This window comes from Paenibacillus sp. FSL R7-0340 (assembly GCF_038002205.1).
GTDB classification, from domain to species: Bacteria; Bacillota; Bacilli; order Paenibacillales; family Paenibacillaceae; genus Paenibacillus; species Paenibacillus polymyxa_B.
In genome coordinates this window covers 4735588-4793258 of the sequence record NZ_JBBOBY010000001.1, presented here as the reverse complement: position 1 = coordinate 4793258, position 57671 = coordinate 4735588, and the positions used below count along the sequence as shown (strand labels likewise).

At 45.3% G+C, this 57671-nt stretch carries 52 protein-coding genes, 6 tRNA genes, 2 pseudogenes and 2 riboswitches (2 of these 62 only partly in view); of the genes and pseudogenes, 39 read left to right on the top strand and 21 right to left on the bottom strand.

What is annotated here, in order from left to right; genetic code table 11:
• Window positions 1-349 carry the 3' portion of a helix-turn-helix transcriptional regulator gene (locus tag MKX59_RS21455; RefSeq protein ID WP_068939830.1) on the top strand. It extends 1067 nt beyond the left edge of the window, so 349 of the gene's 1416 nt are visible here — the last part of the coding sequence; the start codon falls outside the window, past its left edge; its stop codon occupies window positions 347-349.
• Between the two features lie 171 nt (window positions 350-520).
• Here MKX59_RS21455 and MKX59_RS21450 read toward each other — a convergent pair whose 3' ends face one another.
• On the bottom strand, window positions 521-1042 hold the full coding sequence (locus tag MKX59_RS21450) for a DUF3231 family protein (RefSeq protein WP_028543072.1): 522 nt from the start codon (window positions 1040-1042) through the stop codon (window positions 521-523).
• Window positions 1043-1193: 151 nt separating this feature from the next.
• Between MKX59_RS21450 and MKX59_RS21445 the strand changes: the two genes are divergently transcribed.
• Entirely contained in the window at window positions 1194-1439 is a 246-nt protein-coding gene (locus tag MKX59_RS21445; protein ID WP_028543071.1) for a WGxxGxxG family protein, read from the top strand.
• Window positions 1440-1901: 462 nt separating this feature from the next.
• On the opposite strand, the gene MKX59_RS21440 is transcribed toward MKX59_RS21445, so the two are convergent.
• Entirely contained in the window at window positions 1902-3023 is a 1122-nt protein-coding gene (locus MKX59_RS21440) for an NADH-dependent flavin oxidoreductase (protein ID WP_028543070.1), read from the bottom strand.
• A 173-nt stretch (window positions 3024-3196) separates the two neighbouring features.
• On the opposite strand from MKX59_RS21440, the gene MKX59_RS21435 reads away from it, so the two are divergent.
• From MKX59_RS21435 to MKX59_RS21425, 3 genes are all read left to right on the top strand, one after another.
• Window positions 3197-3619, top strand: a complete 423-nt coding sequence (locus tag MKX59_RS21435; protein ID WP_068939836.1) for a MerR family transcriptional regulator — start codon at window positions 3197-3199, stop codon at window positions 3617-3619.
• Window positions 3620-4657: 1038 nt separating this feature from the next.
• Entirely contained in the window at window positions 4658-5539 is an 882-nt protein-coding gene (locus tag MKX59_RS21430) for an AraC family transcriptional regulator (RefSeq protein ID WP_053324884.1), read from the top strand.
• A 100-nt stretch (window positions 5540-5639) separates the two neighbouring features.
• Entirely contained in the window at window positions 5640-6968 is a 1329-nt protein-coding gene (locus MKX59_RS21425) for a prolyl oligopeptidase family serine peptidase (RefSeq protein ID WP_340858902.1), read from the top strand.
• 238 nt (window positions 6969-7206) lie between these two features.
• Here MKX59_RS21425 and MKX59_RS21420 read toward each other — a convergent pair whose 3' ends face one another.
• On the bottom strand, window positions 7207-7995 hold the full coding sequence (locus MKX59_RS21420) for a polysaccharide deacetylase family protein (RefSeq protein ID WP_023987570.1): 789 nt from the start codon (window positions 7993-7995) through the stop codon (window positions 7207-7209).
• Between the two features lie 371 nt (window positions 7996-8366).
• Here MKX59_RS21420 and MKX59_RS21415 point away from each other — a divergent pair, with 371 nt between their 5' ends.
• Window positions 8367-8741 carry a PH domain-containing protein gene (locus MKX59_RS21415; RefSeq protein WP_023987571.1) on the top strand — a complete coding sequence of 125 codons (375 nt, stop codon included), beginning with the start codon at window positions 8367-8369 and terminating at the stop codon, window positions 8739-8741.
• Between the two features lie 116 nt (window positions 8742-8857).
• Here the strand turns inward: MKX59_RS21415 and MKX59_RS21410 are convergent, their stop codons facing one another.
• Window positions 8858-9178: a hypothetical protein gene (locus MKX59_RS21410; protein ID WP_023987572.1), complete on the bottom strand. Its 321-nt coding sequence runs from the start codon at window positions 9176-9178 to the stop codon at window positions 8858-8860.
• 192 nt (window positions 9179-9370) lie between these two features.
• On the opposite strand from MKX59_RS21410, the gene MKX59_RS21405 reads away from it, so the two are divergent.
• The 6 genes from MKX59_RS21405 (at window position 9371) to MKX59_RS21380 (ending at window position 16096) form a co-directional block, all read left to right on the top strand.
• Window positions 9371-10336, top strand: a complete 966-nt coding sequence (locus MKX59_RS21405) for a carbohydrate ABC transporter permease (protein WP_023987573.1) — start codon at window positions 9371-9373, stop codon at window positions 10334-10336.
• Window positions 10333-11154, top strand: a complete 822-nt coding sequence (locus tag MKX59_RS21400; RefSeq protein WP_023987574.1) for a carbohydrate ABC transporter permease — start codon at window positions 10333-10335, stop codon at window positions 11152-11154. Before MKX59_RS21405 ends, MKX59_RS21400 begins: the two co-directional genes overlap by 4 nt.
• 124 nt (window positions 11155-11278) lie before the next feature.
• A complete protein-coding gene (locus tag MKX59_RS21395) occupies window positions 11279-12643 on the top strand; it encodes an ABC transporter substrate-binding protein (RefSeq protein WP_264454052.1) in 1365 nt (454 codons plus the stop codon).
• A 255-nt stretch (window positions 12644-12898) separates the two neighbouring features.
• The gene (locus MKX59_RS21390; protein ID WP_023987576.1) at window positions 12899-13483 is read left to right on the top strand and encodes a TetR/AcrR family transcriptional regulator; all 585 of its coding nucleotides are present in this window, start codon (window positions 12899-12901) and stop codon (window positions 13481-13483) included.
• 23 nt (window positions 13484-13506) lie between these two features.
• A complete protein-coding gene (locus MKX59_RS21385) occupies window positions 13507-14871 on the top strand; it encodes an HlyD family secretion protein (protein WP_023987577.1) in 1365 nt (454 codons plus the stop codon).
• A gap of 1 nt (window position 14872) precedes the next feature.
• Window positions 14873-16096: an ABC transporter permease gene (locus MKX59_RS21380; protein ID WP_071559022.1), complete on the top strand. Its 1224-nt coding sequence runs from the start codon at window positions 14873-14875 to the stop codon at window positions 16094-16096.
• A gap of 94 nt (window positions 16097-16190) precedes the next feature.
• Here MKX59_RS21380 and MKX59_RS21375 read toward each other — a convergent pair whose 3' ends face one another.
• Window positions 16191-18788: a glycine betaine ABC transporter substrate-binding protein gene (locus tag MKX59_RS21375; protein WP_023987579.1), complete on the bottom strand. Its 2598-nt coding sequence runs from the start codon at window positions 18786-18788 to the stop codon at window positions 16191-16193.
• The gene (locus MKX59_RS21370) at window positions 18763-19986 is read right to left on the bottom strand and encodes a quaternary amine ABC transporter ATP-binding protein (RefSeq protein ID WP_028543061.1); all 1224 of its coding nucleotides are present in this window, start codon (window positions 19984-19986) and stop codon (window positions 18763-18765) included. Before MKX59_RS21370 ends, MKX59_RS21375 begins: the two co-directional genes overlap by 26 nt.
• Window positions 19987-20500: 514 nt before the next feature.
• Between MKX59_RS21370 and MKX59_RS21365 the strand changes: the two genes are divergently transcribed.
• Both MKX59_RS21365 and MKX59_RS21360 read left to right on the top strand, forming a co-directional pair.
• On the top strand, window positions 20501-21064 hold the full coding sequence (locus tag MKX59_RS21365) for a GbsR/MarR family transcriptional regulator (protein ID WP_028543060.1): 564 nt from the start codon (window positions 20501-20503) through the stop codon (window positions 21062-21064).
• Between the two features lie 153 nt (window positions 21065-21217).
• The gene (locus tag MKX59_RS21360; protein ID WP_068939842.1) at window positions 21218-22699 is read left to right on the top strand and encodes a carboxylesterase/lipase family protein; all 1482 of its coding nucleotides are present in this window, start codon (window positions 21218-21220) and stop codon (window positions 22697-22699) included.
• Window positions 22700-22842: 143 nt separating this feature from the next.
• Here MKX59_RS21360 and MKX59_RS21355 read toward each other — a convergent pair whose 3' ends face one another.
• The 6 genes from MKX59_RS21355 to MKX59_RS21330 form a co-directional block, all read right to left on the bottom strand.
• Entirely contained in the window at window positions 22843-24873 is a 2031-nt protein-coding gene (locus MKX59_RS21355) for a methyl-accepting chemotaxis protein (RefSeq protein WP_053324890.1), read from the bottom strand.
• Window positions 24874-25113: 240 nt separating this feature from the next.
• Window positions 25114-26061 (bottom strand): DMT family transporter, encoded by a 948-nt coding sequence (locus MKX59_RS21350; RefSeq protein WP_023987584.1) that lies wholly within the window; start codon window positions 26059-26061, stop codon window positions 25114-25116.
• A gap of 172 nt (window positions 26062-26233) precedes the next feature.
• Window positions 26234-26378, bottom strand: a riboswitch (FMN riboswitch).
• 121 nt (window positions 26379-26499) lie between these two features.
• Window positions 26500-27195, bottom strand: coding sequence for an ABC transporter permease (locus MKX59_RS21345; RefSeq protein ID WP_069080825.1), 696 nt, complete (start codon window positions 27193-27195; stop codon window positions 26500-26502).
• Window positions 27188-28111, bottom strand: coding sequence for an ABC transporter ATP-binding protein (locus MKX59_RS21340; RefSeq protein ID WP_075153913.1), 924 nt, complete (start codon window positions 28109-28111; stop codon window positions 27188-27190). Before MKX59_RS21340 ends, MKX59_RS21345 begins: the two co-directional genes overlap by 8 nt.
• Window positions 28112-28219: 108 nt before the next feature.
• Window positions 28220-29164: a sensor histidine kinase gene (locus MKX59_RS21335; protein WP_049828512.1), complete on the bottom strand. Its 945-nt coding sequence runs from the start codon at window positions 29162-29164 to the stop codon at window positions 28220-28222.
• Between the two features lies 1 nt (window position 29165).
• Window positions 29166-29873 (bottom strand): response regulator transcription factor, encoded by a 708-nt coding sequence (locus tag MKX59_RS21330; protein WP_023987588.1) that lies wholly within the window; start codon window positions 29871-29873, stop codon window positions 29166-29168.
• A gap of 268 nt (window positions 29874-30141) precedes the next feature.
• Between MKX59_RS21330 and MKX59_RS21325 the strand changes: the two genes are divergently transcribed.
• The 3 genes from MKX59_RS21325 (at window position 30142) to MKX59_RS21315 (ending at window position 32898) form a co-directional block, all read left to right on the top strand.
• Window positions 30142-30645, top strand: a complete 504-nt coding sequence (locus MKX59_RS21325) for a DUF6933 domain-containing protein (protein ID WP_340858892.1) — start codon at window positions 30142-30144, stop codon at window positions 30643-30645.
• Window positions 30646-30745: 100 nt separating this feature from the next.
• A complete protein-coding gene (locus MKX59_RS21320) occupies window positions 30746-31054 on the top strand; it encodes a hypothetical protein (RefSeq protein WP_013309242.1) in 309 nt (102 codons plus the stop codon).
• Window positions 31055-31266: 212 nt separating this feature from the next.
• A complete protein-coding gene (locus MKX59_RS21315) occupies window positions 31267-32898 on the top strand; it encodes a formate--tetrahydrofolate ligase (RefSeq protein ID WP_340858890.1) in 1632 nt (543 codons plus the stop codon).
• A 24-nt stretch (window positions 32899-32922) separates the two neighbouring features.
• Here MKX59_RS21315 and MKX59_RS21310 read toward each other — a convergent pair whose 3' ends face one another.
• A complete protein-coding gene (locus MKX59_RS21310; protein ID WP_340858889.1) occupies window positions 32923-34653 on the bottom strand; it encodes an ABC transporter substrate-binding protein in 1731 nt (576 codons plus the stop codon).
• 109 nt (window positions 34654-34762) lie between these two features.
• Window positions 34763-35755: an ABC transporter substrate-binding protein gene (locus MKX59_RS21305; protein ID WP_160789477.1), complete on the bottom strand. Its 993-nt coding sequence runs from the start codon at window positions 35753-35755 to the stop codon at window positions 34763-34765.
• A 235-nt stretch (window positions 35756-35990) separates the two neighbouring features.
• Here MKX59_RS21305 and MKX59_RS21300 point away from each other — a divergent pair.
• The 6 genes and pseudogenes from MKX59_RS21300 to MKX59_RS21275 all read left to right on the top strand — a co-directional run bounded on the left by MKX59_RS21300 (window position 35991) and on the right by MKX59_RS21275 (window position 42800).
• A pseudogene (locus MKX59_RS21300) lies at window positions 35991-36623 on the top strand (LysE family translocator).
• A gap of 110 nt (window positions 36624-36733) precedes the next feature.
• A complete protein-coding gene (locus MKX59_RS21295; RefSeq protein WP_340858887.1) occupies window positions 36734-38011 on the top strand; it encodes an outer membrane lipoprotein-sorting protein in 1278 nt (425 codons plus the stop codon).
• 258 nt (window positions 38012-38269) lie between these two features.
• Entirely contained in the window at window positions 38270-39466 is a 1197-nt protein-coding gene (alr, locus tag MKX59_RS21290; RefSeq protein WP_340858885.1) for an alanine racemase, read from the top strand.
• A 293-nt stretch (window positions 39467-39759) separates the two neighbouring features.
• The gene (locus MKX59_RS21285) at window positions 39760-40041 is read left to right on the top strand and encodes a CopG family ribbon-helix-helix protein (RefSeq protein ID WP_007429334.1); all 282 of its coding nucleotides are present in this window, start codon (window positions 39760-39762) and stop codon (window positions 40039-40041) included.
• Between the two features lie 6 nt (window positions 40042-40047).
• Entirely contained in the window at window positions 40048-40398 is a 351-nt protein-coding gene (locus MKX59_RS21280; RefSeq protein WP_007429335.1) for a type II toxin-antitoxin system PemK/MazF family toxin, read from the top strand.
• Between the two features lie 179 nt (window positions 40399-40577).
• Window positions 40578-42800: a Tex family protein gene (locus tag MKX59_RS21275; RefSeq protein ID WP_340858883.1), complete on the top strand. Its 2223-nt coding sequence runs from the start codon at window positions 40578-40580 to the stop codon at window positions 42798-42800.
• 104 nt (window positions 42801-42904) lie between these two features.
• On the opposite strand, the gene cmpA is transcribed toward MKX59_RS21275, so the two are convergent.
• Entirely contained in the window at window positions 42905-43039 is a 135-nt protein-coding gene (gene cmpA, locus MKX59_RS21270) for a cortex morphogenetic protein CmpA (protein WP_007429337.1), read from the bottom strand.
• A 144-nt stretch (window positions 43040-43183) separates the two neighbouring features.
• Between cmpA and MKX59_RS21265 the strand changes: the two genes are divergently transcribed.
• The 3 genes from MKX59_RS21265 (at window position 43184) to MKX59_RS21255 (ending at window position 43918) form a co-directional block, all read left to right on the top strand.
• Window positions 43184-43708, top strand: a complete 525-nt coding sequence (locus MKX59_RS21265) for a SprT family protein (RefSeq protein WP_076264365.1) — start codon at window positions 43184-43186, stop codon at window positions 43706-43708.
• Window positions 43709-43752: 44 nt separating this feature from the next.
• Window positions 43753-43828 (top strand) — tRNA-Asn (locus MKX59_RS21260).
• A 1-nt stretch (window position 43829) separates the two neighbouring features.
• Window positions 43830-43918: transfer RNA gene (locus MKX59_RS21255), tRNA-Ser, on the top strand.
• A gap of 178 nt (window positions 43919-44096) precedes the next feature.
• On the opposite strand, the gene MKX59_RS21250 is transcribed toward MKX59_RS21255, so the two are convergent.
• Both MKX59_RS21250 and MKX59_RS21245 read right to left on the bottom strand, forming a co-directional pair.
• A complete protein-coding gene (locus MKX59_RS21250; RefSeq protein WP_028543047.1) occupies window positions 44097-44972 on the bottom strand; it encodes a Cof-type HAD-IIB family hydrolase in 876 nt (291 codons plus the stop codon).
• A gap of 69 nt (window positions 44973-45041) precedes the next feature.
• The gene (locus MKX59_RS21245) at window positions 45042-45803 is read right to left on the bottom strand and encodes a DeoR/GlpR family DNA-binding transcription regulator (protein ID WP_013309250.1); all 762 of its coding nucleotides are present in this window, start codon (window positions 45801-45803) and stop codon (window positions 45042-45044) included.
• A gap of 244 nt (window positions 45804-46047) precedes the next feature.
• Here MKX59_RS21245 and MKX59_RS21240 point away from each other — a divergent pair.
• From MKX59_RS21240 to MKX59_RS21215, 6 genes are all read left to right on the top strand, one after another.
• Window positions 46048-46119, top strand: a tRNA-Glu gene (locus MKX59_RS21240).
• A gap of 86 nt (window positions 46120-46205) precedes the next feature.
• Window positions 46206-46281: transfer RNA gene (locus MKX59_RS21235), tRNA-Lys, on the top strand.
• Between the two features lie 15 nt (window positions 46282-46296).
• Window positions 46297-46379, top strand: a tRNA-Leu gene (locus MKX59_RS21230).
• A 163-nt stretch (window positions 46380-46542) separates the two neighbouring features.
• Window positions 46543-46998: a MarR family winged helix-turn-helix transcriptional regulator gene (locus tag MKX59_RS21225; protein ID WP_023987598.1), complete on the top strand. Its 456-nt coding sequence runs from the start codon at window positions 46543-46545 to the stop codon at window positions 46996-46998.
• A 185-nt stretch (window positions 46999-47183) separates the two neighbouring features.
• Window positions 47184-47558, top strand: a complete 375-nt coding sequence (locus MKX59_RS21220; protein WP_028543045.1) for a helix-turn-helix domain-containing protein — start codon at window positions 47184-47186, stop codon at window positions 47556-47558.
• 92 nt (window positions 47559-47650) lie between these two features.
• Window positions 47651-48034 (top strand): helix-turn-helix domain-containing protein, encoded by a 384-nt coding sequence (locus MKX59_RS21215; protein WP_013309253.1) that lies wholly within the window; start codon window positions 47651-47653, stop codon window positions 48032-48034.
• 96 nt (window positions 48035-48130) lie between these two features.
• On the opposite strand, the gene MKX59_RS21210 is transcribed toward MKX59_RS21215, so the two are convergent.
• On the bottom strand, window positions 48131-48379 hold the full coding sequence (locus MKX59_RS21210) for a hypothetical protein (protein WP_028543044.1): 249 nt from the start codon (window positions 48377-48379) through the stop codon (window positions 48131-48133).
• A 296-nt stretch (window positions 48380-48675) separates the two neighbouring features.
• A complete protein-coding gene (locus tag MKX59_RS21205) occupies window positions 48676-49413 on the bottom strand; it encodes an urease accessory protein UreF (RefSeq protein WP_028543043.1) in 738 nt (245 codons plus the stop codon).
• A 273-nt stretch (window positions 49414-49686) separates the two neighbouring features.
• Between MKX59_RS21205 and MKX59_RS21200 the strand changes: the two genes are divergently transcribed.
• A tRNA-Leu gene (locus MKX59_RS21200) sits at window positions 49687-49769 on the top strand.
• A gap of 145 nt (window positions 49770-49914) precedes the next feature.
• On the opposite strand, the pseudogene MKX59_RS21195 reads toward MKX59_RS21200, so the two are convergent.
• Window positions 49915-50401, bottom strand: a pseudogene (locus MKX59_RS21195) (glutathione peroxidase).
• 466 nt (window positions 50402-50867) lie between these two features.
• Window positions 50868-51040, top strand: a riboswitch (cyclic di-AMP (ydaO/yuaA leader).
• A 115-nt stretch (window positions 51041-51155) separates the two neighbouring features.
• On the opposite strand from MKX59_RS21195, the gene MKX59_RS21190 reads away from it, so the two are divergent.
• From MKX59_RS21190 to MKX59_RS21170, 6 genes are all read left to right on the top strand, one after another.
• Entirely contained in the window at window positions 51156-51551 is a 396-nt protein-coding gene (locus tag MKX59_RS21190) for a hypothetical protein (protein WP_023987603.1), read from the top strand.
• A 183-nt stretch (window positions 51552-51734) separates the two neighbouring features.
• The gene (locus tag MKX59_RS27630) at window positions 51735-51812 is read left to right on the top strand and encodes a potassium-transporting ATPase subunit F (protein WP_071559652.1); all 78 of its coding nucleotides are present in this window, start codon (window positions 51735-51737) and stop codon (window positions 51810-51812) included.
• A gap of 151 nt (window positions 51813-51963) precedes the next feature.
• Complete coding sequence (kdpA, locus tag MKX59_RS21185; protein ID WP_068939857.1) at window positions 51964-53640, top strand: potassium-transporting ATPase subunit KdpA; 1677 nt, start codon at window positions 51964-51966, stop codon at window positions 53638-53640.
• A 37-nt stretch (window positions 53641-53677) separates the two neighbouring features.
• Window positions 53678-55708: a potassium-transporting ATPase subunit KdpB gene (gene kdpB / locus MKX59_RS21180; RefSeq protein WP_023987606.1), complete on the top strand. Its 2031-nt coding sequence runs from the start codon at window positions 53678-53680 to the stop codon at window positions 55706-55708.
• A 19-nt stretch (window positions 55709-55727) separates the two neighbouring features.
• On the top strand, window positions 55728-56456 hold the full coding sequence (kdpC, locus tag MKX59_RS21175) for a potassium-transporting ATPase subunit KdpC (RefSeq protein ID WP_076264364.1): 729 nt from the start codon (window positions 55728-55730) through the stop codon (window positions 56454-56456).
• A 166-nt stretch (window positions 56457-56622) separates the two neighbouring features.
• On the top strand, window positions 56623-57513 hold the full coding sequence (locus MKX59_RS21170) for a GNAT family N-acetyltransferase (protein WP_076264363.1): 891 nt from the start codon (window positions 56623-56625) through the stop codon (window positions 57511-57513).
• Between the two features lie 77 nt (window positions 57514-57590).
• Here MKX59_RS21170 and MKX59_RS21165 read toward each other — a convergent pair whose 3' ends face one another.
• A protein-coding gene (locus tag MKX59_RS21165; protein WP_069080980.1) for an Nramp family divalent metal transporter crosses the window boundary here: on the bottom strand, window positions 57591-57671 show its final stretch. It continues 1239 nt past the right edge of the window; 81 of the gene's 1320 nt are visible here — the last part of the coding sequence; its start codon lies beyond the right edge, outside the window; it ends in the stop codon at window positions 57591-57593.

The window sequence follows — 57671 nt, the reverse complement described above, 5'->3', positions numbered from 1 at the left end:
TGATATAATTAAACGGTTTGAAACAGACATTGCATCATTATCGCAACACTCATCAAGTGATATGTATACTCAACAAGTGGTACCTGATTATTTTGCGTGGTGTGGTTACGAATTAGCCTACTATTACTTAAATCAGGGCATTTACAGTGATGGTTTTAAACATTTGATGTATTCATTGGTAAGTTATCATACACTAAATAATGAGACTTATTTTATAAATTGTATGGGTTTGTTTTTGCATTTCAAGGATTATGCGGCTCCTGAAACCAAAGCAGATTTTTTAAATCTTATTGAAAAGGTGTGGATGAACAATGTTAAAAAAAATGGTTCTCCTGATCGTCGCGGCTAGCTTTTTGTTTATTGTTACTGTACCTGTTCACTCGCATGATATACAGCCACAAGTACAGCATGGAGGTGCTTAAACGTAAGCAAAGCAAATCCCCGCTAACCTTTAATTGGTCGGCGGGGATTTTTGTTGAACAATCTAAGGAACAGTGTGTTGAAGAATCGTACAGTAAATTTAGGCTTTAACTGGTTCAGGTCTTTTTAATTGAAGAGGGGGAGGTATTAACCAACCCTTTTTTTTGTTCATTTTTAGAATACGAACTCCTAAAGCAGTCTTAGTTAGATGATATTTCGCAAATAAAGCCCCGATGTCTTCTTTAATGGATTGACCCATAGCTTGGCTGCAAGATGTCAATCCTACAGAGGTATCTAATGCTATTTTAGCTGCAATTTCGGGATCAGTAAACCTTGCACCAGCCGGGATATCCTCAAGTTTCACAGGGGGTCTTTCAGGCAAAATAGGAGCTGGGGCAATACCATTATCAGTAAGCATTGCATCGCATTCTTGGATTTCCAGTTTAGCTTGATCAATAAGATCATCCAGTATTTTTTTGAGTTCTTTGTCTCCAGCGTGGTTTAAACATGCTTGGTAAAATGAAACGCTTCCTTTCGCTAACGCTGAAAACTGCCACACACTATAAATTTCTCCGTAATGCATGGGCTCGTCTTTTGGATTCCCGCTTAGGATACCCGTTATAAAAAACCACTCCTTGCTTATTTTAATGGTGTACAAATTTATGATTCCCAGTAGTGAAGATTTAATGTGTGTATACCAAATATGTTCTACTGGGCATATTAAATACATTAAAAACTGATTGGAAACACAAATTTAAAGGAGTGGTTTAGGTATGTTGAAAAAAATGAAGATAATGGTTGTTGTTGCATTAATGATTTCAAGTTTTGGATCGGTAGTAGCATTTGCTGAAAACAGTGAAACCAATATGGGCACAAACGACAATGGTAGAACACAAATGCTGACCACTAATAATAATGATGATGACGATAATGTTAATTGGGGATGGCTTGGTCTGTTAGGATTAATTGGATTGGCAGGCTTAAGACGTCGCGACCATGAAAACCACAAAAAAAGATAATCGTAAATACAACTCAAAAACACCTTAACAATCCCCGCTAACCTTAACTGGTCGGCGGGGATTGTTTTTAATTAAACTATTTGCTGCTAAGTCTGAATATGTCGAAAGTCGTTTATTGTACACCTTTTTGTAAGGCGCTTTACGTGTATTCTGAAACCATCCCCAGTACGTGGCATCTGTTCTGAGGAAATGAAGTCTTAGAATAACGAATACGTCATTAAGCTAACGGGCATTTTAACGCAACAATATTCTGGAGCGGTAGCCTTAGATCAGGTTATTTAACGCCCTCTATTTGCAAAGGCCTTCAAGATCGAAATATACGCGGTATGTGTGTCCGCAACAGCAAGAATTGCCCTACCGAACTACGGATGGACGGAGCACCTTAGAATCAGCAAAAGAAACCCGAAGTCTCATAAAAGACTTGGGTTTCTCGTCAATCTGAGTAGCCTTTAGGACTACTCTTTATTTACTAATATTAAACCAACCTGGCATTACTTGAAATACATTCCAAAGTTTTTCTGGAATATTAAGCTGGTCGAGTTTCGAAACGTTCAATTCAGAATCTACCTCGGCATCACGTCCATTTGCGACCTTTTCAACCCAATTAGGATCCATAATTAACGCATGCCCAATGGCGACTAGCGGCAAACCTAATTCCATAGCTTTAAGAGCATCATCCGGTGTTATTATGGAACCAGCAGCCATCACAGGTACCTTACCGTTTGCTCTTTCAAGAATTAATTCAAGTCGTGTTTTTTCATCTTGACTATCTACTGGCTTTGAAGACACATTATCCAATGAAGCATGTATATAATCTAAATCCTGTCCAACAAGGAAATCAATTAATTCATACGTGTCTTTCATACGTAATCCGTCCACTTTGGAGGATTCTTCAGGAGAAAGTCGGAATCCTATAATGAATGGTTTTGTAGCATGTTTTTCAATGACATTTTTGATTTCTTCAATAATCGCCAACGGAAAACGCAAGCGATTTTCAAGTGATCCTCCCCATTGGTCCGTCCGTTGATTTGTCGCTGGCGACCAAAAATTCTGAATTAAAAATCCATGAGCCCCATGAATTTCGACGCCATCAAATCCGGCTTCAATTGCTCGTCTTGTTGTGTCCCCAAAAGCACGTACAATCGACAAGATCTCCTCATGTGATAGTTCTCTTGTTTCTGAAGTTGAACCTAAATTAGTAACTTCGGGTTGCAATGCACTCGCACTAACTACATCCAATCCAGGCACGGCTTTATTGCCAGCATGGAAAATCTGTAGGATCGCAGGAGCGCCTCCACTTTTCGCTGCCTCAGCTAATTTTCGTAAACTTGGAGTAAATTCATCATTGTACCCAGCGAATTCATTCGTAAAACCCTGCCCATTAGGTGTAACATGAGTACACCCTGTAATGACGAGTCCTACTCCATTCACTCTTTGTTTGTAATACTTTACTTCGTCATCCGAAATGGTAAGATCGTCATTACTTGACCAGGTTGTCATAGGTGCCATAACGATACTGTTCTTAATTGTTATTCCATTTCTGAATGTGAAGGATTCAAATAACCTACTGTATTTCTGATTCATTTCATTAACCTCGCTCTCATATTTTCTTTTCTATTTCAGTTTAATTGGTTGCTGTAACGGCAAGTCAAGTATTTATTTTTATATGATTAAATATAGATTTGTTGCGTTGTCATTCTCTTTATGATATTTTTTTAGTTACAGTAACTATAACTAAAAAAAAGGGGGGCAAGTAGATGTTGTATTCAATGACATATGTAGTGGAGAATTTAAATGTATCTGCAAAGACGCTTCGATTTTATGAAGAGCAAGGGATATTACCAAATATATCTCGTGACGAAAAAGGCCGTAGAGTTTATAGCAAACAACAAATAGATTGGATTTCTTTTATTCGTTGCCTCAAAGAGACAGGCATGCCTCTTTCAAAAATAAAGAATTACAAGGAACTTTATGAATCGGGAAATACTACCTATTTACAAAGAGAAGAAATGTTGATGCAGCATAAATTGGAAGTGCAGAAGAAAATTGACGAAAGTTTTAAACACTTAGAAGAAATAAACTATAAAATAGCCATGTATGAACTTCAGAAAGAAGAGGTTATGAAAAATCCCGACTATAACTTTAAATGTCACGGTATGGAGAGTAAAATAGTGAATTAATGTATTTAAGCTAACGGGACACGTTAGCTTAAATAAAAACAGTGGTGGTCTAGGGCTTTATTTTCTCGTCCATGGCTGCCGCTGTTTCAATTTTAGGGAGAGTCTAATACTCATTTTATTTTGGCTCACGATTTTCCTTCTCGACGGATGCCCACCATGAAGGAACTGGAGATAAAGACGCGGAGGCGTACAGAGAACATAAAAGTTATTTGTTTGCTTTAGAGCAAAATAACTATATTATGGGCCGGATAAGTCTACACTACGAGATATCGTCATTCTGGAGAGTTGGGAGCGGGATAGAGCATACCTATGCGGCCAAGAGAAGGTGAGATATTTTAGAAAATTAAATTCTCAGAAATATCATTGCTACTTTGTATACCCCATTATACAATTGTAAGGAAGTTGTTGATTAGAATGAATTATGTGGGGGGCAACATGGTTATTTGAATCACAAAAAATCACATGAAAAATCACAATTCCGGCGAATGAGGGCGGATGTAGATGAATAAAACTTTCTGAAGATAAGCCCAAACAAGCTATACAATAGATGATAAGTTTTACGACGTTCCTCTGCGAGAATCAATCAAAGATGGGCGGCATGATGTAATAGGTTTGAAAAAAACTTATGCATCAAGGGCTTCTATGATTAGACGCCCTGTTTGACCACATAGCGTAAAACAAAAGGCTGATTATGGACTCTCTCATAATCAGCCTTTTTAATGATCCAAAATGCAGTGTTATATAGATTTACACATGATCTATAAGGGTTTTTCGGTTCATTACATTTAAAATGAAAGCGTTGACATGTATTTCAACCCGCTATATACTTAGCTTAATTAAATGAATAGCTCTAGGATTGTTACTGTTACGCAGGCAAAACCTAAGGAACAAAATGTTAAGATCTAAGGATCTTATGTATTTTGTTATCTTAGGTTTTTTTGTTTATAGAGAGAGGAAGGTTAAATACAAGTGGTTTCGGCACTCTGCTGAAGCCATTTTCTTCTATTTATATGTTCACATCTGAGAGGAGCGACAAACTTGGAATACAAATATGAGCTGGTCCAGGCAGACAATCATTTTCCGTTAAAAATTATAGTTCATTCCTCAAATGAACCAGCGTACATACCTGGGCATTGGCACGACAGCATCGAAATATCCTATGTGCTTTCAGGAAGAATCGACCATATCTACATCGATGGCGCGAGTTATAGCTCCAAAGAAGGAGATATTTTGCTCATTAATTCGAATGCCATTCATTCCTTTTCTGTAGCTAAGGGAAAAGGGAGAGAGGCTATAACGGTTCTGATTCCTTCTGAATTTATTAGAGCAAATGTTAACGGCAGTGACCCGATTTCATTTGACTGCGTATCCATTTTTGAAACTAACGAGCAGAGATTACTGCATTTTGCGGAGCTGCGTGATTTGTTAAACACCTTATTTGTGGCTTATCTCAACCGGCATAATGACCCTTTAGCGCATATCCATTTAACGTCATTATCTTATAAACTGGTGTATCTGTTATTAATGCATTTTAAAATGGATCATGAATCTATCCGTGGCTTTAACTCCGATAAATATTTGGAGCGGCTGACGTTGATAACCGATTATATCAAAAAGAATTACGATCAAAGCTTATCCTTGGATTCGATAGCTCAGGTTTTTGGGTTGTCTCCCGAATATTTGTCCCGGTTTTTTGTGAAGCATGTAGGGATGACCTTATTTCAATATATCAATGCCATCCGTCTGGAGAGATCTTTTCGAGCTCTCATGAATACGGATCATTCCATCATACAAATTGCGCTGGAGCACGGATTTCCGAACGAGAAGTCTTTTGCCAGGGTATTTAAAAAGGTTTATCAGGCAACACCGCATCAATATCGAAAAGAGAACAAGGGGTATTCTGGAGCAAGGAGTCAGTAATTGACCTGAATTAGGCTAATAAAAGACAGGATACAAATAAAAAAATCATTAAAATAAATAATGTAAGCGTTTTATTAATGGACCCGGGAGGTAAGACATCATGTTTAAACGGTTTCAAAAGGCTGCTAAAACAACTATGTTATTCACTTTAGCTATCGGTACGACCCTTGCTTTCAATTCCGGTGCATGGGCCAAGGATGTAAAGATACAGCCCACCTCGTACCGGACGGTTGCGGAGGTTAAGGATTGGGGAGCAGCCATTACGAAGATCATTGTTAACCTGGGTAAGCCAGTACCTAAAGATGCGATAACAAAGGATACATTTAAGGTGCATGTGGGAAGAAGCGACAATAGGCTGGTAAATCCCTTTATTGAGAATGGCAACCGGAAAGTCACCAAGGCCTATGTATCGGACAAAAGTGGCAACCCTGTAAATAAAACCGGAAGCTACGTTTTATTGGAAATGGAAATCGGCCCGGCCTTAACACTAAGCTCCGCTATTCATTATGATGCGGCAGGCTCCGGGTTTAATGCATGGAATGATAACAAATACACGATCACGCAGCAAAAAGCTATTAAAACCAAATCAGGAACGATTTCCGGCTTGAAGATTGATACTTCCGCAGGAGAGATACGGAAGCTGGTTGATCAATATACAACTGGCAAAGCTACTTTTGACGGTGTTACTTTAACGTATGTGGACTACGCACCGGCACAAGACAAAGTGAAAAACCCTCTAGTGATCTGGCTGCACGGTATGGGTGAGGGAGGTACCGATCCGACGATTCCGATTTCCGGAAATAAAGCAGCGAATTTTGCTTCTAAGGATATCCAATCCTATTTTGGCGGGGCTTATGTGTTGGCACCTCAGACCCCAACCTACTGGATGGATGGCTTTACAGGCTTTGGGGACGGAACCTCCAAGTACGAGCAAGCATTGATGTCCTTAATTAAGGAGTACGTGGCCAAAAACAAAGACATTGATACAGATCGAATCTATATTGGCGGAGACTCCAACGGCGGTTACATGACTATGCTGATGATCCGTGATTATAAAGATTATTTTGCAGCAGCAGTGGTGGCCTGTGAAGCCTTAAAGGACAGCCTTATAACCGATGAACAGATTAACGAAATGAAGGACCTGCCGATCTGGTTTGTGGCTGCCAAAACCGACACCGTAGTACCGCCCAACGATTATGCGATTCCGACCTACAACCGTTTAGTGAATGCCGGAGCAAAGGATGTTCATATGTCGTTATTTGATAACGTAGTGGATACCTCTGGTTTGTACAAGAAGAGCGACCAAACACCGTATGAATACAACGGCCACTGGTCCTGGATTTACGTGTATAACAACGAAGTATCGAAGGTGATTAACGGAAAGAAAACAACGATGATGCAATGGCTGGCCTCCAAAACATTGGACTGAAAGGTATAGCTAGCAAATGAAAATAGCAATATGATGTAATAGGCTTCTTTAAAGTTCAATGAAAAACTATTGAAAAATAGATTATGCTTTTGGGAAGCCAGCTTTACCGTACATTCTCTGAGTCATTCGTTAACAACACGTTATCGCTCGGCATTATCAGTTCCTTATTGGGTTTTCGCAAAATCCTCATGTATAAAACTCCGTCAACAAATAATTGACGGAGTTTAATTGCTCTCTTTCACTTATTCACTTCAATCAGCCCATCCGGTTTTTCCCGATTAGAGAGTAATTCGGATACCGTGACGAAGGTGTATCCTCTCTTCTTGAGCTCGGGTAGAATAATTTTCAAGGCTTCAACGGTTTGTGTACTTTGATGTACATAATCGTGCATGAGGACAATGTCACCGTTACGGGCGTTGCGAAGGACCTTATTAGCGATGCGATGCACACCAGGTTTTCGCCAATCTAAGGTGTCCTGATGCCAGGACCATAAAATAATTTTCAGCCCTTTCTCCTTGGAGAGCTTAACCAGCGAATCGGTATAGGAGCCGCCGGGTGGCCTAAAAAGATGGGTTCCCGTACCAGTTGCCTGAACGATGCTCGCCTGAGCTTGATCCAATTCGGACAGAGCTTTGTTGCGGGAAATGTACTGAAAGGATGAGTGAAGGAAGGTATGGTTGCCAACTTCATGCCCTTCTTCTCGTTCCCGTTTGACAAGGTGAGGCAGCTTTTCGACACGACTGCCGACGACAAAAAAGGTCGCTTTAGCATCATATTCTTTAAGCAAATCCAAAATGGCAGGCGTGTTGCTTTCGTCAGGTCCGTCATCGAATGTGAGAGCGATAAGCTTACGATGGGTAGGAACTTCCCATACAATGTCGCCCCGTTCTTCGTAATAGGCCCTTCCCTTTGTAGGAGCAGGGGAGGCGTATGATGTGGCTTGTGCATTGGTAGATGGAGTGGGGCAAGAGCTGATACACAGTAAAGAAACAGCGATTCCAGCGCACAGCAAACGGTTATATTTCATAAGGCTTCTTCTCCGTTCTAACGTATTCTCACATTAGCTTGCCAAGAAGAAGCATATACCATTCCTCGTTTCTGAAATTCATCCATTCCAATCACTTAAAATTAGATCTAATTGCTTCTTCAGCAAGGCGCAGATTACGGAGTTATGCTCAAAAAGAGTGATAGCTTGCTTGTTGATAACATCCTGTACCCATGATAAGTTGTACATATCCATCCTTGGTTTCAATGTGCAGTTGAGGTAGGTCATTGTCCAGTTCGTGAGAGTCTTAATCTAACGAAAAATGAAGAGGTCGACGGGACAAGCCGCAAAAGCTGATCTGAGGTCAAGGAGCTGCGACTCGTTCCTGAACTTCGAACAGGAGATGAGACGGGATGAAAACAAATGAAAAAGAGTTGCGAGCTATTAGTCTGACGTTAGAAGCGGGCGAACACATCCGATCATATATGGGGTGTACGTATGATTTGAAACAGAGCTCCCAGAAGATATCGCTTCATGGAATGCTGGCAGTGACGTCCGAACGAATCATCTTTTATTCCTGCACTATGGGTACTCCTTGGGTCAAGTTCATCAATTATCACCATATTTCACTGGCTAAGCTAGATAAGGATTTGTCGGATTCTAGGGGGAACATCACGCTGATCAATCAGGGTGTGAACGAGGTGTTCACCCACCTGCCGAGTGGAGATTGTATAGAGGGCTTTGTAGCTGTACTAGAGCAAGAAGCAGGTATCTCTTGTGAGAACTAATGATTATGGAAAACAAATAACTAAAACCTCCAACTTCGTAATGTGCCAAGGGTAGGCTCCTTACAGAATTTGGAGGTTTTTTTGTCTTTTAATTAGAGAGAGATATGGATCGAGCGCTAACTCAATAGGGTTATAACCAATAAATTATATAATACCAGCGGCAGAATGACATTGTTGTAGGCATAGGAGCGATCAGGGGTTGTGGTGCCTGAGAAGGGTGAGTGATATTGCTGAGGGACTCTCAGATACAAATGATCCGCATCGATGTGCACAATCGTTCCTTCATATACTTGATGATCCATCGTTTGGACCCTGACCGTGTGATTCATGTAGGGGCTTAATTGATAATGCAAATGATCGCGGATATTTTTGAGTTCGGCCTGTAACTCCGGTCTAGCTTGATATAAAGTTTGCGGACTGACGGTGTTGTACGGCATTCGCCTCTAACCTCCATACCATGTAATGATGCATCGTATGCAGGAGTCTATGTCTTTGTGCTCATACCTATAGAGAGTTGCTTTTACAAAAAGAAAAAACATTAACATTTTACTCCAGCCCACTTGACGTTCCCTTTACATCGAAACGATACACTTACTGAGGTTGGTTTGAAAAGAAAGGGGCGATCCGTTTTGGGTGAGCTTAACAAATCTATGGGACTGGGGACGAGGAGTCAGCAACAGACTTCGTCTAAAGCCCGTATACGCACGGGTTCGCTAAAAATTCAAAGACTGCGCGAAAACGCGCTGGCGTATACCTTTTTGGCTCCATCGCTTATTTTGTTTGCTGTATTTATGTTTTATCCGATGATCAAGTCCGTTTATCTCAGCTTGCATTCTACAGATCCCGCAGGAAACGTTGCAGCTTATGTGGGGTTAGATAATTTCACTACACTTTTCAGCTCGGGACTGTTTCTGCAAGGGATTAAGGTGACACTCCTGTTTGCACTGCTAACAGTACCAGTAGGTATTTTATTGGCGCTGGTACTGGCTGCACTTACACACAGTAAATTACGGGGAATGCGTATCTTCCAGTTTGCCTTTTCGCTGCCGATGGTGTTGTCGGTCGGTTCATCTGCGGTCATTTGGAAATTTCTTTTTCATCCGACACTGGGGATGTTCAACTATGTGCTTTCCCTGCTACATATCAATCCGGTTCCATGGCTGACCAGCCCGGATTGGGCGCTGTTCTCAGTAGCCATGATGACCATCTGGATGAATCTAGGCTTCAATTACATTATCTTATCAAGCGGACTTCAAGGGATTCCAGATGACATGTATGAAAGTGCCAAAATGGACGGAGCTGGCCCGCTCGTCACGTTCTGGCGTATCTCCATGCCACTGTTATCACCGACGATCTTTTTTGTAACAGTAGTTTCCATCATTGGAGCCTTCCAGTCTTTTGCTCAAATTAACATTTTGACCAAAGGCGGCCCGGTGAACAGTACGAATGTATTCGTGTATTCCATCTATCAGGAAGCTTTCGTTAATTTCCGGTTTGGAACGGGGAGCGCGCAGGCGATTGTCTTGTTTGCTGTCATTCTGCTGCTCACGATGATTCAGTTCAAATGGGTGGAAAGAAAGGTGCATTACCAATGAAAAGACACCTGAATTCAACATTGCTGTATGTGCTGCTTACGATTGCAGCTGCTCTCATTTTGTATCCGGTTATATATACGTTTTTTATGGCAGTCATGTCGCCGGAGGAAGCAAGCGCTTATCCACCAAGCTTTCTTCCACATTCTTTTCATTTGGCGAATTTCACTGAAGTGTTTGAAATTGTTCCGATTGCAGCCTTTATTGGAAATACATTTCTCATTTCGGGTCTGACCATGATTGGGCAGCTGATTACAGCTAGCTTGGCGGCCTACGCTTTTGCCAAAATGGAATTCAAGGGAAAAAACTTCATTTTCAGCATGTTTGTAGCGACGATGATGATCCCTTGGGAAGTGACCATTATTCCGAACTACCTGACGGTACGAAGCTGGAACTGGCTTGATACATATCAAGGATTGACGGTTCCTTTTCTGGCGACGGCATTCGGAACATTCCTGTTAAGGCAATTTTTTCTCCAGCTTCCCAAGGAACTGTTTGAGGCGGCTCGTATGGATGGGTGCGGGCATATCCGTTACTTTCTGTTCCATGTGCTTCCGTTATCGCGCCCTGCGCTCGGAACACTGGCTGTGTATTCGTTCCTGAATATGTACAATTCGTACCTCTGGCCTTTACTGATCACCAATAGCGAGAATATGCGCACGGTACAGATCGGAATATCCATGCTCGAATTTCAGGAATCGACTTCATGGAATTTGGTATTTGCGGGTACGGCCCTTGTCATTTTACCGTCTCTGCTCCTGCTGATCTTTGGACTAAAACAGTTGGTTCGTGGAATGGCAGCGGGCGCGCTTAAAGGCTGATCACATATGTCAAATGAAAAGCAACACCTGCGCAAGCAGCCCATATACAGAGCTTCAACACACAAGAATACGCAAGAGAATGCCAATTCAAGAATCATTTAATCAAAGGGAGAGAAGAGAGATTATGGGATTTTTTCGTCTGAAAAGTGCATTGACCCTGCTTATTCTGACTGCCATGGTGGTTGCAGCAGGTTGTAGCAATAATACTGCTGCAGAGAAGCCTAGTAATGGTAGTGATGGGGGAGCAACGGCTTCTCCAGTGAAGCTGACTTGGTGGCATTCGATGTCCGGTAACGGTGAAAAAGCAATCAAGCAGATCGCTGCTGACTTTAACGCCAGTCATAAGGACATTCAGGTAGAGCCAGTATATCAAGGCAAATATGATGACAGCTTGAACAAGCTGAAAGCGTCGCTTGGTTCCAACAGCGGACCGGACATCATTCAGGTATACGAAATCGGTAGTAAATTTATGATCGACTCCAAAATGATCACACCCGTACAACAATTTATTGATGCAGATAAGTTCGATCTGTCGCAGCTAGAGCCGAATATTACACGATACTACACGATAGATGGTAAATTGAACGCCATGCCGTTCAATACGTCAAACCCGATTTTATATTACAACAAGGACGCATTCAAAGCCGCAGGACTTGATCCAGCTAATCCTCCGAAAACGTATGATGAGTTCGAAAAGGCTGCAAAAGCCTTGAGCAAGGATGGTAAATCCGGTGCTTCCATTGCCATCTACGGCTGGTTTATGGAGCAACTGTTTGCCAATCAGAACGCGGATTATGTGAATAATGGCAATGGTCGTGATCAAGCGGCAACGGAATCCATGCTGAATTCGGATGCCGGTGTAAAAACGCTGACGTGGTGGAAGAAAATGATCGATGAAAAGGTTGTATCCAATCTGGGACGTAACTCGGACGACACGGCAAAAGCTTTTTCCGCAGGACAAATTGCGATGACGCTGGATTCCACCGCTTCGCTGCGTAATATTGTGGAGCAGGTTGGCGATAAATTTGAAGTAGGCACAGGATTCCTGCCAAGAGCCAATGAAGCTAAAGAAGGCGGCGTGGTTGTAGGCGGCGCAAGCTTGTACATCATGAACAACAAGCCCGAAGCTCAGCAGAAGGCAGCATGGGAGTTCATTAAATTCGTCGCTTCCCCAGCTGTACAGGCACAATGGAGTGTAAATACCGGGTACTTCCCGATCACGAAAGCAGCCTATAACGAGAAGGTACTCAAAGATAATATGGTAAAATATCCGCAATTCCAGACGGCGGTTGACCAATTGCACGCATCGGCACAATCCACCGCTACACAGGGCGCGGTGATGGGCGTATTTCCAGAAGCGCGTCAAATCGTAGAAGGTGCAATTGAGGCCGTTCTGAGTGGCCAGCAACAGCCAAAACAGGCATTGGATCAAGCTGCACAAGAAATTACAGGCAAAATTGCTCAATACAATCAAACCGTAAAAAAATAGTCGGCCTTCCCTTAAAATCGGTTGATAATCTGTAGAATGGCCCCCTTATCATCCGATTTTATGACATAACGGATCGAATGAGTGACCCCCTCACTTATTCGATCCGTTTTTGCATTTTCATTTTTAGAATGAGTGTTTAGACGAAATGTCTAAAATGAATTATTTTCATTTTTCCTATTGCTGGATAACTAAAAATGGGCTTATAATAAATACATAATTTTTGTACTGGACGGTCAGTTCAAAAAAGGAGGAAGCATGAAACAGCAGACAAAGGAAATTATTTTTAACGGCGCACTCAAAGCTTTTTCCGAACGAGGCTTTAATGAAACAAATATGGAGGAAATCGCCAAGGTATGCGGCATAGCCAAGGGCACCCTGTATTACAATTTTAAAAACAAGCAAGATTTGTACATTTATATTTTGAAGATGGGGATGGAGCGTTTTGTCCGGGATATCCATGAAGCAATGGCTCATACTCCTAAAGATCAGGTGGAGCTTAGGGTTCGTAAGCTGATCCAAGTACATATTGAGTTTATTGTGAGAGAGCCGGACTTTTGCCGTCTATTGGTCAGTAAGGGCTGGGTTTCACAAGAGCAGCATTTTAATATTAGGCAGGTGCTGGCTGATTATTTTGATTTTATGGAGGCAGAGATCGATTCCGGTAAGTTATATGGGAAAATTTCAAGTAAGCTGGATGCCAAAACAACAGCCAATTGCTTATTTGGGATTTACATTTTCGCTCCGATGCGGTCTATGGTTTGGGGCGAAACGATGAATCTGCAAGAGGTTCGAGAAAGTATTGAAGTATTTGTGTGTAATGCATTGGGCATGCAACATTAATAGACAGATGGAGTGATGAGAACATGAAAGCTAAAAAATATACGATTTACGTCGTACTTATTATTTTAATCGCGGTTGGAATATATGCCTTGACTGCTTTTCCACGGGGTGGAAGCAGCTTGTCTGCGGATCAGTCTTCTTCCATTCCTACGGCTTATGTGGAGTCGGATACCCTCAATGCCAGCTTTAAAATGGCAGGACGGATTGACCAGATGCTCGTCAAAGAAGGCGATCAGGTTAAAAAGGGGCAGGTGTTAGCACATCTGGAAAGTCGCGAGTTAGAAGATAAGGTGAAGCAGGCACAGGCGGCATTGCTGGCAGCCAAGAGTAATGTATCCAAAGCAAAAGCTGGAGTGTTGCAGGCTCAAGCAGGAGTAGGCCAGGCACAGGCCACTGTGAGTGCTGCTCAGGCCAAGAAAAGCCAAGGTACGACATCGGTCAGTGTGACCGCAGAGGCTTCCTCCAGCCAGATTGAACAGGCCAAAGCGGCTGCGAACGCCGCCAAGGCAAAACTGGATGCCCTCAAGAGCGGGGCAAGACCGCAGGAGCTTGAGCAATTGCAAGTATCTGTGAAGATAGCCAAGGAAACGCTGGACCTGACCGTTAAAAATTTGGAGCGTGCCAAAAAGCTTCAAGAAGCCGGAGCAGCAACCCAGGCATCTTTGGATCAAGCGACATTGGAACATCAACAGGCAGTGGCCAAATATAATGCAGAGTCGCAAAAATTGGATATGGCACGGGAGGGAAGCCGCAAGGAGGAAATTACGGCGGCTGAAGCTCAATACCGTCAAGCCTTGGCTGCGGTGAAGGAAGCACAGGCAGGAGCGGGCAAAGTTGCTGTACAACAGGAAGATGTCAAAGCTGCTCAGGCTTCGGTAGAGCAAGCGCAATCCGCTGTGAAGGCGGCGCAATCCACAGTTGAGCAGGCTCAATCTGCGGTTGCAGGTGCCAATGCTCAGGTAGCCCAAGCGGAAGCCGCGCTTCAAGAGGCTCAGACCTATTTGAGCTACACTACGCTATATGCGTCAGAAGATGGAATCATAAAATCCAAGTCGCTTAGCTTAGGTGAAATGGCTAGCGCAGGATTCCCGGTCTATACCATTGAAACTTCGACACAACGTTGGGCTAAATTCTATGTACCTGAAACGTCTCTGAACGGTCTTCAAGCAGGGGATACAGTCCAAATTAAATTGCTGTCTGGCGGTAAGGAGCTGAAGGGTAAAGTCATTCTGTTAGAATCGGCTGCGGACTTTGCCATTCAAAAACCGAGCCAAAGCTCCGGTGACAAGGATGTCCGTTCCTTCGGTGTTAAAGTAGCATTGCCAGACCTTGCTGCTTCGGTTCCAACAGGCTCCACGGTTCTGTTTACAGGCAAAGGGGCGCAGTAATATGCAGGATTCACAGGAAAGACTTCGTATCCGCGATGTGTTTCGCGAGGAATGGCTGAGCATCTTCCGGGACCGCCGCTTTATGGCTATTCTGCTGATTACGCCGATTGTGTATACGATACTATTCGGCTTCCTATATTCACATCAGCGGATTACCGAGATGCCTGTCACAGTGTACGATGGAGATAATTCACAGCTCAGTCGCCAGATCATTCAGGCGTTCGATTCGACCGACTCATTTGCCGTTACACGGCAAGCGACCAATCAGGAAGATGCTGTCCGTCAGGTAGAGACCGGGGAAGCTAAGGTCGGAATCGTCATTCCCGACAACTTTACGACTCGGCTTAAGCATGGGGAGAACCCACCCGTGCTCACGCTGATTGACGGCAGTAATATGATGTATTCCAATAGTGCCAGTCGGATTGCGAATCAGGTCATTAGCAGCGTGAGCGCTGGAGTATCGGTCAATTCCATGAAACAAAAGGGAATGAACGCCGATCAGGCCGCGTCGACGCTGACTACCATCCCGTTCCGATCCAGAGTGCTATTTAACCCGGTATATGATTATAAGCTTTTCATGCCACTAGGGGTTATCTCTGCGGCTCTCCAGCAGTGTTTGCTGCTTGGTATCGCGTTGTCCTGCACGCGTGATAAGGAAGCAGGGACTTGGGGAAGATTTGGTGCATGGAGAAATACCCCTTGGCGTTTGGCTATTGCCAAACTGGCACCGTATTATGCAGCGGGAGCTTTCAATGTGCTGACTGTATTCAGTATCAGTGCTTTATGCTTTGATATTCCGTTCAGGGGACAGGTACTGCCGTTGATTTTAGTGTCGCTGGCCTTTAACTTTGCATTGTGCGGGTTAGGATTCCTATTCAGTCTCTTTTCCAAGACTAGAGTGGATGCGACCCAAACCCTGATGTTGATTGCTGTTCCTTCCTTTATGCTATCAGGCTATACGTGGCCATTAGAGGCAATGCCCGGCTTCTTGCGGGGGCTTGCTGAAATATTGCCACTGACGTATTACCTGGATGCTGTACGGAATATCACGCTCAAAGGACTGGATATCACATACATCTTCAAAGATATGATTGCCTTGGGCGTCATTGGTTGTGTGAGTCTGCTGGTGTCCTTCGCGATCTATCCGTTATTCTTTAGACAGCACCAGACGACAGGGCAGCATGCCGATGTGCCTGCTCAAGAAGGATTCACGCTAAAAGGCTGAGAGCAACTTTAAATATGAATAAGCAAAAGGCAGATCAGGAGTAAACCCTGATCTGCCTTTCGCTTATTCGTATGGTTTAAAAGTGGAAAAAATATTATTGCGGCGGCTTAAGATCCTCGATAGAATCAATCGGCACATAGGATGGAACGACAAGCCCGGACATAACGCCAGTCATGCTGGTTCCGATGTCATCCACCTTATCCTTGTATTGAGCCCAATAATCAGCATGCGTCAATGGAAGCCAAGCGGCAGCAGTAGCATCTACACTTCCGCCGGCCACGCCAGTCCACATTGGGCCGATTTCCACTTGCAGGGCTGTTACTTTATAGCCCAATTTTTGTTCCAATACATATTTCAATACGTTCGTACTGGCAATTTCAGAATCCCAAGCAGCGTAGCTCAGCTTCAAAGGATCACCGTTGACGGGCTGTAGACCCTTGATCCATTCCTGAACCTTGTCAGGATGTTTATCAGCCCAGTTCTTGGCAGCCTGCTGTGGGGCAGTACCGTCCTGAATCGCGATCATCACTTCACCCATATCTTCAGCAGTCCACTTAAATCGGCTTAGAAATTCATAAGCCACAGGAGCATCCTGCTTCAAGCCTTTGCGGGCGATGGTATGAATTTCTTCCTTATCACCGTATGCTTTTTTAGGATCTTTCAAGTATTTTAAATCATATTTATTAAACATCCAGTGAGGAGTCCAACCTGTTACGACGATAGGCTGCTTGGCTTTGATAGCTTTATCCAGTGTAGCGGTCATAGCAGCTCCAGAGCTTTCAAGCAGCTTCCAGTCGGATAAGCCATAGTCATTCATAGCTTTAGCGGTTAGCTTCATTAGTCCGGCTCCAGGGTCGGTACCGACAATGCGGTAGCCGACCTCTTTGCCAAAGTCCCCAGTTGTGGCGGAAGCCGGAGCCGCTTCGGCTCCGTTATCCTGCAAATCAGTAATCGATTTAACATCCATGTAAGCTGGAACGACCAATCCGGTTTTAACACCACTCATATTAGCCCCAAGATCGTCGAGCTTATCCTTGTATTTAGCCCAGTAATCCGCATGGGTTAACGGCAGCCATGCCGCAGGTGAAGCATCTACATCACCACTAGCGACACCCGTCCACATAGGACCTGCTTCCACTTGCAGTGCGGTTACTTTATAACCTAGTTTGTTTTCCAAAATATATTTCAGCAAATTCGTGCTGGCAATTTCAGAATCCCAAGCCACATAACTTAGCTTGAAGGTGTCACCATTGACAGGTTGCAGTCCTTGAGTCCATTCCTGAACCTTGTCGGCATGTTTCTCCGCCCAATCCTTGGCAGCTTGCTCAGGACTGGTTCCGGCTTGAATGGCGACCATCATTTCACCCATATCTTCTGGTGTCCATTTGAAACGTTTCAGAAACTCATAAGCGATAGGAGCATCCTGTTGCAATCCTTTACGGGCAATCGTATGAATACCCTCGGCTTCACCATAAGACTTCTTAGGGTCTTCCAAATATTTGAGATCATACTTGTTGAACATCCAGTGTGGAGTCCAACCTGTAATAATGATCGGTTTTTTCGCTTTAATGGCTTTGTCCAGTGTGGCCGTCATGGCTGCACCGGAACCTTCAACGAGCTTCCAATCAGACAAATTGTAGTCTTGAATTGCTTTGGCAGTCGATTTCATAATGCCTGCCCCGGCATCAATACCGATAATTTTGTAACCGACTTCTTCGCCAACCGGGTTGGCAGCAGCGTTACCTTTGCCAGATGCGGAATGATCCGTACCAACAAAATATTGAGATGCACCAGCGATCAAAATGACAGCTGTAACTGCAGAAGTAATCCATACTTTTTGCTTGCTGGATACGCGGCTTTTGCCTTTTTGCGTAGGTTTAAACAGGTTTTGCGTAAAACGGTCAAGCACAATAGCCAGAACGACAACAGCTAGGCCGGCTTCAAAACCTTTACCGATTTGCAGCTGTGTCACAGCACGGTACACAACAGCACCGATGCCTTCTGCACCGATCATGGAAGCAATAACAACCATGGACAGTGACAGCATGATCGTCTGGTTAATACCAGCCATTAAGGTAGGCAAAGCCAGTGGAAGCTGAACTTTGAACAGCTTTTGCGCAGATGTTGAACCGAAAGCGTCTGATGCTTCGATCAGCTCACCCGATACTTGCATAATCCCCAAGTTGGTCATACGAATGGTTGGGGGGATAGCAAAGATAACAGAAGCGATAACACCTGGTACAACACCTAGGCTGAAAAAGGTAACCGCTGGGAGCAAGTACACGAACGCAGGCATCGTCTGCATAAAATCAAGTAAAGGCGTGATAATGCGTGATGCGGATTTACTGTATGCACACCAGATCCCGATGGGAATCCCGATAACAATGGATACGAGCGCAGACGTGATGACCAGTCCCAGCGTATTCATTGTTTCACTCCAATAGCCGAGATTATCAATTAGCAGGAAGCCGATGACAGTAAACAGCGTAAGCTGAACCCGCCCGATCATAAAGGCGATAATCCCGATAATCACGATGAACACCAGAGGGTGCGGAAGCATGAACAGGCCTGAGAAAAAGCCTACTACAGCTTCTATAATGGAAGAAATAACATTAAACAATCCAGCCAGATGAATACCCATCCAGTCGACAATGGATTGAATCCACTCAGCGATTGGCAGTTTCGGTATCATGGGCATTCACCTCCTTCATAGTGGTAACATCTCCACCAAGTGCGCCGAGCAATGCTCCACGGACGATAACGCCCAGTAGCTTCTGCTTATCATCGACTACAGCCAGCGGTACCTTGGACGAGCTTGTAATTTCAAACAAATCATTAATGACAGTCTCGGCAGGAACCTGCGGTCCGTCAGTGATCAAAATATCTTCAATCTTCAAATTGTTGCGCAGTGCATGAACAGCATCCTCGGCGTTAATAACACCCAGTAGCTTTTTGGTGCGGTCAATGACGAACAAATTGGAAATCCCACGCTCCCGCATCAATTCCAGAGCCACACGCGGACCACGATCCATGGTAATGGTTTCTGGACGAAGCATGACATGAGCAGCCGTCAATACCTTGGACAGATCCACATCCTCGACGAAGCGGGCTACATAAGAGTTAGCCGGTTGGATCATAATTTCTTCCGGTGTACCGATTTGTACGACCGCACCGTCTCGCATCAATGCAATCCGGTCACCAATCCGCAACGCTTCATCCAGATCATGGGTGATAAACACAATTGTTTTCTTCATTTTATCTTGAAGCTCCAACAGCTCATCCTGCATGTCACGGCGAATAAGAGGGTCCAACGCACTGAACGCTTCATCCATCAGAAGTACTTCAGGGTCATTAGCCAGCGCCCGTGCCAGACCGACACGCTGCTGCATACCGCCACTCAATTCATCGGGCATTTTATCGCCCCAGTTTTTAAGACCAACCAGTTCCAGCGCTTGTTGCGCCTTTTCCTGACGCTGTGCTTTTTCTACCTTTTGAATTTCAAGACCATATTCTACATTCTCTAATACAGTCCGATGTGGGAACAGGGCGAATTTTTGAAAAACCATGCTGATGGTTTTACGACGAACTTCGCGAAGTTGTTCTTTGTTCATCTTACGGAGATCTTTGCCGTGGACCAGAATTTCACCGGAGGTAGGCTCAATCAAGCGATTTAGCATTCGCACCAAAGTGGACTTGCCACTGCCCGATAGACCCATAATTACGAAAATTTCACCTTGCTTAATTTCCATGTTGGCCTTATTGACACCAACAGTAATCTGTTTTTCTTTGGCCAACTTTTCCTTGCCCCAGCCTTGCTCCAGGAGCGGAACACCTTGCTCTGCGTGAGGACCAAAGAGTTTGCTGACATTTTTGACTTCCAAAATCGTCATACATACACCTCTTCTTTCTATACTTTGCTTGGTATTAACCCCATGTTGCATTAAGGATTGAGTATAAAAATCATAATTCTGAACATCCTGAACGGTTAATGACAAAATTAATTGTAACAGAAGCATTGCTTACATTTCAAACAAAAAAACTGTTCATAAAGTACGTACAGAAAAAACTGTACAAAGTTTCCTTTGATATGCTCCTTCGTTCTATAGAATGCTCAAACATTCGGAACTTTACAACCGATAGTGCTTTTTTTAAAATAGACAATGAAATATAACCATAAGAAAAAGATTTATGTATATCCATAATTTTAAAAGTTTACTATCATTAGCAATTTTGCGAATTATGATTTTGAACGATCCATGCTGTTGTAATATAGACAGAAGCTTTGTTTTTGAAACATTTCATTTATATTGAAAGATTTCATACATTGCGTCAAAGCTAATCTTTTACGGGTAAATCGTTCATACTAGGTTGTGCAAAATGCTCTAAAATTAGGAGGTTGCAAGCATGAGCTTGTACCAGTTAGGTGATGAGCAGCAGGCTTCGCTGCAAAAAATTCGCAAACGTGTTATAGAAGCTATAGGTAAAAACATGGACCTGTATGGGATCACTTTGTCTGCGGGGCATTTATACGGTTTGCTTTTTTTTGCGGATAAACCGATGACGCTGGACGAGATGGGCCGTGAAATGGAAATGAGCAAAACGAGCATGAGTACAGGAGTTCGAACATTATTGGATCTGAAAATGGTAAATAAGGTATGGAGCAAGGGCTCACGCAAGGACTTGTATGAAGTCGAATATGACTGGCATCAAACCTTCACTGATTTCTTCGCTATTAAATGGAGAAAAGCGGTAGAAACAAATTTACTGGTGTTGCGCAAAGCCATTGATGAGCTGGACAGATTGATGAATCAGGGGGAAGAGTACGAGGAATTTAAGGCGATTCTTCAGCAAGATCGTATGAAAATGAAGCAGGCCGTCGCTTATTACAAGTGGCTAGACCGACTAATTGACTCTATGGAAAGCGAAGAAATTTACAAGCTGATTCCCAAAGAAGAAGTTCGGGATTAATCGCTATTTCTCTATCTTGTTTATAAAAATGCCGGAGCGCAAAAGTGCTTCCGGTATTTTTTGGTTTGGCCGTGTGCAAAGGGTATAATAGAGATATGTAAAGATTGATATTATACCGTTGTGTTGAACATACGAAATAAAGGAGGCTTCATGATGGAGAGTATTACAGTACATACTCGTTTAGGTCAATTACGTGGGGAAACGGGGAATGGATATCATGTATGGAAAGGTATCCCATATGCACAGCCTCCTATTGGAAAACTACGTTTTCACGCACCCCAGCCTTTGGAGTCTTGGGAGGGTGTACGGGCTGCGACGAGTTTTGGGCCAATCTGTCCGCAACCTATGCCATCCGCTGAAAGCATGACTGGAAATCTGGTGGAACCGCCTGAGCAGTCAGAGAATTGCTTATACCTGAACATTTGGACACCTGCTTCGAAGGCTCCTGAGAAGGGACGTCCGGTGATGGTGTGGATTCATGGCGGTGCCTTTGTCACGGGGTCCGGGATTATACCTTTATATGACGGGGAACGCATGGCGAAGAATGGCGATGTTGTGGTTGTTACGATCAATTATCGATTGGGGCCGTTAGGATTTTTGCATCTGACTCCAAAGGGAGATGGCCTGACCTCTAATGCGGGACTGCTGGATCAGATCGCTGCGCTGGAATGGGTTAGGGATCACATCTCTGCCTTTGGCGGTAACCCGGATGAAGTAACGGTGTTCGGTGAATCGGCAGGGGCGATGAGTATTGCCGCTTTATTGGCGATGCCAGCAGCTGAGGGACTGTTCCAGCGTGCGATTTTGCAGAGTGGTGCGTCGCAGGTATTGTCAACTTCACAGGCTGAACAAGTGACGGCTGTGTATCTGCAGCAGCTGGGTGTGGACACTCAGCATCCAGAACGGTTGTTTACGCTGCCGACAGATGCGCTGATGCTAGCTATGGCGAAGACGCATGAAGTCATCGGACCAGGGATGGCGATGATCTATCAACCTGTCGTGGACGGTGTGACCTTGCCAGATGTACCGCTGTCTGCAATCGCGCAAGGTTCAGCAAAGCAGGTATCCGTTTTGATTGGAACGAACTTGCATGAGGGGGCCTATTTCATCCGAAAAGAATCCCATCTAATGAACAAGTCAACAGCGAGTCAGGCATTGGAGATGATGACGGGCATGTCAGACATCGGCGACCTGATAGAACCATTTCCGGTTACGATTGAGGGACAGGCGCAAATGTTGACTGATCTATTTTTTTGGCGTCCTGCGTTGGCTCTTGCTGTTGCGCAGTCGGCGCATACGCCTGTATGGATGTATCGTTTTGATTGGACATTGCCGGGGCATCCTACCTTTGGACAAGCGGTTCACGGTGCCGAAATTGCGTTTGTTTTCGATAATCTGGAGCTGCTAGGTAAGCTTGGATTAGAGATTCAACCGTCGATGCAGAAGCTGGCTCAAGCTATGCAGCAGGCATGGGTTGCTTTTGCACGTGATGGGAAGCCTGTGCTGTCGGAGGGGGCTTGGCCAATGTACGACAGGGAAGAGCGGACTACAGCTATTTTCCATCAGGATATTAAGGTAGAGCACGACCCCGAAGGAGATAGACGCCGTCAGTTAATCGGTCAGATGACCATATAAGTAGACAAGAGAGAGCATCCTAAGAACTCTAATGTAAAAAGCCTTCGCCCGTAATTTGTATACGGACGAAGGCTTTTGTTAGTCATAAGATGTATTGCTGTTCATTCTTACTTGCATGAAATTGCAACGCTGCAATGTGTAAGTTAAATCTTAAATCGCTTAACCAGCTGTTGCAAATCCTGCGCCATGTTGGACAACTCCTGAGACGAAGATGCGATTTCCTCCATGGCCGCCATTTGCTCCTGAGCGGCAGCAGATGTTGTCTGCGAACTGTCCGCTGAATTGCGAGACAGACTTGCCAAATGGGTGACAGTAGCGGAAACTTCCTCTGTACTGGCTGAGATTTGTTCAGCTGCAGCGGATACACTTTGAATTTGTTCCACGATATGAGATGTAGAGCGTTCAATATTCGTAAATGCACCTTCTGCATCTTGGCTAATACGTAATCCTTCACCTACCTGGTTACGAACATTACCGTTCATGGTAGCGGTGGAGCGTTGAATCAAATCGAGCATCTGAGTAATGATCTGACTGATGGAATCCGCGCTTTCCTTGGATTGCTCAGACAGCTTGCGTACCTCTATAGCGACTACGGCAAATCCACGTCCGGCTTCGCCTGCTCTGGAAGCTTCAATAGACGCGTTCAGAGACAACAAATTGGTTTGCTTGGCAATAGCGGCAATAGCTGTATTCATCTGCTTCGCATCGTCCGAGAGCTGGGATAGCTCATCCATCAGGCTAGCTGTTTGGCTTACAGCTTCCAGAATACGGTCCATTTGTGTCCGCACATGGCTGATCATTTGACTGCCTTGAGCCACATCATGCTCGGTTTGTCCTGCTGAATCCACGATGGAGCTTGCCGATTCGGCAATGGTGCTGACACCCTTCGCCATTTCTTCAACGGCATTAGCGGTTTGCTCGGACGCCTCGGCGCTGGTGGCTGCATTTTCCGCGGATTCCATAACCGTTTCCGCTACGTGTTGTACGGACTCCGTCGTTTGCTCTGTGCTTTCCTTGATCATCAGAGAAGAGGAAGCAAGTCGGGAGGACGTTTGATTGACCTCGGAAACCATCGTATGCAAGGAATGCGTCATCTGGTCAAAATTCTGTGCCAGTTCGCCGAACTCATCCTTGCTGGATAGATTAACACGTTCGGTCAGATTTCCGTCACGGACGATGCGTGTTCCTGCTTGCAGCTTGCGCAGCGGAATTAAGAACGAGCGGACCATAAGCACAATGATGATTGCAGCGGCAAGTATGGAAATGACAATCACAATTAGGCTTTGCTTCAGAATCGGTTGGGCTGCATCACTGTAATCCTCCAGATCCGACAGTGCGACAATGCTCCAACCGGTGAGAGGGTCCTTAAGTGTAAAGGCCAGCATATCTCGATTCATAAATTGAATTTGCGACATGGAAGGAGTATCATTTTCGACGGTTGTCGCCACTTCGGGAAGTCCCTCTATGGCGTCAGCAGGTTTTTTGCCTGCCTTGTTAAAGGCTGTTCCAGTCCCAGATACAACTTTATGTTCAGAATCAACAATAATGAGTCCTCCGCGTTCACCAATCTTAACAGACTGCAGACTTTCACCCATTTTGTCCAGATTCAAAGCCAATGAAACAGCTCCTTCACCGTCCTCCAGCGTTCCCGATATATTAACGACTAAATTCCCTGTCGTGACGCTGGCAACTGGAACACCGACGAATACCTTTCCCTTTTCCAGCATTGCATTTTTGTACCATTTTCTCTCCCGGGGGTCATAATCGTCCTCCTGTTTTTTCGGCGAACGTATGTATTGCCCTTTCGCATTGCCGAGAAGCGCGGCATCTAGCTCGGGATGAGCCTTGACGATGACATCCAACTTTTTCTGAAGGGCCTCTTGGTTGGTACCAATGGAATCAGATTTGATTTCAGTGGTAAGCACGTCCAGGTCTTTCATAATGGGCGCTACATACTGATTGACATTGCTTCGGATCAGATACAGATTCGTGTATACGGAACCGCCCATTTGCTGACTGAGTTGTGTCGTAGCCCCCTGATAGGAAAAGTACCCGATAAGTACGCTCGGAATCAATAACACAGCCAAAAAAGATATTATTAATCTTGTCCTCATTAAATAAAACTGCTTGAGAAACCTGTTCCACCACGGAACTGTTTGTTTTGTTTTAGTCATAGTTATTGCTCCTCTGTGTCTGATGATCACTACATTGTTTTATTCGACAGAAACCGACGAATTTTATAGATGTAATCTTTGAGAAACGAGGAATAATTGCATGTTTTAGACACTTTTTTCGGAAAATAGGTCTAAAGAACTATGATTTATATGAATACGAATACATAAAAAGCCAAATCAGAGATGCAAAAGCATCTACACAATTTGGCTTGGGTGAGTCATGTAAGGGACATTGAACTGTTAATTTTTTTGCTGACGTGAAATCATAAAGAGCGTAATCCAGATGAGCATAAAACCAGTCAATTGCGCTACAGTGACAATTTGCTGAAATGCGATCCAGTTAATCACGACACCAACCATGGGAAAGCTTAATTCTGCCATCGTAGCATAAGACGCTTTGGTCGTACTTAAGCCTTTGTAATACAGCAATAAGCTAAGAAGACCCGGAAGCAATGCCTGCAATAGCAGATTGATAATCACAGCTGCGCCCGCCCATGTACCGGCAGGCATATTCCATGGCGCATGCTCTACAGAGGTGAGGACAATCAGCAGAGGGAGCGCGACCATGAAGCGGAGGGAGGTTACCGTTTCATATTTCATTGAACGAAGCAAGTAACTTCCCATGACTGTCGAACCGCCCCACAGAACTGCTGCACCGAGTGCAAGTAGACTACCGACCTGGACAAAATCACGAACATGTCCGAAGGGGAGCGACCAACCGAAGGTCAGAAGATACGTCCCGAACAGAGCGACGACAATTAATAATCCAAAATGACGCGGCAACATTTCCTTCAAAATAATACGAGCTAGAATAATAGCGACCAAGGGTTGAAGCTTCTGGAGTAAGAGTACAGCATTCAAATCACCATTGCTGAGTGCCATGGTGAAAATTACGCTGGCCAGAGCCGAGCCACCCCACGAGACGAACAAAATAGCGAAAACTTGACGAAGCCGTACCGCTTTGAGCTCCTCACGATGCTTCCACAACATCGGTGTCAGAGCGAGGAAAAGCAGCACATGCTCCATTAGTACAATTTGTGTTGAAGTAAATGACTTTAACAAAATAATACGAAACAGCGGGTCTGCGCCCCACAAGGCTGCTCCAATTGCGACCAGCCAAAAACCACTTTTCATGTGGGAGCTACGATCAAAACCTTTGGATGTTAGTACAGTAGAAGATTGACTCATACTCAATTAGCTCCTTGCGAATACAGGACCGGTGGCACAAAAACCCCCGTCCATGGCGAATGGCCATGCAAGACGGGGGTTGATCAAATAAACTTGCCGCTTTATGCAAGTTAAATGAAGTTACTGCAAAACCAATAACGCAGTATTCATCCACTTCGCGGCATGTTGATATTTCGATCTTCTTCCATCCGGACTTTACCGTCGGCTTTGGCATCTCACCAAATCAGTCCGTATCCTGTTGCCAGATACAGAGTCGCGGGCTTAGCTCCATGAGCCATACCGCCGGTTGGGAATCTCACCCTACCCCGAAGATCCTTATTCCGTTTTTAATTTCTCCTATAGGATATACCTGTTTTAGAATGAAGTCCAGTGAAAAATGTGTGTATATCGAACAATGATTTTCATCTGTTTTTTGAAAGCGCTCTACGAAATTACATATTACGAGGTAATATCCTTATACTCAATACGTCGAATCGCCGCATAAGCCACAAGCATTCCCAGTATAGAGAAGCCGATTTGCACGGGGGCTATGGAGCTAAGTGTAGCGCCGTTATTATTGGAGAAAAGCAATGCTACAATCAGGATTGAGGTCACAATGGTGGTGGGTACAGAGTATCTTCGCATCCCCATATACAGCGGAACCAGTCCCATAAAGCTGGCAGCAACGGCATTGATTAACGTCCGTGCTGATTGTTGCCCCAGTATGGAAAGAGTAAGGTTATCCGGTACAATCAAAACAAACTGGTTGAGCAGATGAATAGCAGCCGTAATGATTATTTCCGAAATAATAATGGACAAGAACGTGAACAGTAATACGACCAAGAGTTTGGCGATCATCAGCTTTTGACGATGAATCGGATACATGAACAAGATCGTAATCGATTTGGACTTAAATTCCCCGACGATAAAGCGGCATAGGAGAACGGAAGCAAACACAATAAATGTAGCTCTTACAAAATTGTCTATTAGATCCAATAGTTGAGTGTACTGTGTGAATTCAGGTATTCCTTCACTTTGACTTTCCAGCGCAATAACACAGAGCAGCCCAAGAATGCATGCATTGGCGATCAGGGCTGAACGGATATAACCCGTCAGATGGAATTTTTTCAGCTCCAACTGCATCAATTTAAGCATGGAGATCACCTCCGTTTAACAGGCGAAAAAAGTAGTCTTCCAGCGTGCTGCTTTTCTGATGAATGGAATCCACCTCTATATCATTTAAGATGAGCGTCTTCGTAATTTGTTTCTGCGGTACATTTGTATCGTAAATACGTATACTCTGTTCATTTATCACCTTTATATTATTCAGGCTCAAATGATGGGAGAGGACGTAGGCCGCCTTCTTACAATCGTTGGTCGTAAATTCGATGTATTCCGTATTGGTTTCCCGCATCTGCTCCATCGATACTTCCTCAATCAGTCGTCCGTGATTAATCACGCCCACCGTATCCGCAATCTGCTCTATTTCCGCTAAAATATGACTGGACACGAGCAGGGTCATCCCATATTCCTTGCATAGCATGTGGAATAGTTGGCGGATTTCCTTGATTCCCACTGGGTCCAGACCATTAATGGGTTCATCCAAAATGAGTAGCTCTGGCTTAGTCGCAATAGCGCGGGCAATCCCGAGACGTTGTTTCATTCCTAGCGAAAAATCCTTTACCGGCTTGTCATCTGCATTTCGCAAATTCACTAATTCCAGGGCATCCTGAACAGCCTGCTTATTATAGTAGCCCATATATTCACAATGAAGTTCGAGATTTTGCTGTGCCGTCAGCCTGTCATAAAAAATCGGGTATTCAATAATTGAACCCATCCGTCCGAGCAGATGATACGACTTCGGCGTTAATTTTTCACCGAATAATTCAATTTCACCCGATGTCGGCTTGAGCAGATTCGTAATCATTTTCATTATCGTCGTCTTGCCTGCCCCGTTAGGACCGAGAAATCCATAGGTTTCTCCCTTGCGCACATTCATACTGACTCCCGCTACAAGTTCGTTGCCCTTCAGGGCCTTGGTCAACTGATGTGTACGTATTACGTAAGTCATGGGTGTTCTCCCTTCGTATACTGCTGATAATTCAAGGATAAAGGGCAAAATGTTCATTTTTCTTTCGTGATTCTTACAAATTTATTAAGTTGAGCATGTTTAGTTCGACTAATAGTTGATTTTCTTCAATGTAAAAGAGAAGACCGTCCGCTCATATGGTCTACTAGTTAATTGAATTTCTCCGTTCATCGCTTCAACCAGGCGTTTGGCAATCGTAAGGCCCAGTCCGCTGCCTTGTACCGCCTTATTGCGGGAGTCCTCCAGTGTGTACATGCGTTCAAAAACCTTGTCCTGCTCAGATTCCTGTATGCCTTTCCCACGATCCCATATCTCGATACACACCGTATCCTGCTGTTCCGATAGAGCCAGACCCAGCGTCCGTCCGTCTGCCCCGTAGCGAATGGCATTCGAGATCAGATTGTTCAGTACCCGCCCAATCGCTCCTTCGTTCCCCAAGGCATGAATGGGGTGCTCTGGGATCTCAATATGCACAGTAAACCCCTGTGCGGTCAGCAGGTCATAAAACTCCAAAATGCTGCGTCTGCACAGTTCTCCCACTTCCAGTCGAGTCAATGGAATATCCGTATCATTAGCCTCCAGCTTCGCCAAGCTAAAAAAGCTGCCGATCAGCTCAATCGCCTCGCTTGTCTTTTGATGAATTTTGGATAGCAGCTTTATACGTTCTTCTGGCAAAATAGTCGGATCGCCATCCAGCATCTCGGCATATCCAAGCACAACCGTAAGCGGGGTCTTGAGATCGTGGGAAATGTTCGAAATCATTTTGCGCATAGCGATTTGGCTACGGTTGTAATCGGCAGACACTCTGAGATTCAAGTCCAGTAGTCGGTTAATTTCCGTCATGAGTCGTTGCAGTTCAACGTCACCTGTGACATATAGCAGCTTTTCCGCATGATTCACCGTCACGATCCGCTCTAGTAGGGTTCGGATATCCTTTATTTTGCGCTTATAGGCCACACGCTCCCGCCAAAGCCATACTATAACGATTGACATGATGAGGACGATAATCCATTGAGAAATGTTTTCGATGTTCATATCAACCATTCTCCCATTTGTAGCCAATGCCCCATAGCGTTTTAATGTGGACAGGATGAGAGGGATCTTCTTCGATTTTCTCACGCAGGCGGCGAATATGGACGTTAATCACGTTCTCGTCGCCCATATAATCGTCTTTCCAAATAAATCCGTATAATTGTGCTTTTGTAAATACCCGATTCGGATTGGCTACAAACAGCTTCAAAATATCGGACTCTTTGGCTGTTAGCTGAATTTCATTTTCATTGCGTATGACTGTAAAATGATCAAAATCTATGCGCAGACTGCCGTAGGTCAAAACTTGTGCTTGCGGCTGTTCCTCCTGCTGTTGCTGACGGGCATATGTAGTAGATCTGCGGATCGCGGACTGAATACGAGCGGTCATTTCCAGCATTGAAAAAGGTTTGGCAACATAATCGTCTGCCCCAAAGCCCAGTCCAAGCGCTTTATCCACATCGCTGTCCTTGGCTGACATAATCAGAATAGGTACGGCGCTGTGGGTACGGATTCGGCGGATCACCTCCATACCGTCCACCTTCGGCATCATCAAATCCACCAGTACCAGATCATAGGTATGACGTTCAAAGGCAAGAAGCCCCTCTTCCCCGTCATAGGCAGTGGTTAGACTGTATCCTTCCTTAGTGAGTGCTTTGAGTAGCATTTCGGCGATGGATAGATCGTCTTCAATAAGTAAAATATGCTGTGACATAGGTGTGGAACACCCCTAATTTTTAGATTAAGCTCGCGTGACGAACTGTACCTGAATTATATAGAGCAGTGGAGGGGATTTCCATAAAAAATATCCAAAGAGAAAATTAATGTGTCTGGTAATATATCATTCCCCTATATTATACTGAAAGAGTTTATAATCGGATGTTTGGAATACGGTGTTATAATATCCGGGACATGCCTCATGTAAGAGACTAGGTATGTCGAATCACGCTGCGGTACAGGACCGTCAATAAAGGAGAGCAACGATGTTTGTTATACGAGGAACACAAAAACTGCTGAAGGAATGGGAGACTGAACCACTTCAAGTTGATATTTATCCGCCTTTGAATAGTTGGCATGCCAGCTTGTTTTTACTTAATCGAAGAAAAAATATAGTGTTTATGCATGATATATCCCGCTTAAGCATCACGCTTTTTGGGATTAAGAAATCGCAGTACAACAACCTGCCAGTTCTTTTTGTGCAAGCTTTGAAGGAATTAATGATCAGTGAAGGCTTTGATGAGAAGATTGTAAAGGCATACACACAGGAAGGCGAGCAGATGCTGGCTACGACGACGAATAGTCATAGTGTAATGGGAACCTTGGATGAGATTATTTTTATCATGAAGGAACTGGATATGGAGCATGGGTGCGAGCTGGAAAAAAACCAGTGGAATAACCGGATTGTTTTCAAAACTGTTGAATACAAGTACCCTGTTGATGTTTTTAAAGAAATGCTAGAAAAGCATTATAAACTAGAGAGTATTTGAGAAATTTATGATTTTACCGAAATTAAGTTCCATTTATTCCCTCTGTCCTATATAATCTAATATAGTTCTAAAAGACTATATAAAGAGAGGTAAGGGGTAAATGAAGATTAAATTAAGAAATAAAACTGGAATGATCAAGGAACGCAAAGTAGGTTTTTCATGGACTACGCTCTTTTTCGGTTTTTTCCCTGCGTTGTTTAGAGGGGATTGGAAGTGGGCAGTTATTATTTTTCTGGTATCGATCCTTACGAGTGGGGCGTCCAACTTTGTATTTTGCTTCATTTATAACCGCTTACATATTAATGATCTGCTGTCCCAAGGCTATGGTCCTGCTACTAAGAAATCCCAAGCTATCCTGATTTCCAAGGGATTTATTGCTGAAAATTACGCTGCTAACTTTGCAGGTTAATTTGAGAGCTGCTTGTTAAACGAGACGTATCAAAAGAGCATCCACCAAAGTCCATGCGGGCGGGGAATGCTCTTTTTTTATAACTCACATGATAGCAACGCTTGCGATGAAATGAATCATAGCGCAATAAGCGGCACACTTTGGTAAAATAAAACGATACAGGGTTTGGCACCATCAGTCAGACTTATAAAACGGGGGGTACATAACGAAAGATGAAGAGGATTATTGATATAGCCAAAGAAGCAGGAATTGAAGAAGAACATTTGGAAACGCATGGAAAATATAAAGCGAAGCTGAACCCGTCCCTGTGGGAGCAGTTAAAGGATCGCCCGAATGGAAAGCTGGTGCTGGTTACAGCGATGAATCCCACGCCGGCGGGAGAAGGAAAAACGCTGACAACCATCGGACTGTCACAGGCGCTGAATGCGCTGGGGCATAAAACCGTTGCTGCGTTGCGTGAGCCGTCCCTTGGCCCTTGCTTCGGCATGAAAGGAGGAGCAACCGGGGGAGGACAAGCCCAGATTGTTCCAGCAGAAGACATTAACCTGCATTTTACAGGTGATATTCACGCGATTTCAGCTGCGCATAATTTGCTGGCAGCGATGATCGATAACCATTTGTTTCATGGAAATGCTTTGCGGTTGAAACCGGAGCGGATCGTGTGGAAACGCGCTGTCGATATGAACGACCGGAGTTTACGAAATATTGTGACCGGATTGGGGTCAGGTAATGGAGCGGTGAGAGAAAGTGGCTTTCTGATTACCTCAGCTTCAGAAGTGATGGCGGTATTATGTTTAAGTGAAGATATGGACGATCTTAAAGTTCGATTGGGTCGGATGGTGATTGGTTATAACGTAGATGGCGAAACGGTAACAGCTGAGGAACTACATGCGGTGGAAGGTATGGCTGTGCTGCTTCGGGAAGCATTGAAACCCAATCTGGTGCAAACGTTGGAGGGAACTCCAGTTATTGTGCATGGCGGACCTTTTGCGAATATTGCGCATGGATGCAGTAGTTTGATCGGTACGAAGCTAGCCCTGAAGCTGGGAGAGGTGGTCGTCACGGAGGCTGGATTCGGGGCTGAGCTGGGGGCAGAAAAGTTTTTTGACATCAAGTGCCGTCAATCCGGTTTGCAGCCAGATGCGGCTCTGTTGGTTGTAACCGCCAAAGCGCTGAAATATAACGGCGGTGTAGCTAAAAATGAGCTGGACGTAGAAAATCTGGAGCAATTGCAACTTGGATTAGCCAACATGAACCGGCATGTACGGAATTTGCAAAAGTTTGGCGTGCCAGTACTGGTAGCGGTCAACCATTTTGTAACAGATAGCGAGGCCGAGCTGGAACTAATATTCTCGGAATGCCGCAAGCTGGGTGTACCCGCAGAGCTGTCACAGGTGTGGGCACAGGGAAGCCAAGGGGGAGAAAAGCTAGCCCAAAGCCTGCTCAACCTGCTCCAGGAGGACAAAGCCCATTTTGCACCATTGTATGAGCATACACTTGATTTGCAAGCGAAAATTAGTGTCATTGCGAAGGAACTTTACGGTGCGGCAGAGGTAGCTTACACTCCTGCGGCCAAACGGGCGTTGGCCGGTATGGAGCAGCTTGGTTTTGGACAACTGCCTGTATGCATGGCCAAAACGCCGTATTCTTTCTCAGATCAACCTTCTCTGCTAGGTGCACCGGAGGGCTTTACCATTCACGTGTCCCGCGTTTCTTTGTCCGCAGGGGCAGGCTTTGTGGTCGTGGAAACAGGCAATACTATGACGATGCCAGGATTGCCCAAATCCCCAGCAGCTGAGCATATGTCGCTGGAGGCAGATGGGAGCATTCAAGGTCTAATGTAGTATCTTTAGAAAAATGGCAGCTTCTCAGGATGGAGTGCCAAGCAGTTTGGGCAGTGCAGTAAGCAGTTTTTGCCGGGTCATGGCATCGCTCCAGTTCCAGCGGTCAGCTTCTACGAAATATACCCGACCTTGACGTACAGCAGGAAGGCTGCGCCAGAGAGGGCTGCTGATCATACGTTCCAGCGTACGTTTGGATTCTGGAGCTGTTGGGACAAGCATAAAAATGCGGTCCCCGGCGTACTCAGGCAATTCGTTCGGATCTATTTCTGCGAAGCCTTGTTCCGCGTCGAGCACCTTTTGGATCAGCTCAACGGGCTGAAAGCCCTGTGGGTGGTAGAGGGCCGACGAGAATCCGGACATCCCCATGACAAAGAGCCGATCACCATGATCGAAGATGAAGACGGAGGCCGTTTCTCCGGCTGTGATTTGCGTACCGAGCTGCTGCCACATTGCCAGATTGCGGGCTGTAAAGGTAGACAACCAGCGTTCGGCCTCCCGCTCCTTACCGAGCCAGACGCCAAGTGTACGCATCCGTTCCTCCAGCGTGGCGAAGGAGTTGAAGGTGACGGTGGGAGCGATACTAGCAATGCGCTCATATTCCTGTTCATCCGAATTGGCGATGATAATTAGATCGGGATCAAGAGCGCTGGTCAAGCGAATATCCAGTGGAAGGCCCACATCGGCGACATTCACAAGACGATGTTTATAGACGCTGTATTCACTGAGTCGCAGACTTCCACCGATGGCTTTGGCCCCTAATGCCAATAGATCGCCCATCGTTTCTCCATGATAGATGATGCGGCTTGCTCGGCGCGGAATGTGAATATGGTGACCCGTCCAATCCTTGACGCGCACAGAACCGGAGACAGAAAGTGCGTACTTGCCAGGGGGAATCCCGGTCATTTGCCTAAACCGTCGATTAAAATAATATTCGTCAGAGAAACCAACCTGACGGGCAATTTCACGTAAAGGCCGTTTGCATTCCAGCAGCAGCCGCTTGGCATGGTTCAAGCGCAGCTCAGTGAGGTAATGCAGCGGCTTTTTGCCTGTAATTTTACGAAACAATTGGGAGTATTGCCATATGGAAACGTTCGCTTGTTCAGCGAGCTGCTTGACGGTAATGGGCTTTTCATAGTAGTTTTCCATATATGAAAGGGTACCTTCCACCGATGCTGGCAATGCCGGATTAGAGGTATTATTTTGATCAATATGGGTGTGGTCTTCCTGCCACAACAAGAGCAACTCTTGAAACATGATTTGCTGCCGTAATACAGATGTTTGGTTATGCGGCTGTACCGTTTGTTGGGTACTATGAAATAACTCTTCAGTCAACTGAATAAGTTTGGAGGAAGAAGAGGAGGCAATGTATTCGCGTGGTCCCGGCAGGACAGGTTCATGATATAGGGATGGCATACGTGCTGCGTGTTCAGCCAAGGCCATGTCCGCTTGTGGTTCTGATGGCAAAGCGATGACCTCAAACGTGATTTTGTAGTATTCGGGTACAGTTCCATTCAGGGGAGCGATTTGATAGGATTCACCTGGAGCTAGCCAATACCCATGATCTGTATGGGATAGATACTGCTCTGGGCCAATGTCCACCATACCTGTCCCACCGATGAATATAAGAAGACAGTGATATGAATTGGGACGTGATAATAATTCATCGGTAGGCTCACCAACCAACGCAATTTCTTTAAAATGAAAAAGCAGTGAGCTGAATGGGGGAGGATATACGGACGACGGAGACTGGTTCACGGTATTGCTCCTTTTATTGAGAATGGTTATCATGTATGTATAAGTATACCTCCTTTAGGTTCAACAAAAAAGAAGCCTATCAACAAGTGTCGATAAGCTTCTCCAATTTTTATTTGATGAGCTTGGGCAATTCCTCCAGCAGCCATTCTCGAGTGGAAGCATCACTTTCAGTTTTGCCAATATCCTGAGTGTACACACGTCCCTGTTTGACAGCAGGAAGCTGGAGCCACAGCTTGCTTTTCATTAACTGTTCGGTGGATTGTTGGGCTTCTGAACTTGGTGTTCTTAGTATGAAAATCCGATCTCCAGCGTATTGTCCGATCACTTCCTGAGATATTTGTACAAATCCTTTGTCCTCATCCAGTGCTTTCTGAATAAGAGGAGTAGGCTTGAAACCATTCTTTTCATACAGTATTTGTGACAGTCCTGTCCGTCCCATTGCGAATAAACGGTCGCCAGGATAGTAGGTAAACACTGAAGCGGTTTCCCCCGCCTTAACACCCTCTGCGTGAAGCTTGGTCCACATCTCCGCTTCCTTTATTTTATATTGGGCAAGCCAATCTTCAGCAGCCTTTTTCTTATTCACAATGTCTCCGAGATGCAGCAAACGTTCGTTTAACGGGGCAAAGGTATCGAACATAATTGTAGGTGCAATTTTTGTTAACGCTGCGTATTGTTTTTCATCTGTATCGGCGGTAATGATTAGGTCAGGCTGTAGTTCCAAGGTTTTTTCCAAATTAATCGGGAACCCCAGATCGGCCACGTTCTGAACCTGCTTCTCATAAACCTTGCCTTCAATCATAGAAGTCGATGTACCTATAGCTTGTACGTCTAAAACCAATAGATCCCCATAGTTTTCTCCGAAGTAAGCAATGCGCCCAGGAGTCGTGGGAATGTTCACTGTATGTCCCTTATAGTCTGTGTAGTCACGAGTTGTGGCAGCTTCCGATGTTTTTGTTGATGCTGTTGTGTTGCTGCTTGCAGTCTGATTGTCAGATGCGCCGCATCCCAGCAGCAATGCCCCCATAAGAAAGAAAAGGCAGATCAGAGCAGTGTATTGTCGAGTAGAATTTTTGTTGATTGTCGAGTTCTTGTTGACCATAGCAACCTCCGTATAATAGAATGATTCAGAATTTTGTAAATGAGAATTATTATCACAAAAGCAATGATAAGCGCTGGACCCTCAATACTCAATGGACAAACTTGGTCAATGAATCCGATTTTGTACAAAATAATTCTCATGTGTTCTTAGCTCATTTCGGTTTTTCAAATTTTATTGATTTGTCATTTTTTAAGGTATAGAATATCATTTTTATACATTTGAAAGGGGTTTTGAAATGGCATTGTTTATTACATATGTTTTACTAGGTTTCTCTATAGCACTACCTGTAGGTACAATTACGGTTGAAAGACGAAGCAAGGGCTAAAGAATGGATTCATGCATGGATGGATTGTGGGCCTTGGGGGGATGACCGTCGATTTGTTATTAATCATTGGTTTATATTTTGGTCTGGCCTCTGTTTTGTCATTATCTGTTGTACAGGTGATCATGTGGCTCATTGGAGCTATATTTTTGTGCTACGTGGGGTACGACAGCATTAAAAATGCGGATCATGATATTGCACTGGAAGGAGAAAAAAAGACGAAATCATTATTTTCTTCCTATAAAAATGGACTGCTTGTAGCTGTTTCACCGGGGAATTTAGTGTTCTGGGTGAGTGTTTTTGGGACTGTGCTGGCAAGCTCATTTGATCAGTCAAATACAAGTCAATTCTTGGTTGTTGGCTTAGGTATTTTGTTTGGTATTCTTATCCATGATTTAGGCTTGATGGCCCTTGTTGCGACAACACGAAAAGCGAATGAATCGAACCGCCATCAAGTGGGTCACGATCAGTGCTGGTGTGGTCTTGATCGGTTTTTCTTTTTATTTCCTGTATGAATTTATGATCACTCTCCAAAAGATTTTATAGCATTACACAAGGATACGTTCAAGCTTGTCATGCCAGTCTGCATAAATCGAACAAGTCCTTCATAGACATGTACTAATTCATTTAAAACATGTGCTGAAGGGGTTGATGACATGCGCCGGATTTCATGGATGCTTGCCATGGTCATGTGTGTAACGCTGCTACTGGCCGGGTGCGGCAAGAAGAGCGCGGACGATGTGGTTAAAGATTTGAGTGACGTGGTGAGCGACCTGAACAGCTACCACGGTACAGCTTTGATGACGCTGCATACCGGCGACACGCCGCAGGAATACAAGGTTGATATTTCCTACCGCAAGCCGTCCTATTACCGAATTGCCATGACGAACGAGAAAAAGGATGTTACGCAAATTGTGCTTCGTAATGATGAGGGTGTATTTGTACTGACACCCAGCCTGAACAAAAGCTTCCGTTTCAAAAGCGACTGGCCAAACAATCAGGGTCAAGTATATTTATATGAAACGTTGGTTCGCAGCATTATCGGCGATGCCTCCCGTCAGTTGGCTACCGACGATAAATCCTATGTGTTTGATGTGGCAGCGAATTACAACAGCCATGCGCTGGTGAGACAAAAGATATGGCTGTCCAAAAATGACTATGCACCGACTCAGGTACAGGTGTCTGATGCGAATGCCAAGGTAGTTGTTGATCTGAAATTCGATCAATTTGCTTTTGATACGAAGTTTGACAAGGACTCTTTTGATATGGAGCGGAACATGGCTTCAGGTAAGACGAGTACGGGTAGCGAAGGGGCGCCATCTTCCGGAGCAGTGGAGCCCAGCGGTCAGCTTGATCCTTCCGGTGCGATAGATGGGACGACTGGCGTGACGTCTGGCGAACCCGGACAAGAGCAGGGAACAGCAGGGGATGCAGTCCAGCAGCCGTCAGGGGAAGCGAAGGTGGACGGTACTGCCACAAATGATACGTCCAAACCGGACGCAGCAGCCAACGCAGAGGCGCAGCAACAAACCCCGGGCACATCGGATGCCGCAAACGGAACGTCAGCGGGAACAGATGCGGCAGAAGCTGTGATGGGTGAGTTCGGCTTAATCGAACCGTCCTACACGCCAGCCGGAGTACAGATCAAGGATACGCCGGAGCTGGAGGATAATGGTACACATGCCGTGATGCTGCGGTATAGTGGAACGTATAATTATACCATTGTGGAGGCGCGTCCAAAAGATCGGGCAGTCGCACTAGCCGCAGGCGAACTGGTTGATATTGGAGGAAGCTTTGCCGTTCTGACCGGAGGCGAACAGCAGACGATGACCTGGATGAATGACGGAATCGAGTTCAGAATCACCAGTGCTGACCTGCCTGTGAGCGAAATGATACAAATTGCCGCTTCTATACAGGATCAATCGGGTAAATAAAACTTTATAGACGGATGCAGACGGTCTAGAGTGTAAAAATGCTCTGCTGCCGCCCGTATCCGTCTTTTGTTCATTCGCGGTCTAGGATGTGTACCGCTTGTATGTCGTGTTCATTGTAGAGGATGCAGGCAAACGTCTCCTGCCATTGACAGCCACGTTTTTGAACATTACCATTAACCTTTGGAAGCAAGAACTTTGCCACACTCCGAATGGTAAAAGGTTATGTTACAGGCTAACAATTGAAGAAGGTGACTGGATTTGCAAGCACAATACAGATCGACCCGGGCCGAAATCAACCTGGATCACCTTGGCGCCAACTATGAAGCTTTTCGCAAGGCATTGCCAGCGGATAAGCTGATACTGGTCTGTGTCAAGGCTAATGCCTACGGACACGGTGCCGTGGAAATTTCAAAGGAATTGGAACGCCTTGGTGCGGATTATTTGAGCGTCGCTTTTCTGGATGAAGCGTTGGAGCTTCGTCATGCGGGGGTTCAGCTACCGATTCTTGTACTCGGCTATACCTCACCGGAAGCTGTACAAACGGCTTGGGAGCATGATATCTCATTGACTGTGTTCAGTGAAGAAGTGCTGGAGGGTATCCGCAGACTGGACCGCCAAGGAAACGAACGCAAGCTGAAGGTGCACATCAAAATAGACAGTGGCATGGGAAGACTGGGTTTGCTGCCTGGAGAAGAGGCTATGGCTTTTGTCCGGCAGGCTCACGAATTAGAGCAGGTGATGCTGGAAGGCATGTACACCCATTTTGCCCGCGCGGATGAAGAAGACAAAAGCTATACACTGCTACAATATGATCGGTTTCGGGGCGTGGCGGAAGCGCTAAGGGAACAAGGTATTACCATTCCCATTATACATACGGGCAATAGCGCCGCCACCATTGATACCCCTTCTCTTTCCCCCAATATGGTGCGGATTGGTATCAGTATATACGGTCTGTATCCGTCTGATGAGGTTAATCGGCAAGCCATTGAGCTGCTGCCTGTATTGTCATTGAAGACGGCGGTGGTTTACACCAAAACGCTTCCTCCCGGCTGGGGAGTTAGTTATGGCACCCGGTATGTAACCTCCAGTGAAGAACGGATCGGTACACTGCCAATCGGCTATGCGGATGGATACTCCCGCATGCTGAGTGGGAAGATCGAAGTGTTGATACGCGGTCGCCGCGTCCCGGTACTCGGTACGATTTGCATGGACCAGTGTATGGTATCCTTACAATCTTTCGCAGAAGATGCGGAAGAAATCCAAACCGGCGAAGAGGTTGTTCTCATCGGCCAGCAGTCCGGCGAAACTATCGCGGCGGATGAGTTGGCATCCAAGCTTGGTACGATCCACTATGAGGTGATCTGCATGATCGCAGATAGGGTACCGCGTGTATACACACGAGGTCATGTTCCTGTTGTTCGAGTGAACTCGCTTCTTCCAACCCGCTGGTATTAATTTCATAACGCAAATTACCGAATAAAAGCAGGAGTTTTCGCAGAACGTCCCGAAATATGTACAAAGGAAAGAAAAGAGCGCTATAACTGTCAAAAGACGCATCAGGCTCCGCTGACACTTGTATTTCGGGGATCAAACGCCTGTACGAAAACGAACTGCGTAGTTTATAATGGAATGCAGCATAGATGATATACGAATATCATATACATTCTCTTGTATTCCGTTTGAATAAATTACCGGGAATAACGTTATAATGGTACAATGGCGACAAGGTTTTGGGGGTGGAAGAGAAGTTGGCCAATTTGCAGAACACCAAAAGAATAATGATCAGTTTGCCAGATCATCTCTTGCAGGAAGTGGACGGGATCGTAGCTATGGAAAATTCCAACCGCAGTGAATTTATCAGGCAGGCCATGAAGCTGTATGTAGGCGAACGTAAAAAACGTTACATTCGTGAAGCTATGCAGCGTGGATACATGGAAATGGCTAAAATCAACTTAACCATGGCATCCGAAGCCTTTCACGCGGAGGAAGATGCAAACAGCACCTTGGGCCGTACAGTTAGCGGGGTGTAATCCATATTGATCGTAAAGCGCGGCGACGTTTTTTTTGCAGACCTTTCACCCGTAGTCGGTTCCGAGCAAGGTGGCGTCAGACCTGTGCTGATCATTCAAAATGATATCGGCAACCGGTTTAGTCCTACTGTGATCGTAGCAGCTATCACCGCTCAGATTCAGAAGGCAAAGCTGCCTACACACGTGGAAATCGACGCGGCGACGCATGGCTTTGATCGTGATTCTGTTGTTCTTCTGGAGCAAATTCGGACGATCGACAAGCAAAGGCTTACCGACAAAATCACCCATTTAGATGAAGAAACCATGCGCAAAGTGAGCGATTCGCTACAAATCAGTCTCGGTTTGATTGATTTTTAGCGTGATGGAACGACGAGTGAAACGGGAAAAGGGCAGCGCTTGGGCGCTGCCCTTTTGCGTGTCCAATGAAAAATGCAGGTAGGGCTTGCTTTAACGTCACCTGCTGGCGCTTTGAATCTTTTTTTGTGATAATGAAAGACATGGTGTACGACAAGAGCTGTGAGGAAGAAGGGATAGGTTTGTCTAACGAGGAAACGAAGACGGAAATCCGGCAGGAGCCGAACGAAGCAGAACGCCAAGAGCGGATTGTCAAACAAGTGGCGAGAGAGCTGTCGCTGGCACTCAAGCAAATCCGGACAACGATCAGTTTGTTGGATGAAGGGAATACAATTCCTTTTATCGCGCGTTATCGTAAGGAAATGACAGGAGAGCTGGATGAAAATCAGCTGCGTGAAATTGAAGATCGTGTGGTGTATTTGCGTAATCTGGAGGATCGTAAGGTAGAGGTCATCCGCATTATTGATGAGCAGGGCAAGCTGACGGAAGACCTGCAGACTGCTATCACCTCTGCGGTTAAACTTCAGGAAGTGGAGGATCTGTATCGTCCGTATCGGCAAAAACGCAAAACCCGCGCCAGTGTAGCGAAGGAACGGGGACTGGAGCCGCTGTCCATCTGGATCTGGAGCCAGCCGAAACAGGGCGATGCTCTGAAAGAAGCCGAGTCTTATGTTAATGCGGAACTGGGAGTGGACAGCGCCGAGGCGGCCATCCAAGGAGCCTTGGACATTTTAGCTGAAAATATAGCGGATGATGCGTCTATTCGCCAGTGGGTACGCCGATACACGCTGGACCATGGTATGTTGACCTCCGAAGCGAAGGACGCGGAGCAAGAATCCGTGTATGAGAACTACTACAGCTATCGTGAGCTCGCTAAGAAAATGCCACCTCACCGTATTCTGGCGATTAATCGCGGGGAGCGGGAAGGCATTCTTAAGGTTGGTCTGGAGGTAGCGCCAGATTCCATTTACAATTACGTGGCTGGCCAAGTGATTAAAGGATCGTCTGTCGTGCAAGATCTGCTGCGCAGTGTCATTGAGGATGCGTATAAAAGACTTATCGCGCCATCTATCGAGCGTGAAGTACGCGCTGAAATGACGGAGAAGGGCGAGCAGCAGGCCATCTCCATTTTTGCAGGCAACTTGCGCAGCCTGTTGCTACAGGCTCCGATCAAGGGCCGACGTGTGCTCGGTGTCGATCCGGCCTATCGGACAGGCTGTAAGCTGGCGGCTGTCGATGACACCGGCAAGCTGCTCGAAGTGGCTGTGACGTATCCGACACCGCCGAACAACAAGAAGCGCGAGGCTGCTGAAAAGTTCAAGCAGCTAATTGCCCAATATGGTATCGAATTGATTGTCATTGGTAACGGAACCGCTTCGCGCGAGACAGAGCAATTTGTAGCGGAAGTCATCGCGGACATTGGTGACAGCAGTCTAGCGTATCTGATCGTCAATGAGGCGGGCGCGAGCGTATACTCTGCCTCCAAGCTGGCACAGGAGGAATTTCCCGATTTGGACGTGGCTGAGCGCAGTGCGGCTTCCATCGCACGTCGTGTGCAGGACCCGCTGGCTGAGCTGGTCAAGATTGAGCCGAAGGCTATTGGTGTAGGCCAATACCAGCATGATGTGTCGCAGAAACATCTGGATGAAAGCTTAAAGGATGTTGTCGAATCAGCCGTTAACCATGTCGGTGTGGATGTGAACACGGCTTCCTCTGCGCTGTTATCCTATGTAGCGGGGATCAATGCGACGATTGCCAAAAACATCGTTAAGTACCGTGAGGAAAACGGTAAATTCAGCAGCCGTCGTCAGTTGCAGAAGGTGCCGCGCCTTGGTGCAAAAACCTATGAGCAATCTGTAGGCTTTATCCGTATACCGGGTGGAGAAAATCCGCTGGACCGTACACCGATTCACCCTGAATCGTATGCTGTCGTAGACCGCCTGTTAGCGGAACTGGACATCAGCGCCCACGATCTGGGTACTAAGACTGCAATGGAAGCACTGAGCGTGTCCAACATTGACGAATTGGCTGCAAAGCTTGAAGTCGGCGTGCCAACACTGAAGGATATTCTGGACAGTCTCCAGCGTCCGGGCCGTGACCCGCGTGACGAGCTGCCGTTGCCTGTATTCCGCAAGGATGTGCTGAAGATCGAGGATCTCTCACCGGGTATGGAGCTTCAGGGAACCGTCCGCAATGTCATTGATTTCGGCGCATTTGTCGATATCGGTATTAAAAGTGACGGGTTGGTTCATATTTCACAGCTGCGCAGTGGCTTCGTAAAGCATCCGATGGATGTCGTATCTGTCGGTGATAACGTGACGGTGTGGGTGTTAAATGTTGATTTGAAAAAAGGCAGGGTTGGTCTGACGATGAAACCTCCTGCAGAGGCGCAATCGCAGGCATAATACTTTAAATAAAGCTGTACAACCTTCTTGTGAAGGTATAACAAAAGCCGGAATCTCCGAACTGCATCGGAGATTCCGGCTTTCATTTTTGGATGCCTTAGCTTCTACCCGTTGTTGGCATCGAACTCCACGCCAGGTGCTTTATGATAAAAAAACCAACAATCGTTCAACAGTTTAATTTGGCGCCGGTCCTTTTTGTAAAAGGCCCGCATGAGCTGGTTGCTGAGCCATTGAGGCAAGCCGATCTCCTCCTCTGCGTTACTTCTGTATGTTTAGCATATGGGGTGGGTACCTAAAGTGTGCTTATGAATTGGGGGTTAGACTTAGGCCGTTATTTTATAATATGCTTGTCAGTAAGGAGCAAAGGAGGAGAGACCGGAAGGATGGAGTCTAAGTCCCTGAGCAATTCAATGAACCATTCTATGAACCGTTCTATGAGTAATGAAGAGCTTCAAGAATGGGTAGAGCGCATTTCGCTGGAGAGCTTCGGCGTGCCGTTTCGACATCAAGCCACCTTTAATGCGCGCCTGTCTTCCACAGGCGGTAGGTATTTTATGAAAAGTCATCATATTGAAATTAATCCACATCAACTCGCAGCTTACGGACGTTCTGAGGTGGAGAAAATTATTAAGCATGAGCTGTGCCATTATCATTTACATTTGCGAGGGATGGGCTATCAGCATCGAGATGCTGACTTCAAAGCATGGCTTGCCCGTGTAGGAGGGAGCAGGCATTGTCAGACTCTGCCAGGAAGAACGGAACGTAAGCCTCGGCCTTATCGTTACAAGCTAGTATGCGTTTCCTGTAAACAGGAGTATATGCGCAAGCGTAAGATGAATCCTCAGCGGTATCGCTGTGGGAAGTGTGGAGGTAAGCTTCGCCTGTTGGCACTTGACGGCACCCCCTGAATCATGGTAAATTAACCATACTGTATGATAATTTACAGTAATGTTCCCTGATAGCTCAGTTGGTAGAGCACTCGACTGTTAATCGAGTTGTCACAGGTTCGAGTCCTGTTCGGGGAGCCATGGAGAGGTACCCAAGTGGCTATAAGGGGACCCTCTGCTAAGGGGTTAGGCTGCGAAAGCGGTGCGAGGGTTCGAATCCCTCTCTCTCCGTTGGTATTTTAAGCAGAAAAAGGACGCTCGTATGCATTGTAATGATGCTTGCGAGCGTCCTTTTCGTCTATATCTGCTTTGAGAATAACGGTGGACTGAAATCGTTTAAATGGAGAGGCGGACGTGCTTCGTACAGCATGAAGCGACGTTAGCCTGTCTTGTACGCAGCCAATAACTTCTATTTCACGCTGTCAGCCTCGACTGTCTTGAGTATGTTCAACAGAGCATGAGCGACGCCATCTTCCGCATTAGTCAGAGTCACTTCGGAGCAGACGGCCTTGATGTCGTCTTTTGCATTGCCCATGGCAATGCCTGTTCCTGCCATCGTCAGCATGGAGATATCGTTGTAGCTGTCCCCAATCGCTACGGCTTCCTGCATGGGAATGCTCAGATGATTCGCCAGATAACGCAATGCATTACCTTTAGACGCATCCCTATGCTCGACTTCAAAGTTACGGTCTGAAGAGATGACCATGTTCAGGCCCTGAAAACCTCGGTAACGTTCACGGCCCCAATCCAATTTGGCTTGATCAAAGGAGAAACAGAGCACGTTATAAATCTCTACATCCAGTGGAATGTCCTCATATGAAGCGATGCGAGTATGTCCGGTCTGTTCATATTGTTTTTCAGCTGCATGTAATAAAGTATCCAGCGAAATATCCGGGTTGGAGCTCAGCAAGCGGTCCATTTCAACAGCAAGCAGCTGATGTCCGTTTTGTGGAGAATAAATAGCGCGGTCTGTCATGACCTCATAGTAAAAGTCGTTGTCATGCAGCCAGCTCAGCACTTCAAACGTTTCACTGCGGCCCATAGGAGTAGAGGTTAACTGACGACGATGCACATCGTGTACGGTTGCGCCGTTTGCTCCAATGACGGGAGTTACAAGCTCTGCTTCCTCTAGCTTCGTCCAGGCGTCATAAGCAGCTCTACCAGTGGCAATTGTCACCTGAACGCCTTGCTGCTGTGCTTGGCGTATAGCCTCCGCGTTCACTTTGCTTATTTTTCCTTCCTCGTTCAGCAGTGTTCCATCCATATCAATCGCAAACAGTTTCATTTCTCTTCAGCTCCTGTCTTTCGATATCTCTGTGATAAATCTTGAGCTCTAGCTAAGCAGTTTCATATTTTATGAGGGTACAACAACTTCCACATCATAATGTTGCAAAATTTCCAGCATCGCTGGTTCTGGCAATCTGTCGGTGATCACGATATTAACTTCAGACAGATCGGCAAAACGATATGGGAAATTGATTCCGAATTTCGAATGGTCCGCAAGGATGATCACCTGATCTGCCTGTTTCATCATCTGATGCTTCAGCATGCCGTCTTCTTCATGAATCAGGCTTAGTCCGTGGGCAGATATACCACCAATCCCGATAAAGGCTTTGTCTACAAAATAGTGAGACAAAGTGGCGATCACGGAGGAGCCATATACATATCGGTGTTCTTTTTGCAGGCGGCCTCCCAGCAGATGAATGGAGACACCGTCTTTTCCAGATAGCACGTCAGCCTGATTGATTGAATTGGTGATGACCGAACATTCCTGCACATTCAGTCTTTCTGCACACGCCTGTACGGTGGTAGAGGAATCCAATATAATACGATCCTTATCTCGTACCATGCTGGCAGCCAGCTGTCCGATCACTTGTTTCTCCTCGGATACAGTAAGTAGTCTTTCATTATAATTTCCAATTGGATCGTGATGAAGTGTAGGTAGAAGAGCGCCGCCGCGGGTGCGAATAATTTTTTGATGCTCTTCAAGTTTTACGAGGTCTCGACGGGCCGTATCTCGTGAAACATTAAAAAATTCACAAATATCATCCACCGAAATACGCTTATGAAGCTGTAAGTAATCAACGATTTTTAACATTCGTTCTTCCTGATACATAAAAAGCTCCTCTAATATATAATTATTTCGGTATCTCGTAAGTGATTATAAGTAAATTCAAGTGATATTGCAATCGTTTATCGCTATTTTCAGGATTTTAGTGATTTTAGATAAGGCATTGTAAGTGAATGCGAATTTTGTACTTATAAAAACTGCTTTTTTAAAAATTTTAGAAATAAGTATTGCCATTCGTTATTCTATTTGATATACTCTTTCTTGTCGCCAAGTTGGCGCATAATAATAAGGCCCGTTGGTCAAGGGGTTAAGACACCTCCCTTTCACGGAGGTAACAGGGGTTCGAATCCCCTACGGGTCATTGTTGTCTTTATAGACTACATGTTGCATGCTTAAGGGAAATTCCTGAGGTCTGGTCTAATGGCGGACAGCTTGGATGAACAGCATGAGCCATTAGCTCAGTTGGTAGAGCACCTGACTTTTAATCAGGGTGTCGAAGGTTCGAGTCCTTCATGGCTCACCATTTATATTTTGTTATGCGGTCGTGGTGGAATGGCAGACACGCTATCTTGAGGGGGTAGTGAGCGTACGCTCGTGGAGGTTCGAGTCCTCTCGACCGCATCAATGGAATAAACGGAAAAGTCTCTCGCGGTAGAGGCTTTTTTTATTTGTGTGGTGATGTAATAAAGTAATGATTATGATGAAATAATGATTCCATAGTATAATATAATGCCATAATGTTATAGAATGATAAGTATAAACTTATGAAGTGACGGTGAAAAATATGGACACTCAACTGTTAGGAAATATATCAGAAAATATTTTGGGCTTGTTTCCGATTGTGAAGAAGAAATTTTTCACCTACGGTCCGCTCGATTTCCCATTACACTTGTCGCCTAATAACTTTCAAGTGCTCATGCTTCTGCGTGAAGTGCGTTCGTCTACAGTATCCGATTTGTCCAAACAACTTAATGTCTCACGTCCAAACATGACTCCTCTTCTGGATAAGTTGGTGGAGCATGGGTTGGCTGACCGCCAATCGTGTGATTCGGATCGCAGAGTCGTGAATGTGGCGATTACACAGGAAGGCGATGCTTTTTGTGAACAGGTATTTCATACCTTCTCCAATAAAATTCAAGAAAGACTGGTGTATCTGCCAGAAGAAGATTTATTGCATCTGAGTGAAACTTTGAATGAATTGAAGCATATCTTACTTAAAATCGACAACTCTGCTACGTGATTGGCATAAGTGAACTGACTTAAAGACCGCCCTTTCTTCGGAAAACAGGCGGTTTTTGTTGCGTGTTGTGGTATAATGGAAACCAACATACATAATTCGGTAATTTTAGCATACGTGATCTTTGAAATGGGAACAGAGAACATGATATCGTTATTTGAGAGCCTGCTAGGGAGGAAGGAACTTCTATGCAATCTATTTACCATCGCATTGAGGAACTCATCAAGGAACGGGGAATGACGAAAAAGGCGTTCTGCCAGCAGTTAGGCATTAGTACAGGGAACTTCGGGGATTGGAAAAGAGGAAAAACGACGCCGGGCACGAATAAACTCATTGAAATTGCTTCGTTTTTTGATGCCAGTCTGGATTGGATCATGCTGGGTCGAGATGTACAGGGTGAGGTGCTAAAGGAGTCGCAAGACCCTTATTTTTTTGGCGCTTCAGGGCAACTGAATTGCCAGGGGGAACCGCTTAGTGAGGCGGAAAGAAATTTTATACTTGAGTATATTGAATTTACCCGCTTTCGTAAAGAGAAAAACCAGCGCAATTCTACTATGGGGTAATGGTTGCTTAGGATTTGATGAGGATTACTAATGAGTAAGGCTGAAAATGAAAATTATTTCAGAAAAAGTTACTGTGTCGGAGGGGAAACATTTTGGGAGATCAAACTATTTATCAGCGGATTGAAGCTTTGATTAAGGATCGCGGAATGACCAAGAAGGCATTTTGTGAAAAACTTAAAATCAGTTCAGGGAATCTCGGTGATTGGAGAAGGGGTAAAACAACGCCGGGTACCACCCATTTGATTCAGATTTCGGACTTTTTTAATGTATCGCTCGATTGGTTAATGAAAGGGATTAAGCCAGGAGAAGGCGTACTTCAGGAGCAGAAGGCTGCTTATTTTTTTGGAGTGATGGGGCCACTGAATTGCCAGGCAGAAGATCTTGAGACGGAAGAACAGAATTTTATTTTAGAATATGTTGAATTTGCAAAATACCGTAAGCAAAAAAGTGAGAAGGATAAAACAAAGCCGGAATAATTTTTTGGCTAAAGATCGTCTGGGTTGAAGACCCGTAAACGAACTAGTGGGGTTCGCTTTACGGGTCTATTTGGTTTCTTGGTGATATGGAATGACCTATATGTAACTGGAAAGCTTGTTAGGTTTAGAGTGCGGTGCCTCCTTATAATCGTTATCGTCGATGTTCAGAATTGCAGCAACTTGTTTTCTGTACCTTTGTGCTTTGCGGGTGCCGTGAATCAGATTGGACAAGCGTGAAGGCGGAATATTGTGTGTCTCACAAAATGTTTTCTGATCCAGTCGAAGTTCGACAAGCCGTTGTTTGATGGCCCACCCGAAGGAGGTGACAGGCATTTTGTTATTCAAGAGAAATCGCCCCTTACGGATTCTTGCGGAATAATTGGTGTGTTATAATAATCATCAGTAAACATGTTAGAATTAACCATCTAACACTATGATACACTTTTATACGTGTTTTTACAATCGTAAATGCGTCATTTTGTTGAATTAATTACTTAATTAAGTGCTAGGTGGTTCTGATAATCCGTCTAGAGTCTGCTAATGCTGTGAATTGCGATTATATGTGGATAAAAAACACTCTGCCACCTGAGGAAAGGGACAGAGTGTTTTTGGTGTTGTGACCACATTGGCGAAACGACGCATCAGGGGGATGCTGGAAGGCGTTTGAATAGACCTGAGGAGGAAAACAGTCTAGGTTCATCCAATTGGTTATTATGGCTCATATAAAGAGGTAGAGTGATGTAGGAGCTGGACCAATGTCTGTGAAGAAAGCGACGCTGAGATGCAGTTGGCTCAGGTTGGTTAAGCTTCTTCCAGGCAGAGAGGAGCTCGCTTGTCATACGCTCCATAAGAGGGTTCTTTTCCTCATAAGGAGGATTGAGTAGTTTGAAGGCATCTTCCACACAGAAGGACACCGCTGCGCTAAGATAGCCGTGAACGGTCTGTTCTACATCGTTTCCGAGGAGGAAGTTAATCCAGGTGTGAACGGTAGCGAGTGTGCCAATCGCATTGTATTGAATGAGTATAGATTCCAACTGGTCAAATTCAAGCCAAGGATAAAGAGCCTTAGCGAGCTTGAGCAGACGCTGACCGGATAGACGAAACTCCTTCACATGCTGCCAGGAGGGACGTTGGGTATGCAGCATCTTATCAATGAGGGCGATCCGCCAACTGTCATTCTGCTGGATGGCGACATACAGACTTTTGATAGCCATGCCGTCAACGGTTGTAAATTGAGGATACAAATCATCCAGCATGTAATGTTCCAGGTCTTGTAGACTGTTCAAATGTCCGTTACGCGATAGTTTCTCCAGTCCGTTAAAACGGGTGAAGCCACCAACAGGTAGGGAAGGGTCCAACAATAATGCATAGTTCAGCAAGCGGTTGCCTTTATGCAAGGTGGTTCGCCTCCTCGAAGTGAATCCTTATGTTATGTTATGTTATGTTATTTTACTTTTTACTTGGGGATAACGAAAAATATTCGAAATATATGTAATATATATTTACATTTAAATAGCTTTTGTGTCAAATAAAATATTCTTATCGCTCATACATGTTAGTTAAAATAACATATAAAATAATTATTATATTTTTGTTTACAAATAGTTGATGAGAGAGTATAATAAATCTGTTGCCTCATTACATTATGATTTGCGGTCGTGGTGGAATGGCAGACACGCTATCTTGAGGGGGTAGTGGGCGTACGCCCGTGGAGGTTCGAGTCCTCTCGACCGCATTATATGCAAGACTCAGTTAAAAAAGCATCCTGACACGGTTTACGTGAAGGGATGCTTTTTTTGTTAAGCATTTTTCGTTATACCCTTTTGCCACAGAACAACGGTAGACAACCGGTCGTTTATTAACTGTGATAAAGAAGGATGTCAGTTTTGCTGCAAAAGCTTCTCTATATCTCCCGCCAGCTTATCTGGAGTGGTTTGCGGTGCATAGCGCTTAAATACGTTACCTTCTCGTGTAATTAAGAATTTAGTGAAATTCCATTTGATCGCTTTAGACCCTAATACCCCCCGGAGCAGTTTGGGTCAGGTAACGAAATAAGGGGTGCGCTTGATCGCCATTGACATCTGTCTTGGCGAACATCGGAAAGGTAACACCATAATTGATCTGGCAAAACTCGGAAATCTCCTCGCTGGAACCTGGCTCTTGTTTGGCAAACTGGTTGCTGGGAAATCCCAAAATTTCGAGCCCCTGTTCATGGTACTGATCATATAGCTCTTGTAGCGCTTTGTATTGGGGGGTTAACCCACATTTGCTGGCAGTGTTCACGATAAGCAGAACGTTCCCTTCATATATGGATAACGGAATTTGTTTCCCTTGCAGGGTGTGCGCATCATATTCATAAACGGTCATAGTATCTCTCCTTATTCAATATTCAGCAATTAAATTGTAAGCAATTAAAAGCAAGGTTGCAAGTCTGGAAAAGCTGTATCAAGCCTTTAGCCGCTGTAAAATCGTATTTTGTTCAAAACAGTAAATCGCACCGCAAATGGAGCGAATTAAGGTGTTTCTTCTTATAAAAGCGGGTTCAATCGGTGTTTAGCTGGTACATATAGCGTATTTTCTTCTCTTTTTACAAAAAAAGGCCAAAAACGCTCTACCCTACGCCAATATTGACATGCTTGTCATTTTCGAAAAGGGATGAAAAACAGAGATTGAAGGAGCTGTGAGAAGCATAGTTGCATTGTAAGCGCTATTATTAATATCCTAGGCTCTAAAGGCCGATTTATAACCCCGCAGTTGAGCTTTACAGTCTTCCATGCGCGGGTGTATGATTCAAGACGTAATTTCAAATTAACTTGAATGAAGCAACAACGAAATGTCTATAGCGCTGAATTTTGCAGTTGCAAAAGCGGGGGAACCAATCGAGATTGTACGGCTTCGGAAGCCGTGTGTCTCATGGGGTGAATTTTCAGGTCAAGTGCCAGAAATAGGGCGACTCTCACGTCCGAATCCGACAGCTAACCTCGTAAGCGTACAGGGAGAGGCAACAAACCGCCGTGTGCAGCCATGGTTTATTTTATCATGGATATGTAAGAAGCCGGAGGAAAGCCTTTTTCCTTCGGCTTCTTTTTGTTGTCTTTTTATACCGGGAGAGGAGCTACTGATGGAAGGTCGGTTAATTATTGTCACTGCACCGAATGAAGCGGGCAGAAGTTTTGTGAAATTGCTTATTTTCAAAAAATTGGCGTTTGCAGTTCTCACGAATAGCGCCCAGGAGGAACGACAGCTCAAAAAAATGGGTGTGGAGCACATTGTCCGCATCAATACCATGCAAGCGGGAAAATGGAATTTTCCAAAAAAAGAAATTGGTAGTGTGTATTTGTTCGAGAACAGCTTGAATCTGACGTGCCGTTTCCTGCAAATATGTCGGCCGCTAACATCGGAATCGATCTATGTTATTACGCACGGCTGTAATCCACAAGGAATTTATCGGGGATTGGGAGCGGATCATGTGATCTACACATTGAACGGAGAGGTGGGTTTTCTGCTGAACGGATAAGCACTTATAACATAGTTGTTTTATGATTTTATGATCAAATAAGAATGGCGATCTGAGGACCGATACGGAGGGTATAAACATGATGGATATATACATGCTGCTCGTCATGGCTGTGAGTTATGGAGTGATACTGCTGTTTGTACGCTGGTGTGATGCGCAGACCTCTAAAGGAGGACGAAGAGGATGATCGTTATACTTGGGCTTACGGCTATTGTGTTTATGTATTTAATCTACGCACTCCTGAACCCTGAAAAGTTCTAGTCAGCTATAGGGGATAGAGCGGGCGGGAACAACAGATCTGAATATTAAGCATCATAGGTAGCGGGTTTTCGCAAACGTGTGCACACAATTGGTGCTCTGGAAGCAGGTCTGTTGTTCCAAACGCAGGAGCATTTTGAAGGAGGAATAAAGGATGGAGCTGCTTCAAATTGGAATTGTGATCGTCATATTGCTGCTCTTGGTAAAGCCAGTGGGCACCTATATGTATCATGTATTCTCGAATGAACCCAATCGGACGGATCGGATTTTTGGCGGAACAGAAAAGCTGATTTATAAGATTGTAGGATTGAAGAAGCTGGAGAGCATGCGTTGGACTACGTATGTTATGAGTTTCATTGCAACGAATGTCGTGCTTGTGGCGATCAGCTACTTGCTGTTGCGTTTACAGGGAATGCTTCCTGGTAATCCGGCTGGAAACAGTAATATGGAAGCATCACTAGCTTTTAATACGGTAATCAGCTTTATGACGAATACGAATCTCCAACATTATAGCGGAGAAAGCGGGCTTACGTATCTGACACAGATGGCGTTCGTCACGATGATGATGTTCACTTCGGCTGCTTCCGGTTTTGCGGTTGCTGCGGCTTTTATGAGAGGATTGACGCGGCGCGGTGAAGGGATGGGCAATTTCTTTCAAGATTTTATTAAAGCCATTATAAGGATTTTCCTGCCGCTGGCCTTTGTGCTTACGCTGGTGCTGGTTGGATTGAAGGTACCACAGACGCTACAGCCTACGGCGGATCTTACGACGCTGAGCGGAACACAGCAGCAGATTTCTATGGGACCCATTGCTTCTCTGGAGTCCATCAAGCATTTGGGGACAAACGGGGGCGGTTATGCGGGAGCTAACTCTGCACATCCTTTTGAAAATCCAAGTCCTTGGACGAACGTGCTGGAAATTTTGGCAATGTGGGTAATGCCAGCTTCGTTGCCGTATACCTTTGGATTGTTTGCCCGTAATCGTAAGCAGGGCTGGATTATTTTTAGCTCCATGATGGTATTGTTTCTTATTTTTCTATCTATTACGTACGTGTCTGAAAAGACAGGTAACCCGTTAATCCAGACACTGGGTGTGGATGCTTCTCAAGGAAGCATGGAAGGGAAAGAGGTTCGTTTCGGCATTGGACAATCGGCTTTATTCACTGCGGTCACAACAGCGGCAACGACAGGTTCGGTCAATAATATGCATGATACACTAACCCCACTGGGTGGCATGGCTGCTTTGGGAGAAATGATGCTAAACGTCATTTTTGGCGGCAAGGGTGTCGGGCTGATGAATATGCTGATGTATGCGATTCTGGGTGTGTTTATATGCGGACTGATGGTCGGGAGAACTCCGGAATTTATGGGAAGGAAAATTGAAGGCAAGGAAATGAAGCTGATCGCGATTGCCATTTTGGTACATCCGTTCCTCATTCTCGCCCCAACTGCGCTTGCGTTTATGAGTCATTGGGGATACGACGCGGTCACTAACCCTGGCTATCACGGGTTGACTCAGGTGCTCTATGAATATGCGTCATCTGCTGCAAATAACGGTTCGGGATTTGAAGGTCTTTCGGATAACAACGTATTCTGGAACATGACAACGGGGCTGGTTATGTTCTTCGGACGATATGTATCTATGATTGCATTGTTGGCTGTGGCGGCTTCATTGAATGCCAAAGCACCGACTCCGGTGACGACGGGGACACTGCGTACGGACAACAAGTTATTTGGAGCCATTCTGATCGGGGTCGTGCTGCTGATTGGTGCGTTGACCTTTTTACCCGTTATCGTATTGGGACCTGTTGCTGAATTTTTGACCATGTGAAGAAGAAAATGAGAATGGATGAACGGGGTGTTTGATCATGAAGGAACAACGCAAACACATGCTGGACAGAAGCATCTTGAAGCATGCGATCAAGGATAGCTTTATAAAATTAAATCCGATGATTATGATGAAGAATCCTGTCATGTTCGTCGTGGAGATCGGTACATTGGTCGTGCTGCTAATGTTACTGCTTCCCGGTTATTTTGGAACTGGCAAGGAAATGGGCTTTAACCTGGCCGTGTTTGTTATTCTGTTGTTTACGTTGCTTTTTGCTAATTTTGCCGAAGCGCTCGCGGAGGGGCGGGGTAAGGCACAAGCTGCCTCTTTAAAAAAATCCAAGCAGGATACGCAAGCTAACAAGCTCATCGGAAATGACATTCAGGTGGTTAGCTCAACCGAATTGCGTAAGGGGGACGTGGTTATTGTCTCCCAGGGCGAAATGATCCCAAGCGATGGTGAGGTCATTGAAGGTCTGGCTTCGGTGGATGAATCTGCAATTACGGGCGAATCGGCTCCGGTCATCAAGGAATCGGGTGGTGATTTTTGCTCGGTAACCGGCGGGACGCGAGTGGTCAGTGACCGGATTAAGGTGCGGATTACGACAGAGCCGGGCGAGACATTTATTGATAAAATGATTTCGCTCGTGGAAGGCGCACAGCGGCAAAAAACGCCGAATGAGATTGCACTGAACACTTTGCTGATTAGCTTAACGATTATTTTTCTAATTGTAGTGGTTACGCTAGCGCCGATTGCCCGTCATTTTAACATTGATTTGCCTGTTCCTGTGCTGATTTCGTTGCTAGTCTGTCTGATTCCAACCACGATTGGAGGACTGCTGTCAGCCATCGGGATTGCCGGTATGGACCGGGTCACCCAGTTTAACGTGCTGGCCATGTCAGGCAAGGCGGTAGAAGCTTCTGGGGATATCAACACGATGATTTTGGATAAAACAGGTACAATCACCTTCGGGAACCGAATGGCGAGTGAATTCGTGCCTGTAGAGGGCGTGGAGAAGGCAAAGTTAGTGAAGTGGGCAGCGATTAGCTCTATGAAGGATGAGACGCCAGAGGGTCGCTCGGTTCTCGAGTTGATGCGCAAACAGGAGCATACGCTGGATGCATCCTTGGCAGCAGGTGGAACCTTTATCGAATTCAAGGCGGAGACCCGGATGAGTGGTCTGGATCTGGCCGATGGACGAAAGGTACGCAAAGGCGCGGTGGATTCTGTTCGGCAATGGATCGTCTCGCAAAACGGCAGTGTTCCAGCTGATCTGGAGGAAATAGCGAATCAGGTAGCCTCTGAAGGAGGTACACCGCTGGCAGTCGCGCTGGATGATCAGATATACGGCATTATTTATCTGAAGGATACAGTGAAGCCAGGCATGAAGGAACGGTTTGATCAGCTCCGGGAAATGGGTATCCGTACGATCATGTGTACCGGAGATAATCCACTGACAGCAGCTACAATTGCACGAGAAGCGGGTGTGGACGACTTTGTAGCTGAGAGCAAGCCGGAGGACAAAATAGCGGTTATCCGACGTGAGCAGGAACAGGGTAAGCTGGTTGCTATGACCGGAGACGGCACCAATGATGCACCTGCGCTGGCGCAAGCGGATGTCGGTCTTGCCATGAATAGCGGCACAGTCGCGGCCAAAGAAGCGGCTAATATGGTGGACTTAGATTCCGATCCGTCCAAAATTATTGAGGTGGTCGCGATCGGCAAGCAGCTGCTTATGACGCGCGGAGCATTGACAACGTTCAGCATTGCAAACGATGTTGCCAAATATTTTGCCATCATCCCGGCGATGTTCATGCTGGCCATTCCACAAATGGGCGCTTTGAACGTCATGGGGCTTGGCTCCCCGCTGTCCGCTATTTTGTCGGCGCTGATCTTTAACGCGGTTATTATTCCGCTTCTGATTCCGCTGGCCATGAAGGGCGTGAAGTATAAGCCGATGAGCTCGGATCGCCTGCTGGGACGGAATTTGCTGATTTACGGTCTGGGCGGTATGGTCGTACCGTTTGTTGGCATTAAGGCCATTGATTTGTTGGTGCATTTGTGGATTTAGCGCAGAAAGGGTGAACGACATGAGTGGTTTTTATCGGATGATGTCTGGACGCAGATTTGCTGCGCACGAAAAAGCCGAATCTGGCGGGCAAGGTCATAACAAACGTACAGGGACCGGGACAGTGTCGGAAGGACAACCGGAGAGACAAGAGATGCGAGGAAGTACAGTTATTGGAGTGGCTTTACGAACTTCAGTGCTGATGATTCTCTTGTGCGGTTTGGCATATCCGCTAGTCAGTACAGGAGTAGCACAGGTTCTGTTTCCACAGCAAGCAAACGGCAGTATGCTTCGTGACGCGGAGGGGCGGGTGGTCGGCTCCGAACTGATTGGGCAGTCCTTTGCCGATTCGGCGTTTTTTCAAGGTCGGGTATCGAGCGTTGATTACAATGGGGCTGGTTCAGGCTCAAGTAACTACGCGCCATCGAATCCAGTCTTGATACAACGAGTCAAGGACTCTATTGCGGATTGGCAGAAGCATAACCCGGATGTACCCGTCAGTCAGGTTCCGGTGGACCTGATTACGAACTCCGGCTCCGGTCTGGACCCGCACATCTCGCCACAGGCGGCACGGGTGCAAATTCCGCGTATTAGTGGCTTGACGGGTATCCCGCAGGATCAACTGAGAGCACTGGTGCAGGAGCAGACAGAAGGCCGCAGCGCCGGGGTGTTCGGCGAGCCGCGTGTGAACGTGCTCAAGCTGAATCTCGCGCTTAAGGCGCAAATGAAGGTAGAGCCTGCCAAGCGTTGAGAATATAATAAATTGATTTGTCTGATAATTAAGTTAAAATAGTACTCATATATGATCAAGGAGGCGGTCCAAATGGTAACGATGAATAAGCGGACAGACTATAGAAGGACAGCGCCTACTCGTCCATAAACTGCGTGGTTTCTTCTTGATGAGGGTAACCAATAATATGCAAGATTATAAATTTTTTAAAATGAATGATTTTTCAGATCATCAGATTGCTCGAATACGAATGTTGGAACAACTATGCAAGAATTTCGACGGATCAAGTTTAAGAGTGGGCATAGAAAGCCTTAAAGAAAACGGTGGAGATAAAGCGATCCTTTGCCAATCGGGCAACCAGTTGATTGGCTATCTCAGTTGGTATACATCAGATGAAATCGAAGCTAATATTAACGCTATGGTTCATCCTAATTATCGGCGCCAGGGTGTATTCCGCTCCTTAATGTACAATGCTGCAGCTGTGATACAATTACAAGGCATCAAAGCATGTCGCATCAGAATCCCGTCCAATTCAATACCTGGAATAGATTGTGTGAAGTACTTGGGGGCCAACTTTAGTACGTCTGAATTCTCCATGAATTTAAATCGGTTCCAATCTGATAGGTTACATCAATCCGGCTTAGTTTTGCGGCTAGAAGAAGATCAGGATTTTGATTTTATGGTTGAATGTTCATCGCAAGCTTTTGGTGATTCCGAGTCTTGGACAAAGAACTATTTTAAGCATACGAGAGAACCAGAACGTGTAACTTACCTCGCTGTAGATAGACTGACACCGGTCGGAATGATTCGAGTCAATCATGTTCATACGGATACAGCTGTTATTCATGATTTCTGTGTACATCCATTATACCAAGGCAAAGGGTATGGCCGTGAAATTCTTGCTTGTTTGGTGAAAATCTTGCTTGCCAAGCAGTACACTAAGATTCGACTAGGAGTAGTTACGCAAAATGAGCGTGCCTTGAACCTCTATCGGTCAATAGGGTTTGAGATTTCTGCCGAGTCTCATTATTATGTGAGTGCTATACAAAATTTAATTTATACAGGACAAATAAAATAGGATGAACAAAAAAAGGTATCTCGCTGCCATTGGGGCAAGTGAGATACCTTTTTAATATATTCATATTTGGCTACCGATTAACCTGAAATCGTTTGGATGATGAGCACTACATTCAAGATGATAATGACAGCGGTCACGATCCAGGTTAATACTTTTTG

Excerpts from the sequence above, each read along its gene's own strand:
- MKX59_RS21395 (WP_264454052.1), top strand. The coding sequence starts at position 11,279 with ATGGGATTTTTTCGTCTGAAAAGTGCATTGACCCTGCTTATTCTGACT.
- MKX59_RS21350 (WP_023987584.1), bottom strand. The coding sequence starts at position 26,061 with ATGAGTCAATCTTCTACTGTACTAACATCCAAAGGTTTTGATCGTAGC.
- MKX59_RS21305 (WP_160789477.1), bottom strand. The coding sequence starts at position 35,755 with ATGGTCAACAAGAACTCGACAATCAACAAAAATTCTACTCGACAATAC.
- MKX59_RS21170 (WP_076264363.1), top strand. The coding sequence starts at position 56,623 with ATGCAAGATTATAAATTTTTTAAAATGAATGATTTTTCAGATCATCAG.
- MKX59_RS21360 (WP_068939842.1), top strand. The coding sequence starts at position 21,218 with ATGGAGAGTATTACAGTACATACTCGTTTAGGTCAATTACGTGGGGAA.
- MKX59_RS21420 (WP_023987570.1), bottom strand. The coding sequence starts at position 7,995 with ATGAAATATAACCGTTTGCTGTGCGCTGGAATCGCTGTTTCTTTACTG.
- MKX59_RS21315 (WP_340858890.1), top strand. The coding sequence starts at position 31,267 with ATGAAGAGGATTATTGATATAGCCAAAGAAGCAGGAATTGAAGAAGAA.
- MKX59_RS21370 (WP_028543061.1), bottom strand. The coding sequence starts at position 19,986 with ATGACGATTTTGGAAGTCAAAAATGTCAGCAAACTCTTTGGTCCTCAC.
- MKX59_RS21375 (WP_023987579.1), bottom strand. The coding sequence starts at position 18,788 with ATGATACCGAAACTGCCAATCGCTGAGTGGATTCAATCCATTGTCGAC.
- MKX59_RS21325 (WP_340858892.1), top strand. The coding sequence starts at position 30,142 with ATGTTTGTTATACGAGGAACACAAAAACTGCTGAAGGAATGGGAGACT.
- MKX59_RS21400 (WP_023987574.1), top strand. The coding sequence starts at position 10,333 with ATGAAAAGACACCTGAATTCAACATTGCTGTATGTGCTGCTTACGATT.
- MKX59_RS21265 (WP_076264365.1), top strand. The coding sequence starts at position 43,184 with ATGGAGTCTAAGTCCCTGAGCAATTCAATGAACCATTCTATGAACCGT.
- MKX59_RS21440 (WP_028543070.1), bottom strand. The coding sequence starts at position 3,023 with ATGAATCAGAAATACAGTAGGTTATTTGAATCCTTCACATTCAGAAAT.
- MKX59_RS21220 (WP_028543045.1), top strand. The coding sequence starts at position 47,184 with ATGCAATCTATTTACCATCGCATTGAGGAACTCATCAAGGAACGGGGA.
- MKX59_RS21295 (WP_340858887.1), top strand. The coding sequence starts at position 36,734 with ATGCGCCGGATTTCATGGATGCTTGCCATGGTCATGTGTGTAACGCTG.
- MKX59_RS21390 (WP_023987576.1), top strand. The coding sequence starts at position 12,899 with ATGAAACAGCAGACAAAGGAAATTATTTTTAACGGCGCACTCAAAGCT.
- MKX59_RS21425 (WP_340858902.1), top strand. The coding sequence starts at position 5,640 with ATGTTTAAACGGTTTCAAAAGGCTGCTAAAACAACTATGTTATTCACT.
- kdpC (WP_076264364.1), top strand. The coding sequence starts at position 55,728 with ATGAGTGGTTTTTATCGGATGATGTCTGGACGCAGATTTGCTGCGCAC.
- MKX59_RS21345 (WP_069080825.1), bottom strand. The coding sequence starts at position 27,195 with ATGCTTAAATTGATGCAGTTGGAGCTGAAAAAATTCCATCTGACGGGT.
- MKX59_RS21340 (WP_075153913.1), bottom strand. The coding sequence starts at position 28,111 with ATGACTTACGTAATACGTACACATCAGTTGACCAAGGCCCTGAAGGGC.
- MKX59_RS21250 (WP_028543047.1), bottom strand. The coding sequence starts at position 44,972 with ATGAAACTGTTTGCGATTGATATGGATGGAACACTGCTGAACGAGGAA.
- MKX59_RS21410 (WP_023987572.1), bottom strand. The coding sequence starts at position 9,178 with ATGCCGTACAACACCGTCAGTCCGCAAACTTTATATCAAGCTAGACCG.
- MKX59_RS21190 (WP_023987603.1), top strand. The coding sequence starts at position 51,156 with ATGGAAGGTCGGTTAATTATTGTCACTGCACCGAATGAAGCGGGCAGA.
- MKX59_RS21385 (WP_023987577.1), top strand. The coding sequence starts at position 13,507 with ATGAAAGCTAAAAAATATACGATTTACGTCGTACTTATTATTTTAATC.
- MKX59_RS21435 (WP_068939836.1), top strand. The coding sequence starts at position 3,197 with ATGTTGTATTCAATGACATATGTAGTGGAGAATTTAAATGTATCTGCA.
- MKX59_RS21415 (WP_023987571.1), top strand. The coding sequence starts at position 8,367 with ATGAAAACAAATGAAAAAGAGTTGCGAGCTATTAGTCTGACGTTAGAA.
- MKX59_RS21365 (WP_028543060.1), top strand. The coding sequence starts at position 20,501 with ATGAGCTTGTACCAGTTAGGTGATGAGCAGCAGGCTTCGCTGCAAAAA.
- MKX59_RS27630 (WP_071559652.1), top strand. The coding sequence starts at position 51,735 with ATGATCGTTATACTTGGGCTTACGGCTATTGTGTTTATGTATTTAATC.
- kdpA (WP_068939857.1), top strand. The coding sequence starts at position 51,964 with ATGGAGCTGCTTCAAATTGGAATTGTGATCGTCATATTGCTGCTCTTG.
- MKX59_RS21320 (WP_013309242.1), top strand. The coding sequence starts at position 30,746 with ATGAAGATTAAATTAAGAAATAAAACTGGAATGATCAAGGAACGCAAA.
- MKX59_RS21445 (WP_028543071.1), top strand. The coding sequence starts at position 1,194 with ATGTTGAAAAAAATGAAGATAATGGTTGTTGTTGCATTAATGATTTCA.
- MKX59_RS21225 (WP_023987598.1), top strand. The coding sequence starts at position 46,543 with ATGGACACTCAACTGTTAGGAAATATATCAGAAAATATTTTGGGCTTG.
- MKX59_RS21355 (WP_053324890.1), bottom strand. The coding sequence starts at position 24,873 with ATGACTAAAACAAAACAAACAGTTCCGTGGTGGAACAGGTTTCTCAAG.
- MKX59_RS21245 (WP_013309250.1), bottom strand. The coding sequence starts at position 45,803 with ATGTATCAGGAAGAACGAATGTTAAAAATCGTTGATTACTTACAGCTT.
- kdpB (WP_023987606.1), top strand. The coding sequence starts at position 53,678 with ATGAAGGAACAACGCAAACACATGCTGGACAGAAGCATCTTGAAGCAT.
- MKX59_RS21380 (WP_071559022.1), top strand. The coding sequence starts at position 14,873 with ATGCAGGATTCACAGGAAAGACTTCGTATCCGCGATGTGTTTCGCGAG.
- MKX59_RS21330 (WP_023987588.1), bottom strand. The coding sequence starts at position 29,873 with ATGTCACAGCATATTTTACTTATTGAAGACGATCTATCCATCGCCGAA.
- MKX59_RS21335 (WP_049828512.1), bottom strand. The coding sequence starts at position 29,164 with ATGAACATCGAAAACATTTCTCAATGGATTATCGTCCTCATCATGTCA.